The sequence below is a fragment of the Acinetobacter sp. 22301 genome (genome assembly GCF_052045285.1).
GTDB classification, from domain to species: domain Bacteria; phylum Pseudomonadota; class Gammaproteobacteria; order Pseudomonadales; family Moraxellaceae; genus Acinetobacter; species Acinetobacter pittii.
Map to the genome: position 1 here is coordinate 1 of NZ_JBQEOR010000013.1, position 57671 is coordinate 57671.

Annotated in this window: 56 protein-coding genes, 1 rRNA gene and 1 pseudogene (1 of these 58 running past the window's edge); 29 read left to right on the forward strand and 29 right to left on the reverse strand. The window is 39.4% G+C overall.

All coding sequences use genetic code 11. The features are described from left to right. A 5S ribosomal RNA gene (rrf, locus tag ACTJJH_RS15955) occupies positions 1 to 78 on the forward strand; the annotation flags it as partial. 123 nt (positions 79 to 201) lie between these two features. Further along, on the forward strand, positions 202 to 1200 hold the full coding sequence (cysK, locus tag ACTJJH_RS15960) for a cysteine synthase A (RefSeq protein WP_440601443.1): 999 nt from the start codon (positions 202 to 204) through the stop codon (positions 1198 to 1200). 56 nt (positions 1201 to 1256) lie between these two features. On the opposite strand, the gene ACTJJH_RS15965 is transcribed toward cysK, so the two are convergent. From ACTJJH_RS15965 to ACTJJH_RS15980, 4 genes are all read right to left on the reverse strand, one after another. Further along, entirely contained in the window at positions 1257 to 1865 is a 609-nt protein-coding gene (locus tag ACTJJH_RS15965; RefSeq protein ID WP_014208138.1) for a lytic transglycosylase domain-containing protein, read from the reverse strand. Positions 1866 to 2145: 280 nt separating this feature from the next. Continuing rightward, on the reverse strand, positions 2146 to 2379 hold the full coding sequence (locus tag ACTJJH_RS15970; RefSeq protein WP_039764039.1) for a DUF2798 domain-containing protein: 234 nt from the start codon (positions 2377 to 2379) through the stop codon (positions 2146 to 2148). Between the two features lie 4 nt (positions 2380 to 2383). Next, positions 2384 to 2950 carry a flavodoxin family protein gene (locus tag ACTJJH_RS15975; protein WP_005803991.1) on the reverse strand — a complete coding sequence of 189 codons (567 nt, stop codon included), beginning with the start codon at positions 2948 to 2950 and terminating at the stop codon, positions 2384 to 2386. A gap of 16 nt (positions 2951 to 2966) precedes the next feature. Then, on the reverse strand, positions 2967 to 3452 hold the full coding sequence (locus ACTJJH_RS15980) for a DUF2938 domain-containing protein (RefSeq protein WP_005803994.1): 486 nt from the start codon (positions 3450 to 3452) through the stop codon (positions 2967 to 2969). An 81-nt stretch (positions 3453 to 3533) separates the two neighbouring features. On the opposite strand from ACTJJH_RS15980, the gene ACTJJH_RS15985 reads away from it, so the two are divergent. The 4 genes from ACTJJH_RS15985 to ACTJJH_RS16000 all read left to right on the forward strand — a co-directional run bounded on the left by ACTJJH_RS15985 (position 3534) and on the right by ACTJJH_RS16000 (position 8752). After that, positions 3534 to 3938 carry a helix-turn-helix domain-containing protein gene (locus ACTJJH_RS15985; RefSeq protein WP_000350995.1) on the forward strand — a complete coding sequence of 135 codons (405 nt, stop codon included), beginning with the start codon at positions 3534 to 3536 and terminating at the stop codon, positions 3936 to 3938. 150 nt (positions 3939 to 4088) lie between these two features. Continuing rightward, positions 4089 to 5348 carry an esterase-like activity of phytase family protein gene (locus tag ACTJJH_RS15990; protein WP_372549275.1) on the forward strand — a complete coding sequence of 420 codons (1260 nt, stop codon included), beginning with the start codon at positions 4089 to 4091 and terminating at the stop codon, positions 5346 to 5348. Between the two features lie 212 nt (positions 5349 to 5560). Next, entirely contained in the window at positions 5561 to 7939 is a 2379-nt protein-coding gene (locus ACTJJH_RS15995; protein ID WP_202724766.1) for a YgiQ family radical SAM protein, read from the forward strand. 312 nt (positions 7940 to 8251) lie between these two features. Next, positions 8252 to 8752: a DUF2726 domain-containing protein gene (locus ACTJJH_RS16000; RefSeq protein WP_017385843.1), complete on the forward strand. Its 501-nt coding sequence runs from the start codon at positions 8252 to 8254 to the stop codon at positions 8750 to 8752. 147 nt (positions 8753 to 8899) lie between these two features. Here ACTJJH_RS16000 and ACTJJH_RS16005 read toward each other — a convergent pair whose 3' ends face one another. The 5 genes from ACTJJH_RS16005 to creB all read right to left on the reverse strand — a co-directional run bounded on the left by ACTJJH_RS16005 (position 8900) and on the right by creB (position 13251). After that, on the reverse strand, positions 8900 to 9253 hold the full coding sequence (locus ACTJJH_RS16005; protein WP_014208144.1) for a RidA family protein: 354 nt from the start codon (positions 9251 to 9253) through the stop codon (positions 8900 to 8902). A 75-nt stretch (positions 9254 to 9328) separates the two neighbouring features. Further along, positions 9329 to 9532, reverse strand: a complete 204-nt coding sequence (locus ACTJJH_RS16010) for a hypothetical protein (protein WP_046812250.1) — start codon at positions 9530 to 9532, stop codon at positions 9329 to 9331. A gap of 47 nt (positions 9533 to 9579) precedes the next feature. Beyond that, positions 9580 to 10983: a cell envelope integrity protein CreD gene (gene creD, locus ACTJJH_RS16015; protein ID WP_130174264.1), complete on the reverse strand. Its 1404-nt coding sequence runs from the start codon at positions 10981 to 10983 to the stop codon at positions 9580 to 9582. A gap of 75 nt (positions 10984 to 11058) precedes the next feature. Continuing rightward, complete coding sequence (gene creC / locus ACTJJH_RS16020; protein ID WP_068930534.1) at positions 11059 to 12525, reverse strand: two-component system sensor histidine kinase CreC; 1467 nt, start codon at positions 12523 to 12525, stop codon at positions 11059 to 11061. Positions 12526 to 12528: 3 nt separating this feature from the next. Next, entirely contained in the window at positions 12529 to 13251 is a 723-nt protein-coding gene (creB, locus tag ACTJJH_RS16025; RefSeq protein WP_081313904.1) for a two-component system response regulator CreB, read from the reverse strand. A gap of 177 nt (positions 13252 to 13428) precedes the next feature. On the opposite strand from creB, the gene ACTJJH_RS16030 reads away from it, so the two are divergent. After that, positions 13429 to 13545 carry a hypothetical protein gene (locus ACTJJH_RS16030; protein WP_080759734.1) on the forward strand — a complete coding sequence of 39 codons (117 nt, stop codon included), beginning with the start codon at positions 13429 to 13431 and terminating at the stop codon, positions 13543 to 13545. A 4-nt stretch (positions 13546 to 13549) separates the two neighbouring features. Here ACTJJH_RS16030 and dinB read toward each other — a convergent pair whose 3' ends face one another. From dinB to ACTJJH_RS16050, 4 genes are all read right to left on the reverse strand, one after another. Next, a complete protein-coding gene (gene dinB, locus ACTJJH_RS16035; RefSeq protein ID WP_060466406.1) occupies positions 13550 to 14605 on the reverse strand; it encodes a DNA polymerase IV in 1056 nt (351 codons plus the stop codon). A gap of 1 nt (position 14606) precedes the next feature. Continuing rightward, complete coding sequence (locus ACTJJH_RS16040) at positions 14607 to 15365, reverse strand: glycoside hydrolase family 25 protein (RefSeq protein WP_161283102.1); 759 nt, start codon at positions 15363 to 15365, stop codon at positions 14607 to 14609. A gap of 76 nt (positions 15366 to 15441) precedes the next feature. Continuing rightward, positions 15442 to 16833 carry a multidrug transporter subunit MdtD gene (gene mdtD / locus ACTJJH_RS16045; RefSeq protein WP_262729117.1) on the reverse strand — a complete coding sequence of 464 codons (1392 nt, stop codon included), beginning with the start codon at positions 16831 to 16833 and terminating at the stop codon, positions 15442 to 15444. A 171-nt stretch (positions 16834 to 17004) separates the two neighbouring features. Then, positions 17005 to 17628, reverse strand: a complete 624-nt coding sequence (locus tag ACTJJH_RS16050) for a TIGR00730 family Rossman fold protein (protein WP_002121666.1) — start codon at positions 17626 to 17628, stop codon at positions 17005 to 17007. 326 nt (positions 17629 to 17954) lie between these two features. Between ACTJJH_RS16050 and ACTJJH_RS16055 the strand changes: the two genes are divergently transcribed. The 6 genes from ACTJJH_RS16055 to ACTJJH_RS16080 all read left to right on the forward strand — a co-directional run bounded on the left by ACTJJH_RS16055 (position 17955) and on the right by ACTJJH_RS16080 (position 26522). Further along, entirely contained in the window at positions 17955 to 19544 is a 1590-nt protein-coding gene (locus ACTJJH_RS16055) for a TerC family protein (protein WP_440601444.1), read from the forward strand. Between the two features lie 71 nt (positions 19545 to 19615). After that, positions 19616 to 20083: a YchJ family protein gene (locus ACTJJH_RS16060; protein WP_262729115.1), complete on the forward strand. Its 468-nt coding sequence runs from the start codon at positions 19616 to 19618 to the stop codon at positions 20081 to 20083. Between the two features lie 45 nt (positions 20084 to 20128). Then, positions 20129 to 20773, forward strand: coding sequence for a trimeric intracellular cation channel family protein (locus tag ACTJJH_RS16065; RefSeq protein WP_002121256.1), 645 nt, complete (start codon positions 20129 to 20131; stop codon positions 20771 to 20773). 81 nt (positions 20774 to 20854) lie between these two features. Continuing rightward, complete coding sequence (gene niaP / locus ACTJJH_RS16070; RefSeq protein ID WP_002121171.1) at positions 20855 to 22174, forward strand: niacin transporter NiaP; 1320 nt, start codon at positions 20855 to 20857, stop codon at positions 22172 to 22174. A 151-nt stretch (positions 22175 to 22325) separates the two neighbouring features. After that, positions 22326 to 24545, forward strand: coding sequence for a DNA topoisomerase IV subunit A (parC, locus tag ACTJJH_RS16075; protein WP_002121254.1), 2220 nt, complete (start codon positions 22326 to 22328; stop codon positions 24543 to 24545). A gap of 297 nt (positions 24546 to 24842) precedes the next feature. Beyond that, positions 24843 to 26522 (forward strand): long-chain-fatty-acid--CoA ligase, encoded by a 1680-nt coding sequence (locus ACTJJH_RS16080; RefSeq protein ID WP_002121274.1) that lies wholly within the window; start codon positions 24843 to 24845, stop codon positions 26520 to 26522. Between the two features lie 40 nt (positions 26523 to 26562). Here the strand turns inward: ACTJJH_RS16080 and ACTJJH_RS16085 are convergent, their stop codons facing one another. Next, complete coding sequence (locus ACTJJH_RS16085; RefSeq protein ID WP_327742531.1) at positions 26563 to 26955, reverse strand: hypothetical protein; 393 nt, start codon at positions 26953 to 26955, stop codon at positions 26563 to 26565. A 96-nt stretch (positions 26956 to 27051) separates the two neighbouring features. Between ACTJJH_RS16085 and ACTJJH_RS16090 the strand changes: the two genes are divergently transcribed. Then, complete coding sequence (locus ACTJJH_RS16090) at positions 27052 to 27450, forward strand: MAPEG family protein (RefSeq protein ID WP_057070643.1); 399 nt, start codon at positions 27052 to 27054, stop codon at positions 27448 to 27450. Between the two features lie 127 nt (positions 27451 to 27577). Continuing rightward, the gene (ppa, locus tag ACTJJH_RS16095; protein ID WP_002121243.1) at positions 27578 to 28102 is read left to right on the forward strand and encodes an inorganic diphosphatase; all 525 of its coding nucleotides are present in this window, start codon (positions 27578 to 27580) and stop codon (positions 28100 to 28102) included. A 106-nt stretch (positions 28103 to 28208) separates the two neighbouring features. On the opposite strand, the gene ACTJJH_RS16100 is transcribed toward ppa, so the two are convergent. Continuing rightward, a complete protein-coding gene (locus ACTJJH_RS16100) occupies positions 28209 to 29504 on the reverse strand; it encodes an OprD family outer membrane porin (RefSeq protein ID WP_141316618.1) in 1296 nt (431 codons plus the stop codon). Positions 29505 to 30240: 736 nt separating this feature from the next. On the opposite strand from ACTJJH_RS16100, the gene ACTJJH_RS16105 reads away from it, so the two are divergent. After that, positions 30241 to 30429, forward strand: coding sequence for a hypothetical protein (locus ACTJJH_RS16105; protein ID WP_440601445.1), 189 nt, complete (start codon positions 30241 to 30243; stop codon positions 30427 to 30429). Positions 30430 to 30467: 38 nt separating this feature from the next. Then, a complete protein-coding gene (locus ACTJJH_RS16110) occupies positions 30468 to 31280 on the forward strand; it encodes a TorF family putative porin (protein ID WP_440601446.1) in 813 nt (270 codons plus the stop codon). Positions 31281 to 31321: 41 nt separating this feature from the next. Here the strand turns inward: ACTJJH_RS16110 and ACTJJH_RS16115 are convergent, their stop codons facing one another. Together ACTJJH_RS16115 and ACTJJH_RS16120 are read right to left on the reverse strand one after the other, a co-directional pair. Next, positions 31322 to 32200, reverse strand: coding sequence for a dihydrodipicolinate synthase family protein (locus ACTJJH_RS16115; RefSeq protein WP_440601447.1), 879 nt, complete (start codon positions 32198 to 32200; stop codon positions 31322 to 31324). A gap of 15 nt (positions 32201 to 32215) precedes the next feature. Next, positions 32216 to 32992, reverse strand: coding sequence for an aldolase (locus tag ACTJJH_RS16120; protein ID WP_057075994.1), 777 nt, complete (start codon positions 32990 to 32992; stop codon positions 32216 to 32218). A gap of 111 nt (positions 32993 to 33103) precedes the next feature. Here ACTJJH_RS16120 and pdxR point away from each other — a divergent pair, with 111 nt between their 5' ends. Further along, positions 33104 to 34537 (forward strand): MocR-like pyridoxine biosynthesis transcription factor PdxR, encoded by a 1434-nt coding sequence (pdxR, locus tag ACTJJH_RS16125; protein ID WP_440601448.1) that lies wholly within the window; start codon positions 33104 to 33106, stop codon positions 34535 to 34537. Positions 34538 to 34561: 24 nt separating this feature from the next. Here pdxR and ACTJJH_RS16130 read toward each other — a convergent pair. From ACTJJH_RS16130 to ACTJJH_RS16140, 3 genes and pseudogenes are all read right to left on the reverse strand, one after another. Continuing rightward, a pseudogene (locus tag ACTJJH_RS16130) lies at positions 34562 to 35108 on the reverse strand (NADPH-dependent FMN reductase). Between the two features lie 103 nt (positions 35109 to 35211). Continuing rightward, entirely contained in the window at positions 35212 to 36699 is a 1488-nt protein-coding gene (locus ACTJJH_RS16135) for a YifB family Mg chelatase-like AAA ATPase (protein WP_440601449.1), read from the reverse strand. Positions 36700 to 36764: 65 nt separating this feature from the next. Beyond that, complete coding sequence (locus ACTJJH_RS16140) at positions 36765 to 36992, reverse strand: accessory factor UbiK family protein (protein WP_002121136.1); 228 nt, start codon at positions 36990 to 36992, stop codon at positions 36765 to 36767. A 278-nt stretch (positions 36993 to 37270) separates the two neighbouring features. On the opposite strand from ACTJJH_RS16140, the gene glnK reads away from it, so the two are divergent. The 6 genes from glnK (at position 37271) to ACTJJH_RS16170 (ending at position 42737) form a co-directional block, all read left to right on the forward strand. Continuing rightward, positions 37271 to 37609: a P-II family nitrogen regulator gene (gene glnK, locus ACTJJH_RS16145; protein WP_000780326.1), complete on the forward strand. Its 339-nt coding sequence runs from the start codon at positions 37271 to 37273 to the stop codon at positions 37607 to 37609. 57 nt (positions 37610 to 37666) lie between these two features. Further along, positions 37667 to 39061: an ammonium transporter gene (locus ACTJJH_RS16150; protein ID WP_005079483.1), complete on the forward strand. Its 1395-nt coding sequence runs from the start codon at positions 37667 to 37669 to the stop codon at positions 39059 to 39061. Between the two features lie 124 nt (positions 39062 to 39185). After that, a complete protein-coding gene (nrdR, locus tag ACTJJH_RS16155; protein ID WP_000543541.1) occupies positions 39186 to 39644 on the forward strand; it encodes a transcriptional regulator NrdR in 459 nt (152 codons plus the stop codon). Between the two features lie 15 nt (positions 39645 to 39659). Next, positions 39660 to 40745 carry a bifunctional diaminohydroxyphosphoribosylaminopyrimidine deaminase/5-amino-6-(5-phosphoribosylamino)uracil reductase RibD gene (gene ribD, locus ACTJJH_RS16160; protein ID WP_440601450.1) on the forward strand — a complete coding sequence of 362 codons (1086 nt, stop codon included), beginning with the start codon at positions 39660 to 39662 and terminating at the stop codon, positions 40743 to 40745. Continuing rightward, entirely contained in the window at positions 40742 to 42034 is a 1293-nt protein-coding gene (locus ACTJJH_RS16165) for a DNA adenine methylase (RefSeq protein WP_327742533.1), read from the forward strand. The genes ribD and ACTJJH_RS16165 overlap by 4 nt, the downstream gene beginning before the upstream one ends. 43 nt (positions 42035 to 42077) lie before the next feature. Further along, complete coding sequence (locus tag ACTJJH_RS16170) at positions 42078 to 42737, forward strand: riboflavin synthase (RefSeq protein ID WP_002121149.1); 660 nt, start codon at positions 42078 to 42080, stop codon at positions 42735 to 42737. A 59-nt stretch (positions 42738 to 42796) separates the two neighbouring features. Here ACTJJH_RS16170 and ACTJJH_RS16175 read toward each other — a convergent pair whose 3' ends face one another. From ACTJJH_RS16175 to ACTJJH_RS16190, 4 genes are all read right to left on the reverse strand, one after another. Continuing rightward, entirely contained in the window at positions 42797 to 43015 is a 219-nt protein-coding gene (locus tag ACTJJH_RS16175; RefSeq protein ID WP_002121224.1) for a hypothetical protein, read from the reverse strand. A gap of 131 nt (positions 43016 to 43146) precedes the next feature. Beyond that, positions 43147 to 43785: a cell division protein BlhA gene (blhA, locus tag ACTJJH_RS16180; RefSeq protein ID WP_002121184.1), complete on the reverse strand. Its 639-nt coding sequence runs from the start codon at positions 43783 to 43785 to the stop codon at positions 43147 to 43149. A 38-nt stretch (positions 43786 to 43823) separates the two neighbouring features. Continuing rightward, positions 43824 to 44231, reverse strand: a complete 408-nt coding sequence (locus tag ACTJJH_RS16185; RefSeq protein WP_002121193.1) for a DNA polymerase III subunit chi — start codon at positions 44229 to 44231, stop codon at positions 43824 to 43826. Beyond that, complete coding sequence (locus tag ACTJJH_RS16190) at positions 44224 to 45672, reverse strand: leucyl aminopeptidase (RefSeq protein WP_005079478.1); 1449 nt, start codon at positions 45670 to 45672, stop codon at positions 44224 to 44226. Before ACTJJH_RS16190 ends, ACTJJH_RS16185 begins: the two co-directional genes overlap by 8 nt. Before the next feature lie 143 nt (positions 45673 to 45815). On the opposite strand from ACTJJH_RS16190, the gene lptF reads away from it, so the two are divergent. The 4 genes from lptF to ACTJJH_RS16210 all read left to right on the forward strand — a co-directional run bounded on the left by lptF (position 45816) and on the right by ACTJJH_RS16210 (position 50860). Further along, the gene (gene lptF / locus ACTJJH_RS16195; RefSeq protein WP_002121169.1) at positions 45816 to 46916 is read left to right on the forward strand and encodes an LPS export ABC transporter permease LptF; all 1101 of its coding nucleotides are present in this window, start codon (positions 45816 to 45818) and stop codon (positions 46914 to 46916) included. Further along, complete coding sequence (lptG, locus tag ACTJJH_RS16200) at positions 46916 to 47986, forward strand: LPS export ABC transporter permease LptG (protein ID WP_002121203.1); 1071 nt, start codon at positions 46916 to 46918, stop codon at positions 47984 to 47986. Before lptF ends, lptG begins: the two co-directional genes overlap by 1 nt. Positions 47987 to 48112: 126 nt before the next feature. Further along, on the forward strand, positions 48113 to 49660 hold the full coding sequence (gene gpmI / locus ACTJJH_RS16205) for a 2,3-bisphosphoglycerate-independent phosphoglycerate mutase (RefSeq protein ID WP_440601451.1): 1548 nt from the start codon (positions 48113 to 48115) through the stop codon (positions 49658 to 49660). A gap of 15 nt (positions 49661 to 49675) precedes the next feature. Further along, positions 49676 to 50860, forward strand: coding sequence for a S41 family peptidase (locus ACTJJH_RS16210; RefSeq protein ID WP_002121269.1), 1185 nt, complete (start codon positions 49676 to 49678; stop codon positions 50858 to 50860). 3 nt (positions 50861 to 50863) lie between these two features. Here ACTJJH_RS16210 and ACTJJH_RS16215 read toward each other — a convergent pair whose 3' ends face one another. The 3 genes from ACTJJH_RS16215 to gacA are packed head-to-tail and all read right to left on the reverse strand — an operon-like array spanning position 50864 to position 54514. Further along, positions 50864 to 52276, reverse strand: coding sequence for a sigma-54-dependent transcriptional regulator (locus ACTJJH_RS16215; RefSeq protein ID WP_440601452.1), 1413 nt, complete (start codon positions 52274 to 52276; stop codon positions 50864 to 50866). A 23-nt stretch (positions 52277 to 52299) separates the two neighbouring features. Continuing rightward, positions 52300 to 53868: a sensor histidine kinase gene (locus ACTJJH_RS16220; protein ID WP_440601453.1), complete on the reverse strand. Its 1569-nt coding sequence runs from the start codon at positions 53866 to 53868 to the stop codon at positions 52300 to 52302. A gap of 10 nt (positions 53869 to 53878) precedes the next feature. Then, on the reverse strand, positions 53879 to 54514 hold the full coding sequence (gene gacA / locus ACTJJH_RS16225) for a response regulator transcription factor GacA (RefSeq protein WP_002121174.1): 636 nt from the start codon (positions 54512 to 54514) through the stop codon (positions 53879 to 53881). A 212-nt stretch (positions 54515 to 54726) separates the two neighbouring features. Between gacA and pbpG the strand changes: the two genes are divergently transcribed. Then, complete coding sequence (gene pbpG / locus ACTJJH_RS16230; RefSeq protein WP_128839933.1) at positions 54727 to 55773, forward strand: D-alanyl-D-alanine endopeptidase PBP7/8; 1047 nt, start codon at positions 54727 to 54729, stop codon at positions 55771 to 55773. Between the two features lie 105 nt (positions 55774 to 55878). Here pbpG and thrC read toward each other — a convergent pair whose 3' ends face one another. Together thrC and ACTJJH_RS16240 are read right to left on the reverse strand one after the other, a co-directional pair. Next, complete coding sequence (thrC, locus tag ACTJJH_RS16235; protein ID WP_002048893.1) at positions 55879 to 57018, reverse strand: threonine synthase; 1140 nt, start codon at positions 57016 to 57018, stop codon at positions 55879 to 55881. Positions 57019 to 57072: 54 nt separating this feature from the next. Next, positions 57073 to 57671 carry the 3' portion of a homoserine dehydrogenase gene (locus tag ACTJJH_RS16240; protein ID WP_002121263.1) on the reverse strand. The gene runs 703 nt beyond the window's last position, so 599 of the gene's 1302 nt are visible here — the last part of the coding sequence; its start codon lies beyond the right edge, outside the window; its stop codon occupies positions 57073 to 57075.

Consider the following 57671-nt stretch of genomic DNA (forward strand, 5'->3'; position numbering starts at 1 on the left):
TCCCGAACTCAGAAGTGAAACCTCTTAGCGCTGATGGTAGTGTGGGGTTACCCATGTGAGAGTAAGTCATCGCCAGCTCATTATTCTAAACACCCCCGTTCGCAAGAGTGGGGGTGTTTTTTATTGCGTGGAATTTGTATCGTCAATTCTTTATATGATTATAATGGAAGAAATTCATATCAAATCTAATAAGGATATAACATGTCTACCGATCAACAATTCCCAATACCCAATAATTTAGGTATCGCAGTTTATTCAAATAATGCAGAAGCTATTGGTAATACTCCTTTAGTTCGTATCAACCGTTTAATTAAAACTGGTGCAACTGTATTAGCGAAAGTAGAAAGTCGTAATCCTGCCTTTTCTGTGAAATGCCGTATTGGGGCTGCACTTATTGCAGATGCAGAAAAAAGAGGTGTGTTGAAAGAAGGCATGCATATAGTTGAACCAACTAGTGGTAATACAGGGATTGCATTGGCTTTTGTTGCGGCGGCGAAGGGGTATCCAATTACTTTGACTATGCCAGCCAGCATGAGTCTTGAACGTAGAAAAGTATTAAAAGCTTTAGGTGCTAATTTAGTTCTAACCGAACCGGCGAAAGGGATGAAAGGTGCAGTTGATGAAGCGGTACGATTAGCAACTGAGCATCCAGATGTTTATTTTTTACCTCAACAATTCGAAAACCCAGCCAATCCACAAATTCATGTGGAAACAACTGGCCCAGAAATTTGGCAAGCAACAGGTGGGCAGGTTGATATTTTAGTTGCTGGCGTAGGTACTGGAGGTACGATAACGGGTATTTCTCGTTATTTTGAACAGGTCCAAAATAAGCCATTGTACTCAGTAGCAGTTGAACCTGCTGAGTCTCCAATTATTACTCAAATTAAAAATGGTGAAAGTATTACGCCTGCACCTCATAAAATTCAGGGGATTGGTGCAAACTTTATTCCAAAAAATCTTGATTTGGATTTGGTTGATGAAGTCTTACCAGTGAATAGTGAAGAAGCAATTCAATGGGCGAGAAACTGTGCAACTCAAGAAGGTATTTTGGTAGGTATCTCAAGTGGAGCTGCCTTGGCTGCTGCAGCTAAAATTGCAGAGCGTCCTGAAAATGCTGGTAAAACAATAGTTGTTATTCTTCCTGATAGCGGAGAACGTTATTTATCTTCTGTTTTATTTGAAGGTTTATTTGACGAATAAAATTAACTATGTAAAAAAGCCCATTAATAGATGGGCTTTTTTTATTTGATCTTAATTTATAATGCACTTTTTAAAGTTTTCTGATGACGTTTCACAGATCGAGCATATTTTTTTGCTTTGTGTCGTGTCCAGAAGCTTCGCTCATATCCAGTTGGTCCCACATTATAATAAGCTGTTGCCTTGAACCAACTATCAGCTGACTGATAATAGTGATTTAAGATATAAGCACCACATTGAATATTAGTGGTTTCATCATATAAATTCCCCGCACAAGTTTGTTGCCAATAACTTGGAATAATTTGAGTTAAACCGACGGCGCCAGTAGGAGAGCGAGCATTACTATTGTAACTAGACTCTTGCCTGATGACTGCTGCGAGTAAAAGAGGGGGGACATTATATTGGTCAGCACTTTGAATAATCATTGGAGATAGCCGATTGGCTGTGCTCGCTGGAACAGAATAAGCTTTTTGTAAGCCAGACGAGAGTTTATTTGAGCGCCAAGAAAATGAACCACTATTCGGCCCTAAGCTTGTACACCCTGTCATTATTGTCATCAATGCAATAATAAAAAATTTGAGGCTAAGGCGGTGTAATTCTGATGGTTCAAAATGATCTTGAGCTAAAGATGAGGTAAGCAAAATACAAAACCAATAATCAAATTTCAAATGAAATGATGGTATTCAGCCGTACTTATCGGATCAATATAAGTTCTGTTGCTCAGCACATCTAGAAAGTAAGAATTTTGTATAATTAAAATGAAAAAACCCCGACATCCTGTCGAGGTTTCTTCGTATTCAGCTTTATGTAGTTAACTCCTGTCAACTACCGCTTCCTGCGTTCTTATTCTTCTTCAATGAGACATCCTGTCTCTCTATGATTTATATACTATGAAAAAATACTAAAGCTGAATATCCGCAAATCACCGCAAGTTTTGTACGTTTTAACTTACAGGCGTATTTTTTCAACTTTCTTAAATATGATGTCGACTAATTTCTGGGCTATAGGAGCACAAATTAATACACTTGGGAAAGCTAATATCCATGCAATGATCCAAGTCGATAACCATAATGAAATAAAGTGATGATTTAGCCCTACAGCCTTGAAAGTTGAAATACCTGAAACTATAAAAGACATCATTCCTGATAAAATTAAGAGGAATAAAAGTTTCTGTGCTTTCATGGCCTTATATTCCTTGATAAGCATTTAAGGTCAATGCAAAATTTTCTCCAAATTGTTGAGCAGTTTTAATATCTCCTTCATCAAAACCATCTGCATTACTGCCATGTTCAGCTTGAGCCATTAAGCCTGACCATGAACCGAGACGGTTGGCTGCTTGCGTATAAGGAATGCCTTTGTGCTGTTCAGGCATGATTGGATTACCGACCCATAACATGCCGTGTTGCATACAAAAGGTGAAAATCGAAATTAACGTCGATTGTTTATCACCAGCAGGAAGGGAGGAAACGGTAAATCCAGCCGCTAATTTTCCTTTAAAACTTTGTTTTTTCCATAATGGACCAGTTGCATCCATGAGTTGTTTTAATTTGGAAGATACACCACCTAAATAAGTGGGGGAGCCCCAAATTAAGCCGTCATATTGGATAAGAATTTCTGGGCTGTTGATAATATCTTCGGCATTGAGTAAATCTGCTCTCATATTTTTATGGCTCAAAATACCAGTTTGAATTTGCTGAGCAATAAATTGGGTGTGACCTTGGCGACTATGGTAAATAATGGCAACAGTTTTCATGGAAATTTCCCTTTATTTAAATTTGAAATAGTTTTGCAGTGAGATATAAACCACAGCCAAAAACACTATGGTTCAGCAAACTTTTCAGACAGTTCAAAAAAGGATGAGGTGTTTTTGATGAGGCAAAACCACTACCCATAGCTGGTTGCATAATAAAAAAAGGAATGAGAACGGTGATCAAACCAAACAGTAGTGCTGAGTAAAACTGAGGGTGGTCGAGCCAAGTCGAACCTACAATGAAGAGAAAGCTCAATGCAAAGATAATCCCGACACTATAGTGAGCAATCCAGCCTAATAAATATTCCCCCTTTATTGGGGTACTTTTAGCAATAGATTGATGGACGAGTTTTCCTTGAAATATCCAGCCCACCCAACGTCCAAGAAAGGCAAAGTTTAAAGTCGGGGCCTTAAATATTTTTAGTATTAACAGCCATATATCCATAACGATGGTTGCACCAATACCAAGACATAAAGCTTGAAAGAACAGAGTGGATGTATTCATTTTTACACCTTGCTTTTATACGTATGAAACGTGATAAATTTATTGTGCAAATTAAAGTTCACTTGAAGTCAAGAGGGTATTATGGATATTGGTGAAGTCGCTAAGAAGGCAAAAGTCACAACGGCTACCCTACGCTTTTATGAAGAGAAAGGATTAATTAAATCGATAGGGCGGCAAGGCTTACGTCGACAATATGGCAAACAAGTAATTGATCAACTGGCATTAATTGCTTTAGGTCGTGCTGCAGGATTTTCTTTAAATGAAATTGCCACAATGTTTGGGCAAGATGGTAAGCCTGATCTTGACCGTCAAAAACTAAAAGATAAAGCTGAACAATTAGAGCAAATGGCAAAGCGATTGCATTTTATCAGCCAGGGATTAGAACACGCTGCTGTATGTCCTGCTGAAAATCATATGGAATGTCCAACTTTCCAAAAATTTTTAAAAGCAGCAATTGCTGGAGAATATCAGCCAACAAAACTTTAAGCAGTTTTTAGCGAAGAGGTCTAATTTTTGAAGTTGTATTAAATAGTTGGTCTTGTCATATTTTCGCCATAAAGATTTCATCTTTTTGAAGTAAAAACTTCATATAAGCTTGATTAAATTTGCTTAATTTTTTATCAACTGTATAAAACCATGAGCAAAAAAACATTAGCGGTATTATTATGCTGTGCCAGTTTAGGATTGGCGGCATGTAATGATGATAACGACCAAGAACAAACTTCACCTACTGAAAACGTTACCGAACCAACCTTAATTTCTTTTGCTAAATTACCTGTAGAAACTTATGCTGCTGGTCCAGACTCTGGTGCATATGTGAAAGGTGCAAATGGAATTTATCCTCCATTTAAAGGTCAACCTGTACAAGGCTTTTCTGCTGCATTAAAAAATGAAGATGGCAGTTATATGGCAATGGCCGATAATGGTTTTGGCACTCAAGATAATTCATCAGACTTTTTACTTCGTATTTATAAAATAAAGCCTGATTTCAAAACTAAAACTAAAGGCACCAGTCAAGTTACTGTACAAAGTTTTATCCAATTGCGTGATCCGAATAAATTAATTCCATTTAATATCATCAATGGTAATACACCTGAGCGTTTATTAACGGGTGCTGATTTTGACCCAGAGTCGATGCAGCGTACTAGTGACGGGACCTACTGGATTGGAGATGAATTTGGTCCATATTTACTCCATTTCTCAGCAGATGGCGTGTTATTAGATGCACCGATTGCTCTGCCAAATCCGTTAAATCCGACTCAAGAATTACGTTCACCACAAAATCAGTTTAATAAAGCACAAATTAATTTTGTAGAACCTCTAGTTCAACAAAGTGGTGGTTTTGAAGGAATGGCGATTTCGCCAGATGGGCAGTATCTTTATCCGCTTATAGAAAAGCCAATTAAATCAATTCGGGAAACGGAAAGACAGTTGCTGATTTCGCAATTTGATGTGAAGAAAAAAGTGTATACAGGAAAATATTATTGGTTCCAGTTAGATAGTAAGGCAACCAATATTGGTGATTTCCAACTCTTTAATGATAAAGAAGGCATTATTATTGAACGTGATGCCACGCAGAATAATTTAGGCGGTTATAAAAAATTAATTCGTATTAAATTAAATGAGTCAGGCCAGCTAGTCAGCCGCGAAGACTTAGTCGATTTAATTAAAATTGCTAACCCGAATATGCTGTATGGCACAGCTAGAGCAGAGGATATTGGTACGGGGCAGGTTTTTGCTTTTCCATTTGAGACGATTGAAGATGTGATTATTGAAAATGGTACAACGCTGACGGTTTTCAATGATAATAACTTCCCTGGTTCGACAGGACGTAACGCAAAACTGGCTGACGATAACGAGATTATTCAAATTCGTTTGCCAAAAGCTTTGTTCTAAGCTTTATAAATAAAAATTAAAACTGCGGCGGATTTTGGTCCGCCGTATTTATTACAAGAATAAAATATTGAGTAAAGTTTAATCAAATTAATTTCTATATCGTTGTTTTCGCATGTTTTATAAACAGGGAAAATGAATGAAATTCATGTTAAAATGATCGGCTTTCATCTTTAGATGTCTCTCCTTCATCTGCTAGCCGAGATTCGCAAGCCATGTCTACTGCCTACACCATGCAAACTGCGCCCAAAGCGCTGTTTGATTACGACAAATATTGGGCGTCGTGTTTTGAACCAGCGCCATTTTTGCCGATGTCACGAGAAGAAATGGACCAACTCGGCTGGGATGCGTGTGACTTTATTTTAGTCTGTGGTGATGCTTATATTGACCACCCATCATTTGTATCGGGTGTGATTGGACGTGTGCTTGAGGCACAAGGTTTCCGTGTCGGAATTATTGCGCAGCCAGACTGGACTAATGTTGAAAGCTTCCGCGTTTTAGGTAAGCCAACGATTGCTTGGGGTGTAACCGCAGGCAATATGGATTCGATGATTAACCGTTATACGGCAGATCGTAAAATCCGTTCGGATGATGCATATTCTCCAAACAATGAACCGAATAAACGTCCTGACCGCGCAGCAACAGTTTATTGCCAACGTTGTCGAGAAGCATTCCCTGATGTACCTGTGTTATTGGGTGGTATTGAAGGCAGTTTACGCCGTATCGCACACTACGATTATTGGTCAGATAAAGTCCGTCGTTCGATTTTAATGGACTCAAAAGCCGATTTGCTCATGTATGGTAATGGTGAGCGTGCCATTATTGATGTAATGCATCGTTTGGCTAAAGGTGAGAAAATCCACGAGATTACAGATGTTCGTGGTACGGCATTTATTATTAATAAACATAACAAAGCATCAAAAGCAAAGTTTGTTGAAGTTGCGAGTAATGATGTAGATACGGTTGGGCGTGTTGATCCAATTATTAACCCATATGTCATGACAGAAGATATTGATGGCTGTGAGGTTGAAAAAGAAAAGGGTAACTCTTTAGCTCAGTATCAAAATTTCCAAAAAGAGATTGTTGCAAATCCGATTGTGCGTGAAGGCGACAAACTTGATGACGATACTCAAATCGTTCAATTAAAGCCGGCACCGTCAAAAGCGATTAAACACAAATTGCCACCACGAGAGTTGGCGGTTATTCGCTTGCCTTCTTTTGAAGAAGTGGCAAAGGATCAAGTGCTTTACGCACATGCAAACCGTATTTTGCACCTTGAAACTAATCCAGGTAATGCTCGTGCGTTGGTGCAACGCCATGGTGAACGTGATGTGTGGATTAACCCACCTCCAATTCCTCTAACTACAGAAGAAATGGACTATGTGTTTGATCTTCCATATGCACGTTTGCCACATCCTACTTATGGTGATGCGCGTTTCCCTGCATTTGATATGATCAAATTTTCGGTCAACATTATGCGTGGCTGTTTTGGCGGCTGTACATTCTGTTCGATTACAGAACATGAAGGTCGTATTATTCAAAACCGTTCGGAAGATTCGATCTTACGTGAGATTGAAAAAATCCGTGATACTGCACCAAACTTCACTGGTATTATTTCAGATTTAGGTGGCCCAACAGCAAACATGTACCGTTTGCACTGTAAAGACCCAGAAATTGAGAAGAACTGCCGTAAACCTTCTTGTGTTTATCCGGGTGTTTGTCAAAACTTACATACCGATCACGCGCCTTTAGTGCAGCTTTATCGTAAAGCACGTGCAATTAAAGGTGTGAAGAAGATTCTGATTGGTTCAGGTTTGCGCTATGACCTTGCTGTATTGAACCCTGAATATGTCAAAGAGTTGGTACAACATCACGTTGGTGGTTATTTAAAAATTGCTCCTGAACATACCGAACAAGGCCCGTTATCTAAAATGATGAAACCGGGTATTGGTACGTATGATCGTTTCAAACAAATGTTTGACCGTTTCAGTAAAGAGGCAGGAAAAGAGCAATATTTAATTCCTTACTTTATTGCTGCGCATCCGGGTACTTCAGATTATGACATGATGCATCTTGCAATTTGGTTGAAAAAGAATGGTTTCCGTGCCGATCAGGTACAGACTTTCTATCCATCACCAATGGCAACGGCAACAACCATGTATTATTCGGGTAAAAACCCGCTTGCTAAAGTAGCTCGATATACTGAAAAAGTTGATATTGTAAAAGGTGAAAAACGCCGTCGTCTGCATAAAGCATTCTTGCGTTATCATGATCCAAACAACTGGCCATTACTTCGTGAGGCCCTAAAAGAGATGGGTCGCGCAGATTTAATTGGTAATTCGAAGCAGCATTTAATTCCGACTTATCAGCCAAAAGGCACAGAAGGGGAATATAAGTCTGCTCGCAAGAAGAATTCGTCTACAGCAGGCGATTCAGTTAAACGAAATAATCAGCAAACGAATAATCATTCGAATCAGAAGCGTCCACAAAAAGGACAGGTTCTAACGCAACATAATGGTTTACCTCCTCGTGAAACCGGAGAAAAAAGACCGTTTGGTGGGAAAAGTAAACCTAAATCTAAAGTTCGTGGATAATGATAAAACAGGCTCTTAAATAGAGCCTGTTTTGTTTTTTATGACTCTATTTAAATCGTATAATGAGATTTTTGAGGATTTAAAGTACAAAAAACGTAACGAATAATGATAAATAGCCAAAATCTGACGAGCTGCACTTGATTGTTATTGATTCTATGATTATAAATAATGTGAGGGTGGATAAATTTAAGCCAAGCTTGATAACTACAAGTGAAATTACTAAGTGAACCTTTTAAAAACGGCTGTGTCGTTATCAATTAAAACAAAGCGTGATCTAGCAAAATCATTATAAAAAACTTAAAGGATGGACCCATGTACTATTTAATTACGATCTTATTATTATTTTTGGTTGTTGTTATGGCAGTGAAAAGTCTGTCACGAAGGCATCAACATGATAGTGCTTTAAAGCGCCGTGCAGTGTTAACTAGCCATGAGCAAATGACCTTAACCAGACTACAAACTGTTTTGCCCAAATTTACAGTATTAGCGCATGTATCTTTTGATGCACTTCTAACTACAAAATACGCGCATACACGTCGTAAATATCAAAATATGTCAGCTGATTTTGTTGTGCTTGATCAAAATTATCAGGTAGTTGTAGTTGTTGTTCTAGGGGAAAACGGTTTACGCCGAGCCCATCAACAATACGAGCGTCGCCTATTACAATTGGCTGGCTATCGTGTTCTTCATTATAGTAGTGTGCCTGATTATCATGACCTAAGAAGAGATTTATTGAGTCCTGAATCAGAGTTAGCAACTTTGCATGCGACACCCCAGCTAGAAAGAATGTCAAACGCTTTTGTGAAGCCTTAAAAATTCGACATTAGCAGAATTGATTTGAAAGCTCATTTAAGAAGATTTGAATAAAATGCTGAAATTCAAAATTTTAAAATTACTAAAAAATTGAGCAATATCACCCCAGATATTGCTCAATTTTATGTAGGTTTATAATTATAAAAATTATGGAAGTACCGCAACAACCGTCATTTCTACAAGTACATCTGGTGCGTAGAGTTTTGATTCTACACATGTACGTGCTGGTGGATGTCCTTCGCTAATCCATGCATCCCAAACAGCATTCATTGCTGCATAATCTTTTTCGATATCTTTTAGGAAAATCATGACAGAAAGAATATGGGTTTTATCTGTTCCAGCTTCTGCCAATAGACGGTCAATATTATCTAAAGTTTGTTGAGTCTGCCCTGTGACATCTGCGCTTGTATCATCTGCGAGTTGCCCAGCTAGGTGTACCAAATTACCTGAAATCGCAACTTCGCAGTAGCGTGAAGTAACGTGTAAACGCTGCACAGACATAAGTTTTACCTGATATAAAAACGATAGAAAAGATTGTACTTGATACAATTCTAATGCAGTGTAAATTTCTTTAAATTAGGCTGAAAAAGTTTCTATTTCCATTAATTTACGCTGTTTGAAAATAAGAATAGAGCGGTATTGTGGGCAAACAATAATATTACCTAAATTTAAAAATTGGATTTTGGCGCGCCGAAGCTGATTCAAGCAAGCTGCAACGGAGCTTTGATTTGGACACAATTGTTTGAGTTGATTTAAAGCTGATTTGGTCGTTTTATACATGTTAAAATCCTAATTTTAATATAAAAATTTAACTTTATCTGATAGATTTAGATGCGCTGTTGTTCAGACTGATACCAATTAACATGGCGTGTTATGTACATGACACATGCAATTAGTATGAACGAGAGAATAGAGCCAAAAAGGAAGGTCTTGCCGCTGGATTGTAGTAATAGATACATCATGCCGTATAAAGCACTGAGCAAAACACCGAAGAGTATGGCGGCTTTAAAACCTTGAACGACGAAGTATAAATACCAAGTAATCAACCCAATACATGCAACTGCCGCAACGAGGTAGGCTAGGCCAAAAGCATAATATTCACTTATAGATAGAAGCAAAACAAAGAATACACCTTGTGCCATAGCCACCAGAGCGTACTGAATAGGATGAATTTTAAGACTTTTCAAAACTTCAAATAAGAAGAAGCAACCAAAGGTAATAATGATCACCATAATGCCATATTTGATGGCACGATCAGTTTGGGTATAAATATTAACGGGTTCTAAAAACTGCGTTGAAATACCAGAAATGTTGTTTGAAGATGTATCTGAAGCAGCATAACCAGAGTCAACATCACTGATCAGATTGCTTTGAGTATTTACAGCTTGGTAAAAACACTGACTATTTGCACAGGTTGAGAGACGATCTAAATTACGTTTACCTAAAGCAATATTTTTCCAGTCAGCTTCAAAGAATTGTTTTTTGCTCAGTTTCTTAAAAGGCAAACTTTGACCATCGTATTTGACATCTCCCCAATTGCCTTTAGCTTGATAGGTCATCTCGTAACTGGTTGGAACAAAGGCAAATTCGCTTAAACCTTCTAAATCAAATTGCAGACTAAAGCTAAAACCTTTTTGCAATTTTAGGATCAGTTCAGGATATTGCTTGCTGGTGATATGAAGAAGATCAAAGCCATGTTGACCTTGGCTTTGCGCAGAAAAGTCAAATTTATAATTTTTTCCATCAATATTAAATGTTGGCTTGGCGTTTAGACCGCGAGCATCTTGGATAGGAAAAATGATTTCAGCTTGATCCCAAAGATAGTTGCGTTGTGATTCAAGCATTGTGCCTTTAAATACACCTTTACCTAACATGTGATTTTGATAGCTAATTGCTTTATACATATTGCGTTTGTAAGTGTTATCAGAAACTTTAAACTGAGCTTTCCAGTCCGTTGATTCTGCCCCTAGGGTGACAAATAATGTTTGGATACAAGCGTAAGTTTTCTTTTGCTCATCGGTACATATGGTTTGAACTTGATAAGGGATTTTTAAATATGGTGCGATCACTTGTTGGGGGCGAATTTGTTCTTTTGCAATGTCTTGAATTACTTGTTGTTGATAGCTTTGGCGTTCATCTACCAAGTTTGAAATAAAAAAGAGGCCAATATAAAAAATCAAAATTAGGAATAAAACCGCTCCTATTTTAAGATTGATAAAGTTTCTACGCATAGTGGATTCCATTGTCATTCTGATATGACCAGTGTCTCGAATCGATATGCGTTTTAAATGAGTTGCAGTTGAAGCTTATGTGAAGTTTTGATGAAGTAAAATTTTTACCAATACTCCCGATTTGTGTTGCTTTAAAAAATCCAAATAATTTTCAGGGATATTTTGAATAGTGATATGACCTTGATGCTGTTGGATAATCTGCTGCACGATACTTAGTCCGATACCTGTACTTCTTTGCTGGTTATGCGGACGTGGTAATGAAAAATAGGTTTCAAAGACACGATTTAAGGCATATTCAGGAATGGCTTCACCTTCATTGAATAACAGAATTTCAATGCCATCAGTGACAGTATTTTTCCTGACTTGAATGGTGAGAAGACCTTGTTCAGAGCAAAAGTCTCTTGCATTATCTAATAGATTATTGATGGCTTGTTTAAGCCAAAAGGGATCAGCATAAATTGTACAATCTTCAGGAAGATTCAGCTTTATTTGAATTTGTTTAATTTGAAAAATACTGTGTTGTTGAGTCAAACAATCTCGAATTAGTTTTAATAAATCAACATTTTGGAATTCTAAAACATGCTGATTCTTCTCTAGGCGTGTCAGCAACAGCATTCGTTCAATGAGAGATTGCAAGCGATGACTTTGCTCAACAATATGTGCAGCAAATTGTTGTTGATCTTCTAAGGGCAGATCATCTTGTAATAGTTCTGCACTGGCTTGAATCGCCGTGAGTGGACTTTTCAATTCATGGGTCAGAGTATTTACATAATTTTCGACATAAGCACGATCTTCTAGTTTCTCTCGCATTTCACTGAGCGCTTGAGTCACTTGGTTCAGCTCTTTTGCAGAATAGAAAAATGGAGCTTGATTGACAGGTGCTAGTGCTTGAGCATAACGACGTACTTTATCAATACTGTGTCTTAACCAATATGCCACCATGCTTGCAAGTAATAAGCTGAGTGCAGCGATCCACAGCGCTTGATAAATCAGTTGACGTTCTGCACGTGTAATATAAGGTTGCACGGATTGATTTGGCTTACCAATACTGACCACACCTATTAATTGGTGTTTGTAGATAATCGGCGCAGCGATATACATTACACTGCTGTTTCGGTCATAAGGTGTGGTTGCAGTAGAACGTGCACCGTACTTACCTTGTAGGGTTAAATAAACATCATTCCATTTTGAATAATCTTGCCCAATGGCTTGATCTTCTGAGTCATAGATTACTATGCCGTGCTGATCTGTTATATAAAGTTGTTGATTAATTTCATCTTTTTTATGCTGCCAAATTGTAGCATTCAGTTGGCGAGATAATGCTGCTTGAATTTTTTGATCAAATTCGGGCGTACTAACTTGTTTTTGTGCTACATCTTCTGCAATCAGTTGGGCAATAATATTGGCATTTTCAGCAAGTGTATCTTCGACCACTTGGCGGACATTTGGTTTGACCTGTTGGTTTAATGTATAAGCAATAAAGCTTAGGCTCAGTACCACCACTAAGCTAAAGAAAAACCAAATGCGGATAAAGATGGACATTGATTAACCTAACTTCACTAGACTGTATCCGAACCCTCGATGCGTCCGAATAGGATCATTATCAGGGGTAATTTGTTTTAGTTTTTGCCTTAAACTTTTGATATGCGTATCGACTGTGCGTTCTAAGCTATGCTCAGGATGTTCCCAAATATGATCCATTAATTGCTGACGGCTAAAGACTTGTTCAGGATGTTGAATCAACAAAAATAATAATCGATATTCATAACGTGTCAGTTGTAATGATTTTCCAAAATATTGAATTTGCAAAGATTGTGGTTTGCATGACCATATCGAGCATGGAGCAATTATTGCAGCCTGAGAGATTGGATTTTGACTTGAATTACTTTGTATTTGTACTTCCATTCTACGCCAAATGGCTTTAATTCTAGCCACAATTTCCCTTGCACTAAAAGGCTTTGTACAATAATCATCTGCGCCAATTTCCAAACCGACAACTCTATCAATTTCATCATCTCGTGCCGTAAGAAATAATAAAGGTGTTTGAGATTTTTGGCGTAGTTGTTTGCAGACTTCAAAGCCGTTAAGATCAGGTAAACCGATATCTAAAATAATAAAATCAAAAGCTTGTTCTGAAAGATATTGTAATGCTTGAGTCCCCGTATTTGCCCAACTGACATTCCAGCCTTCACGTTCAAGCGCATAACGTAGAGGAAGAATAATCGCAGCTTCATCTTCAATACATAAAATTTGTTTAGGACTCATCATGGTTAACTAATTAATATGTTGTAATTTTATTGAGTTAGTTTAACGGAAGATACGGTAGAGAAATGCTGTAATATTAATTTTTTATAATTCTTTATAAGATAAAGGGCACATTTGTGCCCTGCAATATTCGGATTTGGTCGTCACGCCAATCACAGGACGATATGCCGAAAGTAAAGGTTGCTTTGGCATGTTGCAAATACATGGGTAATGAATATGCGTGGATTAGGTTACTCTAAAGTTTTAGTAAAAGGGAGTCTATTTTGTTTAAAAGTTGCTCTTTTGAGTGAAAAGTAGTCAATTACCAGAGGTTAAGCTGGAAGTCATCAGCTTGGGTCTGTAATTGATAAACGCCTATACCAATCAGGCGAAACTGGAAATGTTCGGGAATCTGCATTTCATTTAACAATAAAAATAAAACTTGGATTAAGTCCTGTAGCGACTGGATCGGTCTTTTAAAGCTTTTACTATGTTGTAGAGTCTGAAAATTCTTGAGTTTAAGTTTGATATTCACACCACGTGCATTGAGCTGTTTTTTCTCTAGTGTTTGCCACACTTTTTCGGCTAATCCCTGCCAATAGGGTTGGCATTGAGCCAAAGTAAAATCACTGTCAAAAGTGGTCTCTTTCGAAATTTGTTGGCGAGCTCTTTCAGCTTGAACAGGTCTATGGTCAATGCCCTGAGCATATAGATAGAGTTGTTGTCCATATTTACCGAAGTGGTGAACCAAAATAGCTTCTTCAATTTTCTGTAAATCACCTAACGTATGTAGCTGAAGCTGTTGTAATTTTTCCTGAGTGACTTTACCCACGCCTGGAATCTTTTTAAGCGGAAGGTCTTGGATAAAAGTAGCAACTTGCGAAGGTTTGATTACACATAAGCCATTAGGTTTGTTCCAATCCGAAGCAATTTTTGCCAAAAACTTATTTGGTGCCACACCAGCTGATGCGGTCAATCCGGTTAATCTAAAAATATCTTCCCGAATATGCATGGCAACTTCAGTTGCACTCGCAATCTGTTTTAGGTTTTCAGTGACATCCAAATAGGCTTCATCTAAAGATAAAGGTTCAATAAGTAGCGTATATTGCTGAAAGATTGAGTGAATTTGAGCGGAAACCGTACGGTATTTTTCAAAATTTGGTTCAATAATGACAACTTGAGGACATAGTTTTCTTGCCTGACTCATCGACATGGCAGAACGCAAACCAAATTCACGGGCAGGATAGGAGGCAGCAGCAATCACAGCTCGCGGATGATGTGAAGAAATAACGACGGGAAGATGTTTTAGATCAGGACGCTCTCGCAATTCGACCGATGCATAGAAGGCATCCATATCGATATGAATGATTTTGCGCATATTATTGTGCTTTCACGATGCCTTGCTGCTGTAAAAATTGATGCCATTCTTTGACTGAACCCTCATAAACATTTAAGTCTACTGGTTTTGTCATGCCTTCAATTTTACCTTGATTACTATGTTGCCAAAAGAGCCATTTTCTTTTGTCTTTCAGCTCAGGTTTTCCTTCGTAATCTCTAACCCAAAGCGGTGTATTAGGAAAACTTCCTATTAATACAATGTGGTAAAAAGTTTTGGAAATATAAAAGATGGGCTGTTTGCCATAGTGCTGTTTTAAGCGGTCATGCATGATGCCTATTTCTTTAAGTAATTGTTCTTTGGTGTGCGTATTAATACAGTTACCGTCATATTCTAGATCGATAACAGGAGGAAGGGCATCGGCTTTGTTGGGTACAGCCGAAATAAAGTTATCTGCTTGCGTTTTACCATCACGGCATAGACGATAAAAGTGATAAGCGCCTACATGAAACCCATGTTCACGTGCCTTGAGCCAGTTTTCCTGAAATTTTGAATCTTTGTAATCGCCGCCTTCAGTCGCTTTTAAATAGACGAATTGGAATTTTTCCGGTGATATTTTTTTCCAGTTAATATCACCTTGATGATGAGAAACATCGAACCCTTGCACTGGGTAATCCTGCGCAATAGCTTTTTGTTGATAGAACAAACCAAAATAAGCTAAGACTCCCATAACACAAGCTAAGCCAATTCCGATTAGGGTATTGTGCTGTGATGTGAAAAAAGTTTTAGCCAGTTTGCTCATTCAAAACTCGTTAAAATTTGAAGTCGACATCATAGCGTGATTCGCGAGCGAGAAACCATGCTAAAAATGCAACCGCTTATACAGACGTATCCTTTGGAATTTGCCAGAAAATAAATGCAGTAATGACATTGATACAACCGAGACAAATGAGAGTGACATGAAACGCTGTTGTCACGTGGTCTGCACCATAATAATTAGTAAAAATATTAATGAGGGTACCTGCCAGTGCAACACCAATACTCATTGATAGCATCATGATCATCGACAAGAAACTATTACCGCTACTCGCATCTTGTTGAGGCAAGTCTTTCAAGGTTAATGTATTCATGCCAACAAATTGCAGTGAATTTAATGTGCCAAACAAGAAAAAGTGCAAGGCTCTAAACCAAGTTGGAGTATCGACGGTCATGATGGCAAAAGAGGCAATACATAGCCCAACTAATGTTGTGTTAATGAGTAAAAAACGTCGATAGCCAATTTTTTGAATAATAGGCCTGACAATTGGCTTTGAAAATAATGAGCCCAATACCAAGGGAATCATCATTAAACCTGCTATGAAAGGTTCAAAGCCAAAAGCCACCTGTAGCATGAGCGGTAAAACAAAAGGTAAAGCATTACCTCCAAAGCGGGCAAAGAAATTACCTAAAATACCAATCGCATAAATTTTGTTTCTAAAGAGTCGGCTACGAAATAATGCATTTTGATGAGTATGTGAATGGTAGGCATACCATAGTGTTGCGATTATTCCGACGACTAATAATGAAATGCTAAACCATTTTGAATATTCAGGTGAGGCTAGATGTTCGATCCCTAAAGACCAGCCAATCATGGCCACGACTAATAAGATGAAGCCACCCAAATCAAATGTTTTGACTGAGGGTTCTTTTACATTTGGCATGACTTTTAGTGTCATTAGTATGCCAAGTATGCCCATAGGAATATTAATCAGGAAAATCCAATGCCAAGTTGCAACTTCAACCAACCATCCGCCCAAAGTTGGACCAGCCAAAGGTCCGAGTAAACCTGCAAGGCTCATTAAGCTCATCGCAGCTAAGAACTGAGTTCGAGGAATAATTTTTAAAAGTGATAATCGGCCAACAGGAAGTAGTAAGGCGCCGCCTATGCCTTGGATGACTCGGAAAAATAACAGCTGATTGAGACTCTGAGAAAGACCACAACCTAAAGAAGCCAGAGTAAAAATGACGATTGCCGACAAGAAAATATTTCTAACACCAAAGCGGTCTGCTAACCAGCCACTTAGAGGAATACAGGCAGCAACCGATAATACATAGGCCACCACTACACTGTGCATGCGTAAAGGATCTTCATTTAGATGATGAGCCATTGCAGGAATAGCAGTATTTACAATGGTTGTGTCCAAGGCCTGCATAAAAAAGCCAATAGAAACCAAAAGAACGAGTAGTCGATATTCGGGTTGCAAGGCTTGGTGAGTCAGCGTGGCATTCATAACATTTTAAAATTAACGTTTTGGTCTAGTGTAAAACAAATTGAATTTAAAAGAAGTAAGCCAATGTTGAATACCCCTTTACTAAATCTAAGTTCTTTTGAAGGTAGAGGTGAAAATAGTTAAAACAAAAAAAGCGGCAGAACCGCTTTTTTAAATAGAGTAGGGGGACAACTAGACAACAAATCTTTTTGGCATTTTTAAGTTTTTAATGACGTTATAAATTTGGTTAACATCATCACATACAATTAATTTAGCTCGGTGCTGAAGGGGAAGGAAACCTTCTTGAACTGCATGATCTAATTGAGCAATAAGAGCGTTATAAAAGCCATTTACATTATATAAAATCATAGGCTTTTGATGTTGGTTGAGTTGGCCCCAAGTGGCTATTTCCAATATTTCTTCAAATGTTCCTAAACCACCTGGTAACGCAATAAATGCACTTGCGCGCTCTGCCATCATGGCTTTACGTTCATGCATGGTTTCTACGACATGTAATTCAGTTAGGCCTGCATGTGCGACTTCATAATCAAGCATAAATTCAGGGATCACACCGACAGCTTCTCCGCCGTTTGCGAGAACGCTCTCTGCGACTTGTCCCATTAAACCGATACTAGCACCGCCATAGACTAATCCAAAGCCTTGTTCAGCGATTCCATGAGCAAGTTCAATTGCTTTTTCTCGGTAGATTGGGTTATTTCCTGCACGTGAACCACAATATAATGCAATAAGAGGTTGTTTTGTTTTTACAGCTGTTATTGGTGAATCATTTACTGCCATTGTTAATACGCTATTCATTGTTTTATTTTTACCTTATCACGTTCATATTTCTTGTCTACAGTAAGCAAAAGATATGACAACTTTATAAGCAGATTTATAAGAAAGATTCATGTTTTGTATGGGTTTGGTGAATGCTGGTCATGAACAAATAAAAATGATGAATTTATGTTAAATCTTGCCTATACTAAAAATTCTTTTAACAACATATGAACAAATATGGGTAGTGGTTGTAGTCGCTCCGTTTTAATTTCTTGTCTTAAAAAAACATTTTCCCCCCTTTGTATAGGCGCGCCTGTTGTGTTGCCAAATAAAGATAAAATCCAAACAACACAGGAGCAGGATCGATGATCTTTGAATGGATGTCTGATCCCTCTGCGTGGGTGGGTTTAGCAACTTTAATCGTTCTTGAAATTGTATTGGGGATCGATAACCTCGTTTTTATCGCGATTTTGGCTGAGAAATTACCGCCAGAGCAACGAGCTAAAGCCCGTATAATCGGTTTGGTGCTCGCGTTAGGAATGCGTCTTGTACTCTTAGCCTCGATTGCTTGGGTTGTGACACTGACTGAGCCACTCTTCCATATTTTTGATCAACCATTTTCTGGTCGTGATTTGATTTTGTTATTCGGTGGTGTGTTCTTACTCTTTAAAGGCACCATGGAATTGCATGAACGGATGGAAGGGAAACAACTTCATAAAGAAGATAATCCTGTTCATGCTGCATTCTGGATGGTCATTGTCCAGATTGTTGTACTTGATGCGGTATTCTCACTAGACAGTGTGATTACAGCTGTAGGTATGGTGAAAGAGCTGTCAATCATGATGGTTGCGGTTGTGATTGCTGTCGGAATCATGTTGTGGGCATCAAAACCACTCATGGACTTTGTCAATAAACATCCAACAGTTGTCATTCTGTGTCTTGGCTTCTTGATGATGATCGGTTTCTCTTTGGTGGTGGAAGGCTTTGGTTTCCATATTCCGAAGGGCTATTTATATGCTGCAATTGGCTTCTCAGTTTTGGTGGAAGTTATCAATCAGAGCATGCGTCGCAATCAGGAAAAGCTAGTTACAACCACAGACTTGCGTTATCGCACAGCTTCTGCGGTTTTACGTATGTTAGGCAGCAAAAGCGCTGGTTCTTCAGACAATCAATCTTCTGATAAAGAAGATGTATTAGCGACGCAAGCTTTTGCTGATGAAGTTTTTGACGAAGAAAATGGCGCTTATCACAGTGTGCTGGTACAAGGTGTGCTTGGTTTATCAGAGCGTCCTGTAAAGTCTGTTATGACTCCACGCCCTGAACTTGAGTGGATTGACTTAGATGATGAGCCTGACGTTTTAAAAGAGCGTTTAATGTCGATGACACATTCTCGTTTGATCGTTGCACGCGGTGAACTTGATAATATTGAGGGTATTGCGCTTACGCATAAAGTTTTAAACAACTTTATTGAAACAGGGGTAATTGATTTCCAAAAGCATCTACGTGAACCTGTAATTGTGCATGAAAATGCTCAAGTGCTTATGGTGATGGAGCAATTGCGTCAAGCACCTTTACAAATGGCGATCGTATTAAATGAATATGGTTCAATCGAAGGTATTGCAACACCAATTGATATTTTAGAAGCAATTGCTGGTGAATTCCCAGATGAAGATGAGTTAGACGCTGCTGCTGAAAGCTTGGCAGATGGTTCATTAATGCTTGAAGGTTCGACTGACATTCGCCACGTATCACTTTTATTAGGTCGTGATCTCGTTGACGAAAGTGAACAGTATTCAACTTTGTCCGGCTATTTGTTGTTCCATTTAGGCCGTTTACCGGAAAATGGTGAAGCTGTTGAGGCAGATGGTTATCGCTTTGAAGTGATTACAATGGAAGGTCATAAAATTGAGAAAGTTCATATTGTTTCTATCGAGCAAGATGAATCAAAAGATTAAATGACGTTTGAAGTCTAGAAACATCATAAAATAGCTCAACTCTGAGCTATTTTTTATTTGAGAAATACCAAATGACCCAACAAACTTGTCCATGTGGAAAAGGCAGCTATACACAGTGTTGTGAGCCTTTGCATTTAGGCACAGCCAAAGCACTAACGGCAGAGCAGCTTATGCGTTCACGTTATAGCGCTTTCGCATTACAGCAAATTGATTATATTGTGCAAACGACTGCTTTAGGTCAGCAAACAACACTTGATAAAGATGCTATCGCAGAGTGGAGCAAACAAAATCAGTGGTTGGGTTTAGAGGTGGTTAACGCCAACGAAAAATTAGATAAAACCCATGCACAGGTTGAGTTCAAGGCTCATTATCATGATGGACAAAAAGCCCAAATTCATCATGAGGTTTCACATTTTGTTTATCACCAGCAAAAATGGTTTTTCCTCGACCCAACGGTCGATATGCAGGTCACCATGAAACAACCTTGTATATGTGGTTCAGGAAAAAAATTTAAGCAATGCTGTGCACAATTTCTGTAAGTTTATCTTAAAATACGCCCACTGTTTGGCCTGAGGGAAAGGGCGATGTTACTCACCGTTATTTATATTATTGCGATTACTGCGGAAGCCATGACAGGAGCATTATCTGCTGGTCGACGGAGTATGGACTGGTTCGGTGTCGTACTGATTGCCTGTGTGACTGCTTTAGGTGGTGGTTCGGTGCGAGATGTATTGCTTGGTCACTATCCTTTAACTTGGGTAAAACATCCTGAATACTTAGTTCTGACCTGCTGTGCTGCATTTGTCACGATTATTATTGCCAAATGGATGCGTCATTTACATAACATCTTTTTGGTGCTCGATGCTTTAGGCTTGATTGGTTTTACGATCATTGGTTGCCAGATTGCCTTACAAATGGGACATGGTTTTGTCGTCTCAGCAGTAGCTGGAGTGTTGACTGGAGTATCTGGTGGTATTTTACGTGATATTTTATGTAACGATGTCCCGTTCGTTTTCCGCCGTGAACTCTATGCGAGTATCTCTTTTGTGGCAGTCATCTGTTACTGGGTTTGTCAGGATTTAGGATTAAGCCTAGAGTTAACCGTTATTTCAACTTTAATTTTTGGCTTTACCTTACGTCTGATTGCAATCTATTTTGGCTTAGAAATGCCTAAATTTATTTATAAAGATGATGATGCAGAATCGGCTTCTTCAACTGACGAACATTAATCATGCAGAATTCGATGTGAGCATGCTATAACAATAAAATATATTGTCTTGCTCACTTATTTTTCCAGTAGAGTTTTTCCTATGGATCTGGTTTCACGTATACAAAATCTTCCAATTGGCAAATTTCACTACACATTACTGTGGGTGGTTGGTTTAGGTTGGATGTTTGATGCGATGGACACAGGGATCATTGCCTTTATTATGACAACGCTTGTTAAAGACTGGGCATTAACACCAGCCGAAAGCGGTTGGATTGTGAGTATCGGTTTTGTAGGAATGGCTATTGGAGCTGTTTGCTCAGGAGCTTTAGCAGACCGCTTTGGCCGTAAGACAATATTTGCAGTTACCATGGCCATCTATAGTATTGCGACTGCCTTATGTGCTTTTGCTCCAGATTTGAAGTGGTTATTAATTTTCCGTTTTATTGTTGGTCTTGGGCTTGGTGGACAGTTACCCGTTGCAGTGACATTGGTGAGTGAATATATACCTGCCCATGTACGTGGTCGTTTTATCGTCCTACTCGAAAGTTTTTGGGGTTTGGGTTGGTTAGTTGCTGCACTCATTTCTTATTTTATTATTCCTAAATTTGGTTGGCACATTGCATTTCTTATGGGCGGCCTCCCACTAATTTATATTTTAGTGATTTGGAAAAAACTCCCTGAATCGATACCTTACCTGATTAATCGTGGACGTGTTGAAGAAGCACACGCATTAGTTCAAAAATTAGAAGCTCAAGCAGGCGTTCAAATTGTTCATCATATTGAAGTCGTGCCTGTAGCCATGCGACAAAAAGTCTCTTTTAAACAACTTTGGAGTGGTCAATTTGCTCGCCGTAGTTTAATGCTTTGGCTCATCTGGTTTGGAATTGTGTATTCCTACTACGGGATCTTTACGTGGCTGCCAAGTTTATTAGTGAAACAGGGCTATGATATTGTCAAATCATTTGAATATGTTTTGCTTATGATTTTGGCGCAGCTACCAGGCTACTTGGCAGCGGCATGGTTTGTAGAGCGATTGGGTAGAAAAATTACACTCGCTGCATTTATCGGGTTTTGTGCCTTGTCTGCATATTTCTTTGGACAAGCCGATAGTGTAAATAGCATTATGTTTTGGGGTTGTCTCATGTCCTTCTTTAATTTGGGTGCATGGGGAGTGTTATATACCTATACACCAGAGCAATATCCAGCCAACATTCGGGCTTTTGGTTCGGGCTGGGCATCGGCAATGGGCCGTTTAGGTGGAATTTTGGCGCCGATAGTTGTCACTCATATGATGGTTTCCAAAAATGGGTTTAGCCATGTTTTTATGATGTTTACTATTGTTTTACTTTTGGTTGCAGCTGTAATTTTAATATTAGGTGAAGAAACCCAAGGTAAAAGACTAGAGTCGATAGGTCTCTAGTTTGCCTAACTTTATAGCAAGTAACTAAAAATATAGAGAGATGAGACATAATTTGACGCTCAGGTGACAGAGTCCCTCTTGTGTCTGTAACATAGCCCACTTAGCATAAGACTCACTTAAAATAACGACTGATTTGGAAGATAAGCTGACTATGACCAGCCTTGCGCATCAAGCGACAGAAAACCGCTCTGTAGCCGAATTTACTGAACAGGCTTACCTGAATTATGCCATGTACGTCATTATGGACCGTGCATTGCCACATATCAGTGATGGCTTAAAACCTGTACAGCGCCGTATTGTCTACGCCATGAGCGAGTTGGGCTTAAAAAGCAGTGGTAAGCCAAAAAAATCGGCCCGTACTGTAGGTGACGTACTAGGTAAATATCATCCGCATGGTGATTCGGCATGTTATGAAGCCATGGTGTTGATGGCTCAGCCATTTAGTTATCGTTATCCTTTAATTGAAGGTCAAGGGAACTGGGGTTCACCAGATGACCCTAAATCGTTTGCTGCGATGCGTTATACCGAGGCAAAACTTTCTGCCTACAGCGAGTTATTACTAAGTGAGTTAGGACAAGGCACGAGTGAATGGCAAGATAACTTTGATGGTTCATTAAAAGAACCGATTACTTTGCCAGCACGAGTTCCTAATATTCTGCTGAATGGTACAACTGGTATTGCGGTTGGTATGGCGACTGATATTCCGCCACATAATTTGCGTGAAGTGATTAAAGGAACAATTGCCTTAATTCGTAATCCGCAAACATCAGACGAGAAATTGGCTGAGTATATTCCAGCGCCAGATTTACCAACCAAAGCTGAAATTATTACTCAGCCAGAAGAATTACTCAAAATCCAGACGACTGGACGTGGTAGTTACCGTATGCGAGCGGTTTATACCATCGAAAAAAATGAAATCGTGATTACCGAATTGCCGTATCAAGTATCGGGTTCTAAGGTGATCACTCAAATTGCCGACCAAATGCAGGCTAAGAAGCTACCATTAGTGGTGGATGTGCGTGACGAGTCGGATCATGAAAACCCAACACGACTCGTGATTGTACTGCGTTCTAACCGTATTGATGCTGAAGCGGTGATGAGCCACTTATTTGCGACTACCGATTTAGAATCAAGCTATCGTGTTAATTTAAACATGATTGGTGAGGATGGTCGCCCTCAGGTTAAGTCGATTCGACGTATCTTACTTGAGTGGATTGAGATCCGTAAAAAAACGGTAACTCGCCGCTTAGAATATCATTTAAACCGAATTGAAAAGCGCCTGCATATTTTGGAAGGTCTTTTAATTGCTTATCTTGATATTGATACAGTTATTCGTATTATTCGTGAAGAAGACCAACCTAAACCTGTATTGATGGATCATTTCAAAATTGATGAGATACAGGCAGAAGCAATTTTAGAACTCAAGTTACGTCATTTAGCAAAACTTGAGGAGATGGAAATCCGTCAAGAACAGGATGAGCTCTCAGCAAAAGCAGCGATTATTCGTGAACAATTAGAAAACCCAGAATCTTTAAAAAACCTGATTATTGGCGAATTAAAAGAAGATGCGAAAAAGTTTGGCGACGAACGCCGTTCTCCAATTGTTGCACGTGCTGAAGCTGTTCAAATTAGAGAACAAGATTTAATGCCGGCTGAAGCAGTAACGGTAGTTTTATCTGAGGCGGGATGGATTCGTGCTGCAAAAGGTGCGGATGTTGATGCAGAGAATTTAAACTATCGTGCTGGTGACCAATATTTAAGTCATGCGGTGGGTAAAACCAATCAACGAATTTATTTCCTTGATGAGACAGGGCGTAGTTATGCCTTGCCTATTAGCAGTTTGCCATCAGCAAGAGGTTTAGGCGAGCCATTAAGTTCGAAGCTTGCTCCTGCAAGTGGAGTCGCGTTTATTCAGGTCTATTTAGATGATGAAGAGTCAGAACTTATTGCTGCTAGCTCATCAGGTTATGGTTTTAAAACTCAAGTCAAACAGTTAGATACTAATGCTAAGGCAGGAAAAAGCTTCTTGTCGGTACCTGAAAAGTCAAAAGCGCTACCGTTAATATCTGCCCAAAACATGACACATTTGGCTGTACTCAGCTCAGCAGGTCGACTCTTGATTATTGATTTATCAGAACTGCCAAATTTAAATAAGGGTAAAGGTAATAAGTTGATACAACTTGAAGCGAAAGAGCAGATTTTATCCATGACAACCCTGAACTTAGATGAAATAATTCAGGTGGTTGCAGGTCAACAACATCTAAAATTAAAAGGTGATGATCTACAAAAATACATGGGTAAACGAGCTTCAAAAGGTCACCTCTTACCACGTGGATATCAAAAAGCAAATAAACTGTTGATTCAGAGATAAAGCTAGCGTCGGGCAACATAAATACGCTATATATGGCAATAAGTTCAAGCAATGAACTGAACTTATTGGTATTGGATAACGATTAAAAGGACAGCAATTTGGAGTACGCAATTTGTACTCCATGCAAAAAATTTGACAGGGTCAAATTGTCAAAACTTCTGTCTCATAATCTTGTTCGAAAGTGTCATGAATGTGCCAATAAGTTTTAAATATGTTCTGGCACCAAGAAGCTAAAGAATAGCTGGGGCATTGAATAACAGTTATTACTAAGGATTACGAATCGGAGATAATGGCATTATGGAAAAGATTTGGTTTGCAGAATACCAAAAAACAGGGATTCCAGAAACAGTAGCATTGCCTGCGGAAAATACCTCTCTTGTTGATATTTTTGAGAGTAATTTCCAAAAATTTGGTTCTCGTGATGCCTTTATCTTTATGGATAAAGCGATGTCATTTAACGAGTTGGAACTTGCAAGCCGTAAGTTCGCGACCTATTTGCAAAATTTGGGGTTGGCAAAGGGAACTCGTGTGGCAGTGATGATGCCAAACGTATTGCAATATCCTGTAGTTGCATTAGCTGTGTTACGTGCAGGCTTAGTATTAGTGAATGTAAACCCACTTTATACTGCGCGTGAGCTTGAGCATCAATTAAATGACTCGGGTTCAGAAGTACTCGTGATTATCGAAAACTTTGCCAGTGTTTACCAAAGCATTTTAGGCAAAACTCCTGTGAAGCATGTTGTGGTTGCGACAGTAGGAGATATGCTTGGTACGCTTAAAGGTACATTAGTAAATTTTGTATTACGTAAAGTACGTAAGCAAATTCCTGCTTGGAATATTCCAGGGTACGTTAAATTTAATACAGCATTAAATAAAGTAAGTCCGAGTAATTATAAACGTCCAAATTTAACTTTAAGTGATACTGCCGTGCTTCAATATACGGGTGGTACTACAGGTGTTTCAAAAGGTGCGGAATTAACACATCTTAATTTGGTTGCCAACCTTTTACAGTGTGATGGTATCTTCCAAAGTAAATTTGGTGCAAATGATGGTGCTAAAGGCGACCGTATTGTTTGTGCATTACCGCTTTATCATATTTTTGCGTTCATGGTTTGCGCGATGTACGGTATGTATAAAGGTCAGGCAAATATCTTGATTCCGAACCCACGTGATTTACCAGCGGTAATTAATGAATTACGTAAATATCAGCCATCATTCTTCCCAGCAGTAAATACATTATTTAATGCTTTAGTAAACAATGAAGAATTTAAACAACTTGACCATAGCAATCTAAAAATGGCGATGGGTGGTGGTATGGCAGTTCTACCTTCTACAGCAGAAGCATGGAAGAAGATTACTGGTACAACCATTATTGAAGGTTATGGTTTGTCTGAGACTTCTCCGGTAGCGACTGCAAACCCTCCTGCATCTACTGAATTTAGCGGCACAATTGGTATTCCATTACCTTTAACAGAAGTTGCTATTTTAGATGATGATGGTAAAGAAGTTGCCTTAGGTGAGCAAGGTGAAATCTCTATTCGTGGTCCTCAAGTCATGAAAGGCTATTGGAAGCGTCCTGATGAGACTGCGAAAGTCATGACTGCAGACGGTTTTTTCCGTACTGGTGATATCGGCGTTATGGATAGCCGTGGATATACTAAAATTGTAGACCGTAAAAAAGATATGATTTTGGTTTCTGGCTTTAACGTTTATCCAAGCGAAATCGAAGAAGTTATTGCTAAACATCCAAAAGTATTGGAAGTTGCCGCAATTGGTGTTCCTGATGAAAAATCAGGTGAAGTGCCAAAACTCTTTATCGTGAAAAAAGATCAAAGCTTAACGACTGAAGAAATTTTGAACTTTGCTAAAGAAAACTTAACAGGTTATAAACGCCCTCGTTATGTTGAGTTTATGGATGAATTACCTAAATCAAACGTAGGCAAAATCTTACGTAAAGACTTACGTAAGCCAGCCTAAAAAGTTAATAAAAAAGCGCCTTAGGGCGCTTTTTTTGTTTTTACATTTTGTTGTGGCTCTTCATAAACCAGCGATCTATGTAAGGACGACCAATTCCTACCATCCCAACAAAAACTAGCATTGTGCCCAATTGCAAACGCAAATGAGTTAAATCGAGCTGACGATAACTTAAATAATTATCTGCTAGGCAATATAGGGTAATCACAATTAACCAATGCCATAAAGGAAGTCGTTTAATACCGACTGCAATAAAAGTAATTGTTAAAATAACAAAGGTGCCCAATGTCGATTGCCAATTTAGATTTGCACAAATTACACTCAATAAAAAAGCGACAATAGGAAGTACGATTTTTAATATACGGTCTACCTGAAGTTGATTTTGTTTTTGCTTCTCTAAGACGTCAAACAATTCTTTTTGATCAGGTTGTTGCATACATGGCCCTATTAATCAGTGATGACATAAAATTTCAGGTAAAAACGCAATGTTATGATAGCATGATCAACAGTATTTTCAGTGATGGATGGCACTATGCAGGGCATCAGCGGCATTATCTATATTATTTTAGTGGCATGTTTGCTGCCATACGCATTTACCGTAATTGCAAAATTTACAGGTGGTTTTCAGCCCGTCGATAATCAAAACCCGAGAGCTTTTTTGGCCAAAACAACAGGCCTTGCTGCTCGCGCTAATGCCGTACAACAAAATAGCTTTGAAAGCCTACCTTTATTCTTAACTGCTATTTTAATGGCTGAATATATGGTTGTTCCGGAATATTTTATTCTGAGATTAGGTTGGGCGTATATTATTTTAAGAATTATTTATGGCATCTGCTATTTAAGTAACTGGGCAACTTTACGCTCGATTGTTTGGTTCTTATCGATATTGTGTCCAATCTTTTTACTTGTGGTCACGATTAAACTGACTTGAGTGTCATTCTGTCATCATTCATATCAACTTTCGCGTGTGCCCATTGTATAATCGGCATCATTTTGATGATATCCACGCTATAATCGAGTGGATTTTACATCTGACTTCATAACGAAAGAGTATTGATATGAGTTACAGCAATATCCCAGCAGGTAAAGATGCGCCAAATGACATCTATGTCATCATTGAAATTCCTGCAAATGCAGCACCAATTAAATATGAAATCGATAAAGATTCTGATGCATTGTTTGTAGACCGTTTCATGGGTACAGCAATGTTCTATCCAGCGAACTATGGCTATGTTCCAAATACTTTGTCTGAAGATGGCGACCCATTAGACGTACTTGTTGTAACTCCACATCCTGTTGCTGCTGGTTCAGTCATTCGTTGCCGTCCAGTTGGTAAACTAAACATGGAAGATGACGGTGGTATTGATGCGAAATTAATCGCTGTTCCACACGAAAAATTATCCCCACTTTACAAAGACGTGAAGGAATATACAGATCTTCCTCCGTTATTGATTAGCCAAGTTGAGCATTTCTTCAGTCACTATAAAGATTTAGAACCAGGTAAGTGGGTAAAAATCAGTGGTTGGGAAGGTGCTGATGTTGCTAAAGCAGAAGTATTAAAAGCAATTGAAGCTGCTAAATAAGCTTTAATTGATAAGCTTAGAATGTCTGAATTGATATTTTGAGCTTAATAAAAAACCTACATCTGTTGCCAGACGTAGGTTTTTTTATGCTTGATAGATTTGTGAATTAGAATAATTTCACAGGAATATCAAGGAAAATACGCCATTCGTTCGTATCACCGATGTAAGCATTGGTTTGATAAGCATCGCTTGCACGGTAGTATGAGTTACGAATACGAAGGCTTGCATCTTTAGCAAAACCACTTTGAACTGTATATTTCACTTGGTTAAAGAACTCACGTTCCTCAGCATCATCAGTTAAGCCTTTAACTTTGATGTCCCAACCATATACAAATGCAGTTGTCCAGTTCAGACCAGGTAATACACCTAATTTACCAAAGTCAAGACTGTACTGAATTTGAGCAGATTTTTCATCGTTACCGATGAAATCAGACAGGTAAGAGTTCGGTAAATAGATACTTTGACCGCCGTCAGCATTTTCACCATAGTCATAACCGACATTACCACTGTTTTGTTGGTAAGCAACCATGATGTTATGTGGACCAGTATTATAGGCTGTAGATATTGCCCAAATATTGTTTTTACGGTTAGATAGGTCATCAGTAGTTTGTGAATAAGTAGAAGCACCTTCATCAAACTTAGTATGATAACCACTGAAATCGTAAGTTAATGAGCTGTCATTAGCCAATGGTTGTTTATAGTTTACATTAACGTAGTGACGTTCAAGTTTATCTTTACTATCTAAACCATAGTAAGATGCATTTAAATTATCATCAAACTTGTATTTAGCACCCCAAACAATTGCACGGTCAAGACGACGACCATCTGTGTTCACTTGGTCCGAATATTGGTTCTTAGTGAATTTACCAGCAATTACTTCTAAATCTTTAATTTCATGGCTCGTTAATAACGTACCAGTAAAGTATTCAGGTACTAAACGAGCTGTGTTACTTGCAAGAACAGGTAGGTCGAGTACCTGAGTACCGTAACGTACTGTTGTGTTCGAGAAACGTGCTTTTACGTTACCGCCACCACGAGCCCAGTGATCATAAGCATCACCAGAGTTTTCTTTACCGTTCAATGTTTCGCGTGGAATCATGTTATTACCAGCGTTATTATTTTCGCCGATCTTAAATGAACCGTCACCAACAACGCCTACACCGAAGCCAACAATACCAGGGGTAAAGCCAGAATCAATATTTACGATTGCTGTTTGAGCAAATGAACTGGTGTCATCTACGCCATTTTTTTTGTCACGGCTGATGTAACCTGTACGGAAGAGAATAGAACCGTTCGCATCTTCAACAAATCCTTTTGCCTCACTTTGCTCGCTTGCCTGAGCTGAGGAAATTATTGCCGCAGAAATGAGAACTGCTAATGTAAGTTTTTGTGCTTTTAGCATATTTAAAGAACCTCATAAAAACGATAAATCCTGTGCCTTGTTATAGTTCAAAGCCTAGGATTTCCATCAATTGTATAAGTAATCTATAAAAAAGATATATTTTTGTTCATTTTATTTTATATATGCTATGCAGGATTTGATTAATGTGGTAGGGGTTGTTTAATAAATTTATAATTAGTCTTTTATACTTAATCTATTGTTTAAAATAAAAAAAGTAATCTAATTTTTAGTGGATTTTTACCATTTATTTTGTATTTAAAGTTCAAAAAATAGTTGATTCTTGTGTTTATTTTTTACTCTTTTTTGTTGGATATGTTTACTTTTTAATCTTATTTTAAGTTTCTTTTTTCATCACTTTTATTTTTATACCCTTTAAATTGTTACTATATAACGTTATTTTAAAAATGGAATGTACAAAAATAGATCACTACAGGCGGATAACAAAATATATTTAGGTTGATCAAATTTAGTGCAATAAATTGCTTGTATTTTGTGCACTACTCTTTTTATCCATATTATTGCTTAAAAAAGACCCAAAATAGTACATCTACTTTAAACAAGTAATAAATAAACAAATCCAATGAGTAGAAATGCGCAATCACAGATCATTACAAGCACTGTCCTTCAGAAATTTACATACTTTTTATATCTCGCCTCTAAGATTAAATAGAAAATTTATGTGCAACAAATGAATACTTCACGCCTTGCTCATTAATTTCCGATAAGGGGTTTTCGTATGTTTAGTATTTTTTGTCGCATAAGAATTTTATTTTATTACTATGTTTTTTATAGATATATTTTTATAAAAATTACAGAGAAATTTTATAATAAAGTGAGTTTGATCTCAAAATTAATGCAGAGCACTGATAGCAAATTTGTACTTGGCACAGCAATTGCTAAAGCTCAAGTAACACAATTTGTTTAATTCCTATAAATCGTGCGTTCATTGTGGGGGAGATCAAAATGATGAAATTTGCACTTAAGGCAGTAACTCTTGGTATCTTTGCAGCAGGGTCAACTATGGCTATGGCTGAAGATGCTCCATCTTTTTATGGAATCACGGCAACAGGTAGTGTGGCAGCGACCACAGACTACCGTTTCCGTGGTGTTACCCAGTCGTCAAATAACCCAGCTATTCAAGGTGGGTTCACTTTTTCTCATAAGTCAGGTGCTTATGTTGCGCTTTGGGGGTCAAGCGTAGACTTTAATACACCTGGCGTTTCAACTGAAACCGATATCTCTTTAGGTTATACCAATAAAATTAAATTATCCGATACGCTTGCACCAACTTATGATGTGGGTGTAATTCATTATGGCTATATTGGTTCTGACTCAAAATTTACTAATCCATACAATGGTGATACTGGTTTCGACTTCACCGAATTTTACGGAAAATTAACGTTTGCAGACTCTTTATTTAAAGGCGATGCACTCAGTGTAGGCGTGAACTATTCTAATGATTACTGGGGTCACTCTGATGAGTTCTGGTATTTCAACGTCGGTTATTCAGCACCAATTGCAGACACAGGATTTACTGGACTTGCTTCAGTTGGTTATAACAAGCTTAAAAACAAAGACTCTTTACTTGTAGTTGCAGGTGGACCAGGAGAAGACGATAGCTATATCGATTATAAAGTCGGCGTAAACTATAACATTTTAGGTATTGTCGCTGAGCTAGATGTTGTTGGTACAGACATTAGTACTTCTGGCATGACTGATGCCCAGAAAAAACCTTATGACACAGGCTTAGTATTTAGTTTAACTAAAACATTCTAAGTTTGAGTTTAAAAAAAGCGGGTAAGTAACCCGCTTTTTTATTAGTTTTCTATTTCAGAAAGTAGCTGTTTTAACTGGTTAAGCTCAATATCCGTAGCTTTAGATAATGGCTTGCGTGGTAAGCCCGCAGAGACACCTTTTAGTTGTAAACCAGCTTTAATCGTTTTAGGTAAGCCACCATTTACAATAAAGCGTAGTAGAGGAAGTTGCTGATAAAATGAATTCTGGGCTTGTTCTAACTCACCATTTTTTACATGTTCAATAAGCTGTTGAGGTCGTTGACCTAATAGGTTTGGTGCTGCTGTACACCAGCCGCTTGCTCCAGCACATAAAGCTTCTAAAGCTAGAGGGTTACACCCGTTATAAAATGGGAGTTCTCCTTTTGATAGCTCATAAATCTTATGCATGCGCTGAATATCACCGCTACTTTCTTTCACCATCGTAATATTTGCAATGCTATTAAACATACGCACAATTAACTCTGGAGACATATCAACACCGCTAGTCGCGGGGTTGTTATAAATCATAATTGGTAGTGTGGTTTCTTGGGCAATTGACTGATAATATTCAAAAATCTCTTGGTCTGTTAGCTTCCAATAAGATATAGGAATCACCATGAGTGCATCTGCACCGTAGCTTTGCGCGATTTGGGCTTTTTTAATGGCTTGATCAGTCGTGAGTTCTGAAATTCCAATAATGACAGGCACGCGTTTATTAATACTTTCAATTGAAGTTTTAGTGACTAAGCACCATTCATCCCATTCAAGATAAGCGCTTTCACCTGTACTGCCTAAAGGTGCAATCGCGTCGCAGCCATTTCCAATAAGCAAATCCAGCATTTGTTTCAAAATAGGAAGATTAATGGTGTTGTCATCAGAAAATGGGGTAACAGGGTAGCCAATAATGCCGTTTAGTTTCATGGTGGAAGTCTCTTTTTAAATACAGTCAGAATGTTTTTTCAAAGCTTTACGTGCGTAGTAGGCAAAGTTCACTTTGTTGCGTTTATCGGTAGACACCCAATCATGAGCTTCTGTTGCTAAAGCATGGGGGATGGGCTGGATTTGTCCGGCAGACATGGCTAGCAGTTGCAGTTGAGCTGCTCGTTCAATTAAAAGAGCCAAGTTGCAGGCTTCTTCAATGGTTTTTCCTGTAACCAGTTGGCCATGATGAGACAACAAAACAGCACGGTTTTTACCAAGCGCAGAAGAAATCAAAATACCTTCTTCGTTGCCTACAGGAACACCCGGCCAATGACCTACAAATGAGCAGTCTTCGTAAAGTGCACAAACGTCCATTTGGGAAATCATAAGTGGAACCTGTAGCATCGATAGGGCTGCTACATGGGTAGGATGAGTATGGATAATGCAGTTCACTTCTGGATGTTCTTTATAAATCCATGTGTGAAAACGATTGGCTGGGTTTGCCATTCCTTCTTGATTGATAGGTTCTAAATCTTGATTCACCTCAAGTAAATTTGAGGCAGTAATTTCATCAAAACCTAAACCAAAACGTTGGGTAATAAAGGACTCTTTATTTTCACTACGGCAGGTAATTTGGCCTGCTAAACCAGCATCATGGCCATGGTCAAATAAAATACGGCAAGTGAGTGCAAGCTTTTGACGATCAGTTAAATCTGAGTCGCTAATCCACTTTTGCATGTCTTGCTGTGCGTGTTGCATCAGGTCTTGTTTGTTTACAGAAGCAGTCTTCATCTCTTCTCCAGTCCAGTTGACCAAATTAAGTAGGTGAAGGCAGAATAGAAAATAGCTGGATGAATCAATACATCCAGTTTTTATAAGTTATATGGTCCAGATGGGGCGAATATGCTAAGACCTTGGCAAGTACATTTTCGTATCGATGAAAGAGAAGAAAAAACGGTATTTCTAAAACTGACTAACTTGATTAGTCAGGAAATTTTATGTGGCCGTTTAGTGCAGGGTACGATGCTGCCGGGGTCTCGTAGCTTGTCAAAAGAACTAGGAATTAATCGAAAAACCGTACAAGCAGTCTATGAAGAATTAGAAGCACAAGGATGGCTTGTGACCCGTCCACGAAAAGGCACATTTGTGGCGGATGTTTTGCCGGAAAAACAGCTTCAAATAGAGCCAGTATCTGAGCGAAAAGTTAATGATAAACCAATCACTCAAGAAGTGATTCAACACCCACATAACGATGGTGTGCCAGATCCAAGGCTTATTCCCTACGAACTATTTTCGCGGGCATACCGGCATGCACTGATTAAAATTACGCAAAGCCAGTACATGGGATATGGTGACCCACGAGGGATGGTTGAGCTAAGACAGGCTTTACAACAAATGCTATCGATGGAACGTTTTATGAATATTGCCGAAGATGAGATTTGTATTGTACGTGGTAGCCAGATGGGAATTTTTCTTGCCTCTCGAGCATTACCCAATCGGCAGGGCGTTATCGTTGTTGAAGAATTATATTATCCATCTGCTTTTAAAGCATTTCAATCAAATGGCTTTCAAGTGGTTTCTGTCAAATTAGATGAACAAGGTATCGTCATTGACGACCTAGAACGGATTTTACAAGAGCACTCAGTTGCTGCCATTTATACAACTCCGCATCACCAATATCCTACAACTGTCACCATGACCATGTCTCGCCGTCTTCAACTCTTAGAGCTTTCAAAAAAATGGGGGGTTTATATTATTGAAGACGACTATGACCACGAATTCCATTATGACAGCCGGCCTATGCCACCCTTAGCAAGTTTGCCTCATTCTGAATTGGTCATTCATGTGGGCTCATTATCAAAGGTCTTTGCACCCGGTATTCGCTTGGGATACGTCGTGGCATCGTCAATAATCATTCAATCGATTACAGAAGATATTCTATTGATTGATCGGCAAGGCAATAACATTACGGAACTTGCTTTAGCAGATTTAATGCAGCGAGGGGAAATCAAGCGGCATATCCGTAAAATGAAAAAAATATATCAACTACGCCGTGACCATGCCTTAGTTGAGTTCAATCGAATTTTTGCAGAGAGTGTTCAGATACAGCCACCCGCAGGTGGAATGGCTTTGTGGGTGAAATTCCAGAAACCATTTACTCAAGATCAGCTTATAAAATTAAAAGAACTTAACATTGATACAGAGCATAAGTTTAAACAGAGGAAGCCTTCTAACCATTGTGTTCGTTTTGGCTTTGCTGCTTTATCAGAGAAGGAAATCACTGCTTTAATCGAGAAGCTAAATGAGATTCCTAATAAAAGAACAGTGAACTCATAATCCGCTGTTTTATTTTAAGAAAGTTCACTCTAATTCATTTCTACATTTTTGAATCTCTGAGACAAATTTAAGCAGAAAGGGGGTAATTTGTGACTTATATTTTTCGGTTTGTAGCATCTCGCTAATTTTTTCAGGAGATTTGCCGATGAGAGAAATCCTTAAAAATAAATCTTCAAAGAAATTGCTACTAACAGTCGACAATACTCTTCTTAAAGAAACTAGCATGTCGTCGCCGCGGCTAGATGCATGAACCAGGACAATAGGTATATCTATAATTTCGGTACGGGAAACCATCCAATCAATTGCATTCTTGAGACCACCTGGAATACAACGGATATATTCTGGACTTGAGATGATAATGCCATCTGCATCAGAAACAGATTTGATGAAATCTTCCACTACAGTAGGCGTTTTTTCTCCTTCATTATCTGGAGAAAAGACAGGCAGATTATTAATATGATCAAAAAACTGTCAATTCAATGTCGGACGGTGCTATATCCTTCATTGTTCTTAATAGAGCAGTATTTGTAGATTCTTTTCTTGCACTACCTGAGATAGCCAAAATTTTCATAGCATCCTCTTTACTTCTATTAATACATAGGGAGTAATAAATTCTCTTATTAATAACTTCTATAAATATTAAAAAAGCGGACTCATAATCCGCTGTTTTTATTTTAAGAATGATTGCCTCGATAAGAGAGCGCTTCTGTAAGATGAGGACTTTGGATCATCTCACTTTGCGCCAAATCGGCAATGGTACGAGCAACCCGTAAAACACGATGATAAGCACGAGCCGACAGATTCAAACGTTGTTGAGCCATTTCAATCATTCGTTGAGAAGTACTATCAAGTACAGCATATTGCTCAAGTTGTTTCGGTGAAAGTGCTTGATTTAAACAATCTTGTCTTTGCATTTGTTGTTTATAAGCATAAATCACACGCTGTCTTACAGCCGTAGAGTCTTCAGCAGGCGTTGGATCTTGCAGTTCTTGAGCTTTTAAAGGCGGTACATCAATATGTAAATCGATACGGTCAAGTAATGGTCCCGATATACGGTTTTGATAGCGCTTGATACTCTCTGGCGAACATTGGCAACGGCTGTCTTGATTAAACGCATAACCACATGGACAAGGGTTCATTGCTGCAATGAGCTGAAAGTTTGCAGGATAAGTAATTTGCCGAGCTGCACGTGAAATAATGATTTCTTTTGACTCAAGCGGCTGACGTAAGACCTCTAGAACTTTTCTGTCAAACTCGGGGAGTTCATCTAAAAACAAAACCCCTAAATGAGATAAGGTAATTTCACCCGGTTTAGGATGTGAACCGCCCCCAACTAGTGCAATCGCTGATGCTGTATGGTGGGGCGCGCGAAATGGACGCTGACCAAAGGTATGCGGTGTATTTGAAATAGAATAAATACTCGCGACTTCAAGCGTTTCTTGATTAGAAAGGGGTGGCAAAATTGAAGGAAGACGTGAAGCGAGTAAAGTCTTACCTGTACCTGGTGGTCCTTTAAAGAGCAGCGAGTGCCCGCCTGCGGCGGCAATTTCTAGTGCGCGACGTGGACGTAGCTGACCTTTTACATCTGCCAGATCAAATTTATAAGGCATTTGGTTTGAGGTCGTTGCAGGTTCAATCGAAGATAGTAATTTTATGCCCAAGAAATGATCACAAACTTCTTTTAAATGGCTCACTGGATAACATTCAAGATTCGGTAAATGGCTAATATCCTGACTGTTATCGAGAGGTAAAAGCATTTTATGCTTGGCCTGTTGACACGCCATTGCCAAAGTTAAAGTGCCTGACACTGGCCTTACATGACCATCTAAAGCTAATTCACCAATTAATTCAAAATCTTCGGCACAGTTTTCTGGGAGCTGGCCAGATGCAATTAAAATACCTATAGCAATAGGTAAATCTAGACGTGATCCATCTTTGGGCAAATCTGCTGGTGCAAGATTAATGGTCAGCCGTTTTGTTGGAAATTGAAATCCACTATTAATAATGGCTGAGCGAACTCGGTCTTTACTTTCTCTTACCGCCGCCTCTGCTAGGCCGACAATAGTAAGAGAAGGTAAGCCTTGACTCACATGTACCTCGACCTCAATCAAAGGTGCATGTAAACCTAAAAGTCCCCGTGTATAAATTTTAGAAAAAGACATCTTATTGTTCCATTATGGTGCTTCATTTTTAATCGTTGTAAAGTATAAATGCGCTACGTTGGTGCTTATTTTTTATTCTTTAAAGTTTCTTCTAACAAACTTACTTGTTTTTGTAGCTCTTCTAAACGTTGATTGGCTGATTGAAGTGCAGTCTTTTGACGGTCGATCTCTTGTTTGGAAACAAGATCCAACTTTTCGACCGCTTCATTTAATAATGCACGTAAATTTTTTTCCAAATCTTTTTTAGGCTCATCAATTTGTTCCAGAATGGCCTGTAGCAAAGTTTCTAGCATGAAATATCCAAAGTGTTGTATTACCTTATGCTTTACAGTTTAACACTGCTTAAGCGCTGGATATAGGTTTCAATTTTTTTAGTGCAAATAGATCATTAAATCAGCATACAACACTACTGAAAATTCATTTTATTTTTGATAGCTCATCTACATCTTGCTCACTAAATAGGTTATAAAGAAAGTTCATGCAAAAGATTCATTTCCCTCAACCTTTGAAATATTGGCATGAAAATTGAACATAAAACCTTACTGGTGAAAAGAAGCCGAAGGAAACAAACATGAAGCTTGTAACTGCAATTGTAAAACCGTTTAAATTGGATGACGTGCGTGAAGCACTCTCTGACATTGGTGTACAAGGGATTACCGTAACTGAAGTTAAAGGTTTTGGTCGTCAAAAAGGGCATACTGAACTCTACCGTGGCGCGGAGTATGTGGTTGATTTCTTACCTAAAGTAAAAATCGAGATTGCGATTAGTGATGAAATGGTCGACGCAGTAATTGAATCAATTACACGTGTCGCAAGCACTGGAAAAATCGGCGATGGTAAGATTTTTGTGACTAACCTGGAACAAGTAATCCGTATCCGTACGGGTGAAACTGGACCGGATGCTGTCTAAATTGGCACAAAGCTTGCTGAGTAGAAAATAACTCGCAAATGAGGTTGGGGGACACGAATGAAAAAAATGCTTATGGCGCTCAGTCTATCAGGCGCTCTTTTGGGTGGTACTGCCGTTTGGGCAGAAGAAGCTGTAACAACGCCAACATCGGAAGTTGCGGCTGCATCAACATCTCCAGCTACTGCAACTACTGCAGAAGCACCAGTTGCTGAAACTCCAGCAGCTCCAGCACCGACACCTACGCTTGATACGGGTGATACCTCTTGGATTTTAGTTTCAACCGCATTGGTTCTATTAATGACCATTCCGGGATTGGCATTATTCTACGGCGGTATGGTACGTAAAAAAAATGTACTCAGTACGATGATGTTCAGCCTTTCAGCTGCAATCTTGGTAAGTTTGCTGTGGGTGATTGCTGGTTACTCAATCGCGTTCTCTGGCACAGGTGCATTTTTTGGTGATTTGTCTAAAGCAATGCTAAACGGGGTAGCGTTTGATGCATTAAGTGGGACAATTCCTGAAAGTCTCTTTGTTATTTTCCAAATGACTTTTGCCATTATTACAGTTGCGATCCTTAGCGGTTCTATTGCAGACCGTATGAAGTATTCAGCTTTTATGGTGTTTATTGCAGTTTGGGTGCTCGTTGTTTACGCACCAATTACCCACTGGGTGTGGGCTGCAGATGGCTGGTTATTTAAAGCAGGCGCATTAGATTTTGCTGGTGGTACAGTTGTACATATCAACTCAGGTGTTGCAGGTCTAGTTGCTGCTTACATGCTTGGAAAACGTATTGGCCTTGGCCGCGAATCTATGGCTCCGCATAACCTGACTTTAACTGTAGTGGGTGCAAGCTTACTTTGGGTGGGTTGGTTCGGCTTTAACGGTGGTAGTGCTCTAGGCGCTGGTGCTCGCGCAAGTATGGCAATTTTAGTGACTCAAGTTGCTGCTGCCGCTGCTGCATTCTCTTGGTTAGTTGTTGAACGTATGATTCGTGGCAAAGCATCTGTATTAGGCGGTGCTTCTGGTGCGGTAGCTGGTTTAGTTGTGATTACACCAGCAGCAGGTTTTGTTGGGGTAGGCGGTGCTTTAGTGATGGGCCTTATTGGTGGCGTAGTGTGCTTCTGGGGTATTACAGCACTTAAACGCTTACTTAAAGCCGATGATGCTTTGGATGCGTTTGGTTTGCATGCGGTAGGTGGTATTGTCGGTGCGATTTTAACTGGCGTATTCTACAGTGACGAAATTATTAAAGCAGCGAACGTTGCATTAGCTCCAACATTCGCTGGCCAATTATGGGTACAAGTTGAAGGCGTATTAGCAACCATGGTTTACAGCGGTATCGCGACTTTCGTTATTCTTAAAGTGATTGATCTTGTGATTGGTATTCGTGTTAATGCTGATGATGAACGCATGGGTCTGGATTTAAGCCAACATGGCGAACGTATCGAATAATTCTTAATATCTTCCAATCAAAAAAACAGTCTTCGGACTGTTTTTTTGTCTTGAAGAATGCTGGTTCTGTAAGTGTAGAAATTTTGCTACACTAGGTCAAAGTAATCGACCCTATAAATCCGCTATGCATTGTCCATTTTGCAACGCCGCAGATAGTAAAGTCATCGATTCACGTTTAGCCGCCGAAGGCTGTCAGATTCGTCGACGTCGTGAGTGTGTAAGTTGCGGTGAACGTTTTACCACTTTTGAAAGCTATGAAGTGGTAATGCCCCGTGTGATCAAATCGAATGGAAAAAATGAACCTTTCGATGAGGCCAAATTGCGTCGTTCGTTAATGCATGCTTTGCAAAAACGTCCGGTCACACAAGAGCAGATCGAAACAGTTTTAAGTGATATTCAGTTGCAGATTCGCCGTTTAGGTGAGCGTGATGTGAAATCTAGAACAATTGGCGAAATCGTCATGCAATCTTTATTTGCACTTGATCATGTTGCTTACGTCCGATTTGCTTCTGTCTATCAAGATTTTCAGGATGTTGAAGCGTTTCGCCGTCAAATAGAGCAAATGCAGCAACGTGAACACTAATCATTTGAGATTTTTATGTTTGAGTTGAAACAAGATCAGTATTGGATGCAGCAAGCCATTGAACTTGCCAAACGAGGACTATATTCGACCAAGCCTAATCCAAATGTTGGTTGTGTGATTGTCAAAGATGATCAGTTAGTTGGCCAAGGTTTTCATCCTAAAGCGGGTCAGCCACACGCAGAGGTTTTTGCCTTACGCGAAGCGGGTGAACATGCACAAGGTGCAACAGCTTATGTCACGCTTGAACCATGTGCACATTATGGCAGAACCCCTCCTTGTGCCGAAGCATTGGTAAAAGCCCAAGTTAAAAAAGTAGTGGTTGCTTGTCCTGATCCAAATCCATTGGTGGCGGGTAAGGGTGTTCAGATTTTGGAAAATGCTGGAATTGAAGTAGAAGTTGGCATTTGCGAAGATTTAGCATCAAAACTTAATCAAGGTTTTTTAAAGGCAATGTCTACAGGCATGCCTTATGTACGTTTAAAGGTAGCCTCAAGTTTAGATGGGCGTACTGCAATGGCATCAGGTGAGTCGAAGTGGATTACTGGTTCGGCTGCACGCCAAGATGTGCAACATTGGCGTGCCATTTCTGGAGCAGTGATTACAGGTATTGAAACTGTGATTGCAGATGATTGTCAGCTTAATGTGCGTTCACTCAATAATTTTGATATCGAGACAGTTGCTCAGCCAAAACGTGTTGTTTTAGATCGCCAAGGACGTTTACCACTTAACGCTAAGATCTTAGAGAATCCTGAAACTGTGATGGTGATGGGACCGTACCGTCAAGAACTTGCTGATTTAGGCGTGATACAATTAGAAATTCAGCCTTTAAAAATGCTGTTACAGACCCTATCTAAGCAACATCAAATTTATGATGTGTTGGTTGAAGCTGGCGCAACATTGTCTACTGCCTTTTTGCAAGAAGGTTTGGTGGATGAATTGATCAGTTATATTGCCCCGACCTTATTGGGGAAAAGTGCAAGGGCCATGTTCAATGCAGAGTTTGAATATATGGCAGAGCAACTTCGTTTTACACTTCTTGATGTGACACAAATTGATCAAGATATACGCTTAAGGTTAATCCCTACGCAAGAGAAAGTATGAATTCAGAGCCTTCGGTTTATCACAAACGTCGTCATGCAGCCCGTACGACAGACGAATATCTTTTCCATCAGCTTGTGCCGTACTTGGGTAACAAGCGCCGATTGCTCCATCTAATTTTAGAAGCCCTTGAAATTACAGGGACACTGAATAGCAAGAAAAAGAATCCACCGATTTTTGCCGATTTCTTTGCCGGTAGTGGCGTTGTATCTCGTTTAGCACGTCAAAATGGTTACCGTGTGATTGCGAATGACTGGGAACCTTATAGTCATGCTTTAAATCATGCGATTTTAGCCTGTGTAGATGCGCCTGCTTTTAAAGAACTGGGCGGTTATCAAAAGGCAATCGATTATTTAAATCGCTTACCTGAAGTTAAAGGTTGGGTAACGCATAACCTTTGTCCACGTAACGATGATGTATATGATCCAACTCGTGACCGTTTATTTTTTAAACGTCGTAACGGTATGCGTATCGATGCAATTCGTCAGCAGATTGCAACATGGCAAGCACAAGGTGCAATTAATGATGTAGAGATGAGTGCTTTACTTGCGCCATTGCTCTATTCAGCCAGTTTTGTCAGTAATACGAGTGGCGTATTTAAAAGTTTCCACCAAGGGTGGGGCGGACGTACTCAAACTGCTTTAGAACGAATTGAATCATTACTTTGGTTAACACCAAGCCGTTTTTGTGAGATTGGTGATCGCAAACGACCTGCTGCTGAAATGTGGTGTGTAGATTCACAACATCTAGCAAATCAAATGAGTGGTTTTGAGGTTGATGTTGCCTATCTCGATCCACCATATAACCAGCACGCATATAGTAGTAATTACCACGTTTTAAATGCATTAACTTTATGGGATCAGGTGGATTTACCTTCACCAGATACCAAAGGTTATAAGAGTGGTATTGATAGAGCATGGCGTAAAGAACGTCCAAGTCCATATAACTCTTCTAAACATGCAAAAGATGCATATGAGAAATTACTTTCAACGATCAATGCACGCTATATTCTGACCAGTTATTCAACTGATGGTAATATTGAGCCGAAAGATTTACTTCTGGCCAATCTGGAACGAGGCAAAGTGACCTTGTTAACACAAGATGTTCCGCGTTATCGAGTGAGTAAACAACGACAGTCTGAACGTGCACGCGTGCTTGAGTTTATTGTGATTACGGATACTCATGCTAAGTCAGGACCACCATTACGTCAGTTATTAGGCCAGCTTTATCACTTCGCCGAGCTAGGTGGTGTAGATACCTCAGGCAATAGTACACAGCTCGCACTTTGGTAAGCGCTGCAATTTAAGCAGTGTAAAAAGATTTGGAGATTGAGCCATGTTTACAGGCATTATTGAAAGTTTAGGTAAAGTTGAAAGCCTGCAAAGTGTAGGTGGTGATGTGCGTCTACGTATTCAGACTGATCTGGATATGTCTGATGTACATTTGGGTGATTCGATTGCAACCAATGGTATTTGTCTTACAGTGATTGAATGGGGCGATAACTGGTACGCGGCAGATGTTTCTCGTGAAAGTTTAAATCGAACAACATTGGGTAACTGGAAAGTTGGGCAACGTGTCAATGTTGAAAAGGCAATGTTACCGACAACGCGCTTTGGCGGGCACATTGTAAGTGGTCACGTTGATGGCGTAGGTGAAATTACCGTAGTGCGTGAAGATGCTCGTTCAATCTATTATGAAGTTACAGCACCGACAGAACTTGCTAAATATTTGGCGGAAAAAGGTTCTGTAACCGTTGACGGAATTAGCTTAACGATTAACCACTTGCGTGGAAATATTTTAAGCTTGAATTTGATTCCGCATACTGCAGAACGTACCAATATTGGAACGTGGCAAGTAGGCAGTAAGGTCAACCTTGAAGTCGACGTGTTGGCGCGTTATATCGAGCGTTTATTGCTAGGTGATAAAGCAGCTGAGCAAAAAACTGAGTCAAATATTAGTATGGCTTTTTTAGCTGAAAATGGTTTTTTAAAATAAAAGCCAGATCATCAAAATAAAAAAACCGGACATATGTTCCGGTTTTTTTATTTTAAAAATTAATGCTTGGTGAGAGTAACCGAATGTGTACCAACCCATGGTTTAGTATGCTGAGTACGTGTAATTGAAAACTCACCTTTTTCCGACGCTCGTGTCAGCAAGATTGAAAGCGAATTAAAGTCATTATGACTCATATAAAGTTCTTGTGCTGAAAATGTCCATTGCTCACCCTGATTAAGCTGCTCAAGTTGCTTTGAAATCTGATGCGGAATGTCCATTTCTTACCCTCATTAATTCTCTTAAAATCACTACGTTCTATTCTCATAATCAATTGATCTACAAGAATAATATTTATGTCTATTTTGTGACATATAGGTGTCAGTTTTATGACAGAAGAAGTTTTAAAACTTTACTTCTCTATTTTTTCATCAGAAAACTTAGAGTTCTTTAAAATGTATTCAATTTCTTCTTGAGCTGCCGAATGTAGTTTGGCTCGGAAAGCTGTTACAGACTCTTCAATTAAGTTTTCAGCTTCAAGTTCTAAACGAATGCGTAAACTTTCAAGCTCAGATAAGATTTGATCATCGGTGATACTGAGTTTTACGCCAGCAGAGTAATTGACGGCTGGGGTTTCAGGATTTTTCTGATAACGTGCAGTTTGTTCTGCAACTTCTTGTTCTAAATGACTACGTAATGTCTGTAATGTTTCAGTCTGTTCATTAAACTTGCGAATTTCGTCTGCTTGCAACTCCGCAGCATAAGCAGCTTCTGATGCACGTTTATCAGCAAGTGCTTTTTCTAAAGCGAGTTGACGACGGATACGTGCTTGCTCAATAAGCTCTGCCTTAAGGTCCGCGTAAGCTTGTTCAATTTTTTGCTGTGATTCTAACTGCGCTTTTTCATCATTTAAAACCCAAAGCTGAATAGGGGTTTGTGGTTCTAATAGGTCGCAAATACGTGCCAGATCCTGTTGATAGGCATGACGGACAGCTTCAGGCGCATTTAACCATCTTTTTTTAAAATCTTGCCCGACATTTAATGCCACCATGCTTCTCCTTTGTTCAACAGTATTTACATTTTAGCGCGTTATAATTTAAAGGTCCGCGGTTCTATACCCAAACGGCGATACATTTTAAATTTTTCTCGGCCAATTTGCTTGGCTGTTTCATTATTTTCAACAATTTCTATAATGTGGCTAAAATGATCAACTTGTTCAAGTGCATGATTGTTAAAATTAAATACTAACAAGCCTTGTTCAAGCGGTTGTTTAGCCGAAATACATACAGCAGCTTCAGCTTGGTCAATGCCATGCGCAATGAAACTTGCAGGGTCGAAATCCCATAATCTTTCATCAAGAGTTTGTTGTAGCTGCACATCTGGGCAATACCACCAGATTTTAGGATGCTTCTGTAAAATCTTTCGGCATAAACGGCAAGCACTATCGACTTGCCGTTCTTCACTGGTTTCAAACAGATAAAAACTAACTTTAGCCATTCGTATTTACACGATTCGCTAAAAATTGCATGAGTAATGGTACTGGGCGACCTGTTGCACCTTTAGCTGGACCAGATAACCATGCTGTTCCTGCTACATCTAAATGAGCCCAACGGTACTCACGTGTAAAGCGCTCAAGGAAGCATGCTGCCGTAATTGCACCGCCGTATGGACCGCCGATGTTCGCAATGTCAGCAAATGGTGAATCAAGTAATTCTTGATAATCCTCAATCACTGGCATACGCCATACACGGTCAAATGATTGCTCACCCGCTTGTTGAAGTTCAGCTGCTAAAGCATCATCTGGTGAGAACAAACCACTCAGTACTTTACCTAAAGCGACTACACATGCACCAGTTAATGTTGCGATATCAACCACGACTGCTGGATTGAAACGTTTGATATAGGTCAATGTGTCGCACAGTACCAAACGACCTTCCGCATCGGTATTTAAAATTTCAACAGTTTGTCCGCTCATGGTTGTCACAATATCGCCTGGGCGAGTTGCTTTACCTGAAGGCATGTTTTCCGCAGCTGCAATTGCTCCAACGACATGAATAGGAAGTCTTGCCTCGCATAGCGCGCGAATAGTACCTAGTACAGAGGCTGCACCGCACATATCGAACTTCATTTCATCCATGCCTAGGCCTGGTTTTAAAGAAATACCGCCTGTATCAAAAGTAACGCCTTTACCAACAAGCACAACAGGCGCTTGATCGATTCCAGCTTGGTATTCGAGTGTTACGATACGACCCGGACGTTCAGATCCTTTGCTGACTGCAAGAAAAGCATACATACCTAAATCAGCCATTTGCTGTTCATTTAAGACAGTTACTTTGAGTAAGTCAGGGAATTCTGCAGCTAAAGCTAATGCTTGTTCTGCCAAATATTCAGGGAAGCAAATGTTGCCTGGACGGTTGCCAAGGTCACGTGCATACGACTGACCAGACTGTACGGCATGCACTAAAGCCAGTTGTTTTTCATCGAGGCTCGTCGTTGAACTAATTAAATCAACCTGTTGTAACACAAATTCATTTTTTTTCGATTTAAACTCATCATAACCATAAGCTGCTTGAGTTAAGCTTAAAGCGAATAAATAATGGTATTCGACAGGTAACGCAGCAATATCAATCGCGATATGCTTAAATTTATTTTGTGTCGATTTGATAATGGTTTGGGCAAGTTTAGCGAGCTTAACCGCCTGAAGTTCGGCTGTTTTTCCTAGTCCAAGTAATTGGCTATGAGGTTGATTTGAAATCTGACCGAATAAAGGCAGAGTTTCATTGAAGTTGCCTTTGAATTGGGTGGCAGTAAGAACGCTTTCTAGGTTATTGATTTGATATGTGTTGATGTTGCTTTGTAGCTGTTCTGAATCAACTAAAACCCACAAAGATTCATTAGATGTCTGTTCGGGAAAAGTTGTATAAGTTGTAAATTTCATGGCTGCCGTGATTGCCTATAGAAAGTTATGTTGGATTAAAACATTGAAACACTTTCAAGCATAGCGTTGCAATGTGCGGTTTTATATTTTTAACATTCGGGTAAACTAGCACACGTCCCGATTAGCCTTTTGGAAGTATTACTTTGATTATTCGGCGTTATCTCGTCAAGCAAGTTGTCTCTACCTCATTGGTGGTCATTTCTTTACTGACCTTAATCATGATGGGTGGTCGTCTGATCAAATACTTTGGTGTGGCGGCGCAGGGGCGTTTAGATGCCAGTATCTTGTTTAGCATCATTGGATATCGTTTACCTGAATTTCTAACACTCATTTTACCATTGGGTTTTTTCATTGGTTTAATGTTGGTGTTTGGTCGTTTATATGTTGACCATGAAATGGCTGTATTAAATGGTAGTGGTGTAAGCCGTCATCAATTAGCACGATTACTCATTCCAATGACGCTTGTTTATATGGTGTTTCAGTCTGTGCTTATGCTCTGGATGACGCCATGGGGACTACGTGAGTTTGAAAAACTGACAACGACACAAGCTGTTCGGACAGGTTTCGATTTGGTTCGACCAAGAGAGTTTATTTCCTCTGGGCCATATACGATCTATGCAGGTTCATTGTCAGAAGACCGAAAGAATTTGAAGGATATTTTCTTTTATCAGCGCGCTGCTAAAGAAGATAAGCCAGATGTTATGATTTTGGCAAAAGAAGCGACTCGTGTAGAAGTTGCAAATGACACCGCCAATGTCGTTGATCTGGTACAAGGTCGTCGCTATGAAATATTCCCGGGACAACCAAAATATACACAAGCAGAGTTTCAGTCTTATCGTCTACGTTTAGAAAATGACAAAGATGTTAAGTTTGAGAGTGGCGATGTAGAAGCACTATCAACAACAAAACTCTTTTCAAAAACGAATGATCCAGTCATCAGAAGTGAGTTGGGATGGCGTTTATTTGGGCCATTCACCATTGTTATTGCGTTAATGCTATCAGTGGCATTGTCTGAGGTGAGTCCACGACAAGGCCGTTATTACCGTCTTATTCCGGCGATTTTTATTTTTTCCAGTCTGATCGTATTAATGATTGCAATCAAGACTCGTATTAGTAAAGAAGAACTCGATATTTGGGCTTATCCTGCCGTGTTAGTTGTGTATGGCGTTGCTGCCGCCTTATTCTCACGTAAGCAGAAGTTAGGACCAAAAATCAAGAAACAGATCAAGCGAGTGAAATTATAATGTTAGCACGTCGAATAGTCGCCAAATATGTGACGAAAACCACTGCGCTTGCGATGTTTGGCACCACAGTTGTTTTGTCCATTCTTCAGGTCTTATTTACATATCTTGGCGAGTTGGGTGAACTCAAACCAGACTATAACGCATGGCAAGCTCTCGTCTATGTTTTGTGGGGAGCTCCTCGCTATCTCTATGAAATTTTACCTATCTCTGCCTTGATTGGTGCTGTGATTGGACTGGGCTCATTGGCAACGAGTAGTGAACTCATCGTTATGCGTTCAGTGGGTGTTAGCTTATGGCGTATTGTCGGTTGGGTTATGCGCTCAGCTTTACTGCTTATTATTTTGTCGTTTGCTTTAAGTGAATGGGTTATCCCTTACACGAATGAAAAAGCACAAAGTGTTAAAAGCCATCGTTCAGTAGCTGCTTTAGGTGAAGTTAAAGGTTATTGGTCACGTGAAGGGCAGCGATTTATCTATATCGACTATGCTAACTCTCAAGGTAATTTAAGAGACATTCAAGTGGTCGACTTTGACCAGAACTATTACTTGCAATCATTAATTAATGCTCAGCAAGGACAGTTTATTAAAAATGGTCAATGGGCTTTGAAAAAAGCTGAACAAATGGACATTTTGGCGGCAGGAAATGCCATCAAAACTGACCATGAAGAACAATCGCTTGCTTTAGCATTACAGCCTAAATATGTGCACATGGTGACTTTAGATCCTGAAGATTTATCACCAAGTCAACTGATTAGCTTTATGCGTTATATGGATGAATATAGTCAGGTACCAAAGACTTACCAATTAGCTTTCTGGCAAAAAGTTGCTTCGCCATTTTCACTCATTGCATTAGTTCTAGTGGCGTGTTCTTTTATTTTTGGACCGTTACGCCAACAATCAATGGGTTTCCGTTTGGTGATCGCATTGTTTATTGGTTTGAGTTTCTATTATTTGCAAGATTTCTTGGGCTATGCGAGCTTGGTTTATTCTCCATCTCCAGCATGGTTCGTACTTGTACCTATCTTGCTAATGTTTGGTGCCGGAAGTTATTTGCTTTACCGCGCTCGTTAGAAATAAGTGATATTTATGGTTTTCATCAATCGCGGATATTGGTGAAAGCCATAGGAATAAATAGAGTCTTGACCGAAAATTCGGTAAGATATTGTGACGAAATTGTAGACAAAAGAGAAATTGATTATGACGGATGCAACTGCTGGCAAGATCCCTCACGTTCTGGTCATTATGGATGGTGTTGGACACCGTGAAGCGATTGAAGATAATGCTTTTCTTGCAGCAAAAACACCAAATTTGGCGGCAATGAAAGCCAAGCATCCGAATAGTCTAATTTCTGGTTCAGGTGAAGATGTTGGATTGCCTGATGGGCAAATGGGGAACTCTGAAGTCGGCCATATGAATCTTGGCGCTGGCCGTGTGTTATATCAAGATTTTACCCGCATTACTAAAGATATCCGTACTGGTGACTTTTTCAAACATGAAGTGTTGATCGACGCTGTTGAAAAAGCCAAAGCTGCTGGCGGTGCTGTCCATATTATGGGGCTACTTTCAGAAGGTGGCGTCCATTCACATGAAGATCATATTGTGGCGATGTGTGAGCTTGCATTAAAACGCGGAGCAAAAGTTTATTTACACGCGTTCCTTGATGGTCGTGATACACCTCCACGCAGTGCTCAACCATCTTTAGAAAAATTAGATGCATTATTTGCTCAATATCCGGGCCAAGGCCGTATCGCAACCATGATTGGTCGCTACTTTGCAATGGACCGTGACAACCGTTGGGATCGTGTTGAGCAAGCTTATCGCTTGTTAACCGAAGGTGAAGCACTTCGTACTGCGCAAACAGCGGTTGAAGGGTTGGAATTAGCTTATGCAGCCAACGAAAATGATGAGTTTGCAAAAGCGACTCGTATTGGTGATATTGCTAAAGTTCAAGATGGTGATAGCGTTGTATTTATGAATTTCCGTGCTGACCGAGCTCGTGAAATTACTCGCGCATTTGTAGAGAAAGACTTTGCTGGTTTTGAACGCAAAGTTGTACCAAATCTTTCTAAATTTGTGATGTTAACGCGTTATCAGGCAAGCATTGATGCACCAGTTGCCTACATGCCAGAAGCCCTTAAAAATTCATTGGGTGAGTATTTATCTTCTTTAGGTAAAACCCAGTTACGTATTGCCGAAACTGAAAAGTATGCGCATGTAACATTCTTCTTTAGTGGTGGCCGTGAAGATGAATATCCGGGTGAAAAACGTATTTTAATTCCATCTCCAAATGTTGCGACATATGACCTTAAGCCAGAAATGAGTGCTTATGAAGTCACTGATGAGTTGGTTAAAGCGATTAATTCGGGTGAATACGACTTATTAGTTGTGAACTATGCAAATGGTGATATGGTCGGGCATACAGGTGTATTTGATGCTGCGGTTAAAGCAGTTGAAGCGGTTGATACTTGTTTAGGTCGTGTCTATGAGGCAGTTATGGCGAAAAAAGGCCATATGCTCATTACTGCTGACCATGGTAACGTTGAACAAATGCAAGACTACGAAAGTGGGCAAGTGCATACTCAACATACAACCGAGCTTGTGCCGTTTATCTATGTTGGCCCAACACAAGCAACAATTGCAGAAGGTGGTGTGCTTGCAGATGTAGCACCGACAATTCTCAATTTAATGAAGATTCCTGTTCCTGCCGAAATGCAAGGACGTAATCTGATTACACTATCTGCATAAGTTAAAGGTGATTGGATGCTGCAACACATTAAATATAAAAAACTTATTGTAAGTATGTTGCTGTGTTGCAGCCAATTTACCTTTGCAGCGCCAGTTGTAAAAGAAAAAATGTCACCTTTGCATTCGGATTCGGAAGAACCGGAACATAGCTATGCAGAGGTGCCGATCGAGTCGATTCAACAGTTTGTGCAAATCTATGGAATTGTTCGAGATAACTACGTTGATGTGAAATCTGACGATGCCTTGTTTCAACAAGCCATAAAAGGGTTAGTGAGTGGGTTAGATCGTTATTCGCGTTATTTATCGGCAGAAGAATATCGCCAACTGATTCAATACACAGAGGGTGATCTTGCATCAGTTGATTTTGCATTAAGCCCTGAATCACATGCTCATAAATGGATGATTCGTGATCTTAAAACCGGTTCTGATTCCTATAAATTAGGTTTGAGAAATGGTCAGACGATTCTCAAAATTGATAACCAAGATTTAAAAAATTTAAACCAAGATCAGGTGCTTGGACTACTTTACGGTTCTATAGGAAGTACACTTCAAGTACAAGCAGAAGAGCTAAACGGAAACATTAACTTAGTCCGTAATAAAAAAATAGAAACCGATATAGAACCTGTAATGTTACATAATCAGGTGCTCGTACTCAAAATTAGAGTATTCCAACAAGACACTGCTAATGAAATTAAAAGATTAATTGAAGAAAACAGTTCTCCACGTTTAAAGGCTGTTTTAATCGATTTGCGAAACAATCCGGGTGGGTTGTTATCGGCAGCAGTTGAATCAGCAGATTTATTTTTAAATAACGGAATTATTGTTTCAACCAAAAGCCGTTCGGAAGGTAACCAGCAGTTTCAGGCTTTGCCCGGTAATGAATTTCAGAATATAAAACTAGGTATATTAATTAATCACCGCTCTGCATCTGCAGCAGAAGTTTTTACTGCGGCCATGAAAGAACACCAGCGTGCTTGGGTGATGGGTGAAAAAAGTTATGGAAAAGGTGTAGTGCAAAAGCTATTTCCTTTGCCAAGTGGGGCGGCTCTACAAATGACTGTCTCACATTACTACACGCCAAATGGCAATATGATTGAAGGACAGGGTATTCAACCTAACCAGACCTATCCATTGCCTGCAGAAATGAAAGAAGACGTATATTTAGAGCGCGTTGCAGATTTATTTCTAAAGAGGAAGTAACTTTTATACTTCCTCTCCCATTTCAGTATCTAAGCCAAACTTTTTTAGTCGATAGCGTAAAGAACGGAATGTCATTCCTAACTTTTTAGCCGCTAAAGTTCGATTCCAATGCGTCATGTTCAGAGCATTCAGTAAAATATCTTTTTCGATATTTTCTAAGTAGCGTTCTAAACCTTCCATTGGAAATTTTGGGTGAGTTTGAACAGCCGGTGTTTGATTTAGTTGTTTCGTTACGATTTGCGGGCTCACGCTACTGCCTCTAGGAGGAGGCGCTAAGTGTGTCAAATCAATGCACTCATCATCACTTAAAGTAATAGCTCGCTCAATCATATTTCTTAATTCACGAACATTACCCGGAAAGTCTTGCTGCAATAAGTAAGTTTCAGCGCTCGCCGTTAATTGCTTGCTTGAAACTCCCCATTCCGTACAAACCTTTTGAATAAAATGATTGGCCAATAGCAAAATATCTCCACCACGGTCACGTAGTGGCGGCAACATAATATCCATAACATGAATACGGAAAAATAAGTCCTGACGGAATTTACCTTGTTGAACTAATAAATCTAAGTCTTGGTGACTGGCACTGATTACTCGAAAATCAACATCAATTTCCTGATCTGAACCTACTGGACGAATCTTTTTCTCTTGTACTGCGCGAAGCAATTTAACTTGCATACTTAAAGGCAATTCGGCAATTTCATCTAAAAATAAACTGCCGCCATGTGCCGATAAAATCAGACCTTGTTTGTCTTGAGTCGCACCAGTAAAGCTCCCTTTTTTATGCCCAAAAAGTTCACTTTCCATGAGCTCAGTTGGGATTGCTCCACAGTTAATTGCAATAAATGGTCCTTCACTGCGGTTGCTTAATCGGTGAATCAGATTAGCAACAACTTCTTTACCCGTACCAGACTCGCCTGTAACAAATACAGGAGCTTGGGAGCGGGCTATTTTTTTAATAGCTGTCCGTAAGTTTTGTATAGGTGGCGAACGCCCAATTAATAAGTCATTTTCTAATGTTGTTTCACCGAACTCATGCTCTGGTTTTGGCTGGTTGAGCGCCTTTTTTAACAATTGATCTAAGTGAATTTGGTTAATAGGTTTGCTGACAAAATCAAAAGCTCCCGCTTTTAATGCTGCAATTGCAATATCCATATTGCCGTATGCAGTTAAGACTGCAATGGGAGTGTGTGGGTAAGTTTGAGAAACATGTTGAACCAATTCTAAACCACTACCGTCAGGTAGATTTAAATCGGTCAAGCATGCATCGTAATGAAACTGAGTAAAAAGCTGTTTGGCCTGTTCAACCCGATAAGCAAGATGTGTTTTAATCCCCATTCGTGCAAGAGTCATTTGCATTAACAGGCACAAATCTTCTTCATCGTCTACAAGCAAAACGAGTGGTTGCTGTTCTGCCATTTCCCCAAAAACCTAATAAAAAATCAATATATTATTGGGCATTCTATTCTGAAGCATGCCCCTTGTTTTTGCTCTACATAAGTGAGCTTTGCATGGTTTGCCTCACAAAAACTATGAGACAAATATAATCCTAAACCAGTTCCATTAATTTCGGTACTAAAAAATGGTTTAAATAATTGAGATATATCACGTTTTGAAACCCCTTCACCGTAATCGATCACATCAATATAAATTTTATTTGTTTGTGAATGGATATTGATCAGAACATAGGGCGAATCGGGAGCATTGTGCCGTAAAGCATTCCTAACAAGGTTAATTAACACTTGTCTGAGTTGCTTTTCATCGAATAAGAGTTTTAAAGATGAATCGGAAATTTTAAGTTGTATCGAACCTTTAACATCAAATAAATCTTCATCTAATAACGTTTTTAAGAAGTCATTTAATTCAATCTGGATGGGATACGTTCTTTCACTACGGGCAAGTCCTAACGTATCTTGAACAATACTATCAATGCGTTTTGTTTGCTTGCCAATCATATTGCGCAAAGTGTTTTGCTGTTCCACATCACTGTCTTTGAGCAATTCATTTGCTTGAACAATGGCTGCAAGAGGATTACGGATCTCATGGGCAATACTTGCTGAGAGTTGTCCTAAAGCGGCAAGTTTGAGTTGTTGAGCTTGCTGATTAATCTGCTGCGCATCTTGTAAGATGAGTAGTGTTAATGCTTGTTGCGGCACCAAAAGATGTTGCACTTTAATATTAATAGAATAAGCCGACAGTCGAGACTCAAAAATAAATCGATCACCTTCTTTTAAATTATCAAACTTTAATATTTCAAATAAGTCAGCATGCCATTTTGCTAAGGGATATTTTTCACTGGCAAATTGAGGTGGAATTCCTAAAAGAGAGCAGGCGGCTGGATTACTTAAAACAATGTCGTAGTTTTCATCTAGGACTAAATAGCCCTCTTCAATTTGTTCCAAGATATAGCGGTTAATATTTTGTAGTTGATAGAGTTCTATTGATTGGTGGAAAGTTAGTGCTTCAAGTAGTTTAAAACGCTGGACCGCAATTTGTCCGATTCCGTGTACTACAAAAAATAAGAAGGCCAATAAGGCGCTATTACCAATCGTATTTAAATTATTGTAGTCAAATAAACTGCCAACGAAGCGTTGGTAAATAACCGCAATGACTGCAAGTAATGTAATGAGCAACGACATTCTTGCGCTAAGTAAAATGGCCGAAGTAAATATGGCAATAACATATAGCAAGCTGAGTTGAAGATTTGGTTCACCTACAGAAAATGTAAGTAAACTCAGACATATAATATCAACTACAAAAAATAAAATGAGCTGCCTTGTTGCCTGAGTGGCAATAAACTTAAAGCATAAAAGTTGAAGAAGGCTTAAGAGCGAATAGCCGAGTAGTGTGTAAGAATATAGAGCGGGTTGTTGCAGACTATTGTCGATTTGAGCATCGGTTAAAACCAAAATAATATTCAGGCTAACCGCAATAATAAGGCGATATAAGCCATACCACGTGCCCAAACGAAATATCGTATGGGACAAGGATGAGTTTACGGGAAATTGCATGTAAGTCTGATTAAGGCTTGATCAGACCGTAACGAATCGCGAGATGAGTTAGTTTAACATCACTATCAATGGCTAGCTTTTCAAAAATACGGTAGCGGTAGGTATTCACTGTTTTAACACTTACAAAAAGTTTGTCTGCAATTTCTTGAGCGCTAATACAATTTACAACCATCATTGCAACTTGCATTTCTCGTTCAGAGAGAGAATCAAATGGCGATTGCTGCGTATCGGATAAATAAGAACTTGCTAATTGCTCAGCAATATCGGCACTAAAGTATTTGCCGCCTTGCATCACTTTATTAATAGCCCGAACCATTTCGGTAATTGGAGCACCTTTGGTGATGTAACCTTTAGCTCCTGCTTTAAGCAAAAGAGAAGGGTAAGGTTCTTCTGCTAAGCCACTGACTGCAATCACTTTTGTATCTGGTGCAGTTTGCAGTAAACGACGTGTTGTTTCTACGCCGCCGATGCCAGGCATATTGACATCAAGTAGCACAACTTGAGGATGTTTCTGACGAACAATAGCAATTGCTTCTTCACCCGATTCGGCTTGTCCAATGACCTCTACATCGGCATGATCTTCTAACATACGGCAGATACCTGTACGTACAAGTTCATGGTCATCCACAACTAAAACTGTAATCAAGAAGACCTCCTTTCTTTCAAAAAACAAGTTTTTTGTTACATAAAGCAAAATTAGCTTGCAATGGAATGACAAAATTAGCAATCCTATTCTTATATAGTGAGCGAATAGTTGTGCACAATTGTGTCGGTAAAAGCGTTATACCTTATACCTCAAATGTAAGGCATAATTATAGTAAGCGCAAATGTGTATCACCCTGAGTCGAGTATTGTGCCGTGAAAAATTCTAAAAAGTCTTTAATGCATGTGCTAAGCATGTCTATTTTGCTTAGTTTGAGTTCAACAAGCTTTGCAGAACTCGTCAATAACCCGTCCTCAGGGAATAGTGGTACTGCAAGCTTAAATTGGTCTTCAGCTGATGCTAGCCAATTTTTAAATGATGAAGATGACGAACCTACTCCGCAAGGTTCAACATCGGTAACCACAACTTTGCGTGGTGGTAGTGCACCGAAAATTGTAGCATCTGCACCGAAGATTGCTCCAATCCGTGATACGACTGGTTACAATGCTCAGCCGAGTGTAAGCGCTCGAGCTGCACTTGTGATGGACGCGCAAACTGGTGAAGTGCTCTATAGTAAAAATACCAACGCTTCTGTGCCAATTGCCTCTATTACTAAGTTGATGACAGCAGTTGTAACGGCAGATGCCCGTTTAAACATGTCAGAAGAAATTACACTTGAGCAAATCGATTTTGCTGGTGCAAATGGTAAAAACTCAAGTTCAACCTTACGTGTTGGCGACAAGATGAACCGTGCAGAAGTTCTTCTGTTTGCTCTAATGAAATCAGAAAACCCAGCAGCGGCGGCTTTAGCACGTACTTATCCGGGTGGTCGTCCTGCATTCGTCGCTGCAATGAACGCTAAAGCACGTGCTTTAGGTATGAACGCAACTCACTATTATGAGTCAACTGGATTAGATCCACGTAATGTATCTTCTGCGCGTGACTTAGGGATTTTGGCAAGTACAGCTTCTCAATATGGCTTGATTCGTCAATTCTCAACTACACCAACTTATGACTTTAACTTAGGTTATCGCGTGTTGAAATCTAACAATACCAATGCTCTAGTGCGCAATGGTGGTTGGAATATTAACTTGTCTAAAACTGGATATATTAATGAAGCGGGTCGCTGTGTTGTGATGCACACGACTGTAAACTCACGTCCGGCAGTTATTGTATTACTGGGTGAACCAAGTACACAGGCACGTAATAATGATGCAACGAACTTATTGGGTTGGTTAAGTAATTTACCAAAACGTATTTAAGTTCAATATTCTAAAAAACGCTTCTATCAAGAAGCGTTTTTTTATGACTATAAAAAGACATAAAAAAACGGCTGTATTAAACAGCCGTTTTTGAAAAATCAGATATTACATATTAGATAAAATAGAATCTTTTACTTGGTCCATTGTTGCATCAATTGATAACATAACTGCATCAGCACATTGTTTGATTGCAGTGTCAGGATCTTTCAAGCCATTACCAGTTACTGTACATACAATTACAGAACCTTCAGCAATTTTACCCGCTTTAATATCACGGATCGCACCGCCGATAGAAGCAGCAGACGCTGGCTCAACAAATACACCTTCATACATAGAAAGTAAGCGTTGAGCTTCTAAAATTTCGCTGTCTTGAAGTTCATCAAACCAGCCTTTAGAGTCACGTACTACAGCTTTTGCATGGTTCCAGCTTTGTGGATTACCAATACGGATTGCAGTTGCAACAGTTTCAGGGCTTTCAACTGGAGCGCCACGTAAGAATGGAGCTGCGCCAGAAGCTTGGTAACCCACCATAGTCGGTAAACCTTCTGGTTTTGGACCAGTGAATTGATCAGTCGCAGCATCATAAATCACTTGTTCAAACTGATCAGCAGGTTGGTTTGCTACAGCTTCGGTATAACCCATCCAGTGAGCGGTGATATTACCTGCGTTACCAACAGGTAAGCAGTGGTAATCAGGTGCACGGCCTAAAGCTTCAACGATTTCATAAGCAATCGTCTTTTGACCTTGCAAACGGTAAGGGTTGATTGAGTTTACAATCGTTACAGGCGCTTGATCAGCAACTTCTTTTACAAGACGCATACCATCATCGAAGTTACCACGAATTTGCATAGTGATCGCACCATACATCATCGCTTGTGCCATTTTACCCATCGCAATTTTGCCTTCTGGAATCAAAACAAATGCTTTGATACCTGCACGTGCAGCATAGGCAGCAGCAGCAGCAGAAGTGTTACCAGTAGATGCACAGATAATCGCTTTAGAGCCTTCTTCAACCGCTTTGGTTACAGCCATGGTCATACCACGGTCTTTAAATGAACCAGTTGGGTTTAAACCCTCATATTTCACATAAATTTCAACATCTTTGCCAATAATACGTGGAATATTCTCAAGTTTAATGAGTGGGGTGTTGCCTTCACCCAAAGAGATAGCACGAGTAGTTGCCGAAACTGGCAAACGGTCACGATAACGATCTACAAGACCAGTATAACGATTGGCATTAGACATGATGGTGTTCCAATTAGAGGTGAAGCGGGAGAGGGAATCTTTCCCTCAACCTGATTAACTATCGAGCGATTCTAAACGAATTCTTACGATTTCGCCACGAATTGCAGGTAATGCTTGAATTTGTGCAAGAGCATCATCCATTTTAGATTCAACGATTGGATCAGTCAGAATCACGATTGGAATAAGGTCTTTTAAACGAGATTGTTGCATGATTGCATCAATACTAATTCCAGCGCGACTTAAGATGGTCGTCACATCTGCAAGTACGCCAGTTTGGTCTTCTGCATTTAAGCGAATGTAATAACCTGTGGTCATTTCTTCACGGCTTAAAATTGGCACATTTGTTAATGCTTCAAAAGCCAACTGAGGAATTGTTCCTGCGCCATCTTCGGTATAAGAGATGTCACGAACAATATCAATAACGTCGGCAACAACTGCAGAAGCTGTAGGACCTGCGCCTGCACCCGCGCCGTAATAGAGTGTTGGACCTACGGCATTTGCCTGAACTAAAACAGCATTTTTAACACCGTTTACATTCGCAATAAGTTGTTCATCTGGAATGAGCGTTGGGTGAACACGTAATTCAATACCTTTTTCAGCACGACGTGCAATACCAAGATGTTTAATACGGAAACCAAGATCTTCTGCATATT

Bases quoted from the DNA above. Each gene is read 5' to 3' on its own strand.
- ACTJJH_RS16100 (WP_141316618.1), bottom strand. From the start codon at position 29,504: ATGCTAAAAGCACAAAAACTTACATTAGCAGTTCTCATTTCTGCGGCA.
- ACTJJH_RS16210 (WP_002121269.1), top strand. From the start codon at position 49,676: ATGCTGCAACACATTAAATATAAAAAACTTATTGTAAGTATGTTGCTG.
- ACTJJH_RS16080 (WP_002121274.1), top strand. From the start codon at position 24,843: ATGGAAAAGATTTGGTTTGCAGAATACCAAAAAACAGGGATTCCAGAA.
- ppa (WP_002121243.1), top strand. From the start codon at position 27,578: ATGAGTTACAGCAATATCCCAGCAGGTAAAGATGCGCCAAATGACATC.
- ACTJJH_RS16085 (WP_327742531.1), bottom strand. From the start codon at position 26,955: ATGCAACAACCTGATCAAAAAGAATTGTTTGACGTCTTAGAGAAGCAA.
- nrdR (WP_000543541.1), top strand. From the start codon at position 39,186: ATGCATTGTCCATTTTGCAACGCCGCAGATAGTAAAGTCATCGATTCA.
- ACTJJH_RS16005 (WP_014208144.1), bottom strand. From the start codon at position 9,253: ATGTCTGTGCAGCGTTTACACGTTACTTCACGCTACTGCGAAGTTGCG.
- blhA (WP_002121184.1), bottom strand. From the start codon at position 43,785: ATGGTGGCATTAAATGTCGGGCAAGATTTTAAAAAAAGATGGTTAAAT.
- ACTJJH_RS16175 (WP_002121224.1), bottom strand. From the start codon at position 43,015: ATGGACATTCCGCATCAGATTTCAAAGCAACTTGAGCAGCTTAATCAG.
- mdtD (WP_262729117.1), bottom strand. From the start codon at position 16,833: ATGAATGCCACGCTGACTCACCAAGCCTTGCAACCCGAATATCGACTA.
- gpmI (WP_440601451.1), top strand. From the start codon at position 48,113: ATGACGGATGCAACTGCTGGCAAGATCCCTCACGTTCTGGTCATTATG.
- ACTJJH_RS16190 (WP_005079478.1), bottom strand. From the start codon at position 45,672: ATGAAATTTACAACTTATACAACTTTTCCCGAACAGACATCTAATGAA.
- cysK (WP_440601443.1), top strand. From the start codon at position 202: ATGTCTACCGATCAACAATTCCCAATACCCAATAATTTAGGTATCGCA.
- ACTJJH_RS16065 (WP_002121256.1), top strand. From the start codon at position 20,129: ATGTTACTCACCGTTATTTATATTATTGCGATTACTGCGGAAGCCATG.
- ACTJJH_RS16110 (WP_440601446.1), top strand. From the start codon at position 30,468: ATGATGAAATTTGCACTTAAGGCAGTAACTCTTGGTATCTTTGCAGCA.
- ACTJJH_RS16010 (WP_046812250.1), bottom strand. From the start codon at position 9,532: ATGTATAAAACGACCAAATCAGCTTTAAATCAACTCAAACAATTGTGT.
- ACTJJH_RS15985 (WP_000350995.1), top strand. From the start codon at position 3,534: ATGGATATTGGTGAAGTCGCTAAGAAGGCAAAAGTCACAACGGCTACC.
- ACTJJH_RS16090 (WP_057070643.1), top strand. From the start codon at position 27,052: ATGCAGGGCATCAGCGGCATTATCTATATTATTTTAGTGGCATGTTTG.
- ribD (WP_440601450.1), top strand. From the start codon at position 39,660: ATGTTTGAGTTGAAACAAGATCAGTATTGGATGCAGCAAGCCATTGAA.
- ACTJJH_RS15980 (WP_005803994.1), bottom strand. From the start codon at position 3,452: ATGAATACATCCACTCTGTTCTTTCAAGCTTTATGTCTTGGTATTGGT.
- ACTJJH_RS16170 (WP_002121149.1), top strand. From the start codon at position 42,078: ATGTTTACAGGCATTATTGAAAGTTTAGGTAAAGTTGAAAGCCTGCAA.
- ACTJJH_RS16055 (WP_440601444.1), top strand. From the start codon at position 17,955: ATGATCTTTGAATGGATGTCTGATCCCTCTGCGTGGGTGGGTTTAGCA.
- ACTJJH_RS16140 (WP_002121136.1), bottom strand. From the start codon at position 36,992: ATGCTAGAAACTTTGCTACAGGCCATTCTGGAACAAATTGATGAGCCT.
- ACTJJH_RS16165 (WP_327742533.1), top strand. From the start codon at position 40,742: ATGAATTCAGAGCCTTCGGTTTATCACAAACGTCGTCATGCAGCCCGT.
- niaP (WP_002121171.1), top strand. From the start codon at position 20,855: ATGGATCTGGTTTCACGTATACAAAATCTTCCAATTGGCAAATTTCAC.
- ACTJJH_RS15990 (WP_372549275.1), top strand. From the start codon at position 4,089: ATGAGCAAAAAAACATTAGCGGTATTATTATGCTGTGCCAGTTTAGGA.
- ACTJJH_RS16220 (WP_440601453.1), bottom strand. From the start codon at position 53,868: ATGCAATTTCCCGTAAACTCATCCTTGTCCCATACGATATTTCGTTTG.
- ACTJJH_RS16105 (WP_440601445.1), top strand. From the start codon at position 30,241: ATGTTTAGTATTTTTTGTCGCATAAGAATTTTATTTTATTACTATGTT.
- ACTJJH_RS15970 (WP_039764039.1), bottom strand. From the start codon at position 2,379: ATGAAAGCACAGAAACTTTTATTCCTCTTAATTTTATCAGGAATGATG.
- lptG (WP_002121203.1), top strand. From the start codon at position 46,916: ATGTTAGCACGTCGAATAGTCGCCAAATATGTGACGAAAACCACTGCG.
- ACTJJH_RS16040 (WP_161283102.1), bottom strand. From the start codon at position 15,365: ATGAGCAAACTGGCTAAAACTTTTTTCACATCACAGCACAATACCCTA.
- ACTJJH_RS15975 (WP_005803991.1), bottom strand. From the start codon at position 2,950: ATGAAAACTGTTGCCATTATTTACCATAGTCGCCAAGGTCACACCCAA.
- ACTJJH_RS16060 (WP_262729115.1), top strand. From the start codon at position 19,616: ATGACCCAACAAACTTGTCCATGTGGAAAAGGCAGCTATACACAGTGT.
- ACTJJH_RS16150 (WP_005079483.1), top strand. From the start codon at position 37,667: ATGAAAAAAATGCTTATGGCGCTCAGTCTATCAGGCGCTCTTTTGGGT.
- pdxR (WP_440601448.1), top strand. From the start codon at position 33,104: ATGCTAAGACCTTGGCAAGTACATTTTCGTATCGATGAAAGAGAAGAA.
- ACTJJH_RS16050 (WP_002121666.1), bottom strand. From the start codon at position 17,628: ATGAATAGCGTATTAACAATGGCAGTAAATGATTCACCAATAACAGCT.
- ACTJJH_RS16115 (WP_440601447.1), bottom strand. From the start codon at position 32,200: ATGAAACTAAACGGCATTATTGGCTACCCTGTTACCCCATTTTCTGAT.
- thrC (WP_002048893.1), bottom strand. From the start codon at position 57,018: ATGTCTAATGCCAATCGTTATACTGGTCTTGTAGATCGTTATCGTGAC.
- parC (WP_002121254.1), top strand. From the start codon at position 22,326: ATGACCAGCCTTGCGCATCAAGCGACAGAAAACCGCTCTGTAGCCGAA.
- creB (WP_081313904.1), bottom strand. From the start codon at position 13,251: ATGATGAGTCCTAAACAAATTTTATGTATTGAAGATGAAGCTGCGATT.
- ACTJJH_RS16185 (WP_002121193.1), bottom strand. From the start codon at position 44,231: ATGGCTAAAGTTAGTTTTTATCTGTTTGAAACCAGTGAAGAACGGCAA.
- ACTJJH_RS16120 (WP_057075994.1), bottom strand. From the start codon at position 32,992: ATGAAGACTGCTTCTGTAAACAAACAAGACCTGATGCAACACGCACAG.
- ACTJJH_RS16000 (WP_017385843.1), top strand. From the start codon at position 8,252: ATGTACTATTTAATTACGATCTTATTATTATTTTTGGTTGTTGTTATG.
- ACTJJH_RS16215 (WP_440601452.1), bottom strand. From the start codon at position 52,276: ATGGCAGAACAGCAACCACTCGTTTTGCTTGTAGACGATGAAGAAGAT.
- creD (WP_130174264.1), bottom strand. From the start codon at position 10,983: ATGCGTAGAAACTTTATCAATCTTAAAATAGGAGCGGTTTTATTCCTA.
- glnK (WP_000780326.1), top strand. From the start codon at position 37,271: ATGAAGCTTGTAACTGCAATTGTAAAACCGTTTAAATTGGATGACGTG.
- ACTJJH_RS16135 (WP_440601449.1), bottom strand. From the start codon at position 36,699: ATGTCTTTTTCTAAAATTTATACACGGGGACTTTTAGGTTTACATGCA.
- creC (WP_068930534.1), bottom strand. From the start codon at position 12,525: ATGTCCATCTTTATCCGCATTTGGTTTTTCTTTAGCTTAGTGGTGGTA.
- dinB (WP_060466406.1), bottom strand. From the start codon at position 14,605: ATGCGCAAAATCATTCATATCGATATGGATGCCTTCTATGCATCGGTC.
- ACTJJH_RS15995 (WP_202724766.1), top strand. From the start codon at position 5,561: ATGTCTACTGCCTACACCATGCAAACTGCGCCCAAAGCGCTGTTTGAT.